We start from the raw sequence: 57,330 nt of genomic DNA, 5'->3' as shown, positions 1-57,330 counted from the left end.
TGTGCGGCCCGTATACCAACCCGTCGGGCGCTGGCCCGTCACCTCGTAATGCAGCTTGATTGCCGCTTCGAGGTCGCGGCGCTCGTCCTCGGCGCTATGATCGCGATAGTCGATCCACCGCAACCCGTGCGAGGCGATCTCCCACCCTGCGTCCTGCATTGCGGTGACCTGGTCGGGCGAGCGGGCAAGTGCCGAAGCGACACCGTAGCAGGTCACAGGGACTTGCGAATCGCTGAACAGGCGCAGCAGCCGCCAGAAGCCGGCCCGCGCACCATATTCGTAGATCGATTCCATGTTCCAATGGCGCTGTCCCACCCAGGGCGCGGCGCCGACGATTTCCGACAGGAAGGCTTCCGACGCCTTGTCGCCATGCAGCACGCAATTCTCGCCGCCCTCTTCGTAATTGACGACGAACTGTACCGCGACATGCGCCCCGCCGGGCCATTTCGGATCCGGTGGATTGGCTCCGTAGCCGCGCATGTCTCTTTCGTAACGCATTGCCCCTCCTGCCGGACACCGCCGGAAGTTGTGATCAGGATAGTCGAAAGGGTTGCCGCCGCATTCCCTTGAAATTTTTGAAAGTGTTTTTGTGCCGCTCCGCTCGACCGGGACTTATGCATCGCCTTTAATTGGCGCACAATTCATCGCTTTGTTCGACTGCAGGGAAATGGGAGGCGCCAGTGGCAGAAACGTCGAAAGCCGATGGCGGACGTCTGACGACGCATGTCCTCGACACCGCGACCGGCAAGCCGGCGGTTGGGTTGTCGATCGCGCTCTATCGTCACGACGGCTCGGCCAGGACGCATCTGAAGACGGTCGCGACCAATGCCGACGGCCGCTGCGACGCGCCGCTGCTGGCGGGGGCTGAATTCCGCACTGGCGAATACGAACTGGTGTTCGCGGCCGGCGATTATCTGCGCGGCCAGGGCACCAAATTGCCCGAGCCGGCGTTCCTTGACAGCGTGCCGATCCGTTTCGGCATGGCGGAGGCGGTGCATTATCACGTGCCATTGCTGATCTCGCCCTATGGCTATTCGACCTACAGGGGGAGCTGAGGCATGGCCAAGGTCAACATCCGCAACGAAATCCGGTTCATCCTCAACGGAGGGGATGTCGTGCTGTCCTCAGTGGCGCCGGACACGACCCTGCTCGACTGGCTGCGGCTCGACCGTTCGCTGCGCGGCACCAAGGAAGGCTGCGCCGAGGGCGATTGCGGTGCCTGCACCGTTCTGGTCGGCAGGCTGTCGACCGGGGGACTGGTCTATGAAAGCGTCAATGCCTGCATCCGCTTCCTTGGCTCGCTCGACGGCACGCATGTCGTGACGGTGGAACATTTGCGCGGCCAGCCCGGCCAGTTGCATCCGGTCCAGCAGGCGATGGTCGATTTCCATGGCTCGCAATGCGGCTTCTGCACGCCGGGCTTCGTCATGTCGCTCTATGGCCTGTGGATGAAGTCGCCGGATCCGTCGAACGCGGCGATTGAAAAGGCTTTGCAAGGCAATCTCTGCCGCTGCACCGGCTATGAGGCGATCATGCGCGCCGCGCACGCCATCTCCAGCTACGGCAAGGCGGGGAAAGATCCGCTGGCGACGGAGCGCAAGGCTGTCACGGCGAGGCTGGAGGCCTTGCGGGACGGCGCGCGGGTCGAGATCGGTTCGGGCAAGAGACGGGTCATCGTGCCGGCCAATGTCGACGATTTCGCCACTATCCTGGACAAGGAACCGGGCGCCACGATCGTCGCCGGCTCGACCGATGTCGGCCTGTGGGTGACCAAGCATATGCGCGACATCTCTCCGGCGGTCTTCATCGGCAATCTCGACGGGCTGTGCACCATCGCCGAAGACAAGGGCGTCATGTCGATCGGCGCCGGCGTCACCTACACCGAGGCTTTTTCGACACTATCGAAACGCATCCCGGCGCTGGGGCCGCTGTTCGACCGCATCGGCGGTGAACAGGTGCGCAACATGGGCACCATCGGCGGCAACATCGCCAACGGCTCGCCGATCGGCGACACGCCGCCGCCCTTGATCGCGCTCGGCGCGCGCCTGACGCTGCGCAAGGGCAAGAAGCGGCGCACGATCCCGCTGGAAACCTTCTTCATCGCCTATGGCAAGCAGGACCGGCAGCCGGGCGAATTCGTCGAGGCCGTGCACGTACCCGTGCCCGCCAAGGGAGAGAAATTTGCCGTCTACAAGATCACCAAGCGCCGCGACGAGGATATTACCGCTACCCTCGCCGCCTTCTTCCTGGCGCTGGCGAAGGACGGCACGGTCGCCGATGTGCGCATCGCCTATGGCGGCATGGCGGCGACGCCGAAGCGGGCGTCTTTCGTCGAAAAGGCGCTGCTCGGCAAGCCATGGACCGAAGAGACGGTCGAGACGGCGATGGCGCAATACGCCAGGGATTTCACCCCGCTCACCGACATGCGGGCGTCAGCCGAATACCGGGCTCTGGCGGCCAAGAACCTGTTGTTGCGCTTTTTCGTCGAAACTTCCGGCACCAGGGCGCCCTTCCAGGTTTCCCGCAACGAGGCGGCATGATGAACAAGCACGCCACATCAAATCTCAAGGCTGAGAAGATCGTCGGGGGCGTCGCCACCGATCAGCGGCATGATTCCGCCCACAAGCATGTCAGTGGCACAGCCGTCTACATCGACGACATGCCGGAACCGGCCGGCACGCTGCATGGCTGCCTCGGTCTGTCGGCCGCCGCGCATGCCACCATCACCCGCATGGATCTTTCGGCGGTGCGCGCTGCTTCCGGAGTCGTGGATGTGCTGACGGCAAAGGATGTTCCGGGCGAGAACGACATTTCGCCGACCGGCCGGCACGACGAGCCGGTGCTCGCCGACGGCAAGGTCGAGTTCTTCGGCCAGCCGATCTTCTGCGTCATCGCCCAAACCCGCGAGCAGGCACGCCGCGCCACCGGGCTGGCCAAGGTTGAATACAGTCAATTGCCCTTCGTCACCGACATTGGCGAACTCGATCCGAGGAAGGACAAGCTCGTCACGCCGCCGCTTACCTTGAAGCGCGGCGATGCGGCCGCTGCGATCAAGGCGGCGCCACGCCGGCTGAAGGGAAAGATGCGCGTCGGCGGCCAGGAACATTTCTATCTTGAAGGCCATATCGCCATGGCCGTTCCGGGCGAGGATCAGGACGTCACCATCTATTCCTCGACCCAGCATCCGAGCGAAGTCCAGCACATGGTGAGCCATGCGCTCGGCATACCCAGCAATGCCATCACGGTGGAGATCCGCCGCATGGGCGGCGGTTTCGGCGGCAAGGAAACGCAGGGCAACCAGTTTGCCGCGCTCGCGGCCATCGCCGCCAAGAAGCACCATCGCGCCGTCAAGATCCGGCCCGACCGCGACGACGACATGATCGCCACCGGCAAGCGTCATGACTTCCTCGTCGACTACGAAGTCGGCTTCGACGACGAGGGCAACATTCTCGGTGTCGATTTCATGTTCGCCGCACGTTGCGGCTTCTCGTCGGATCTGTCGGGCCCGGTGACCGATCGCGCGCTGTTCCATTGCGACAACACCTATTTCTGGCCGGCGGTGCACGCGCAATCGGCGCCGCTCTACACCAACACCGTGTCGAACACCGCCTTCCGGGGCTTTGGCGGTCCGCAAGGCATGGTCGGCGCCGAACGCGTCATCGACGAGGTTGCGTTCGCGGTTGGCAAGGATCCGCTCGAGATCCGCAAGAAGAATTTCTATGGCACCAGCGACCGCAACATCACGCCCTACCACCAGACGGTCGAGGACAACATCATCCAGCGCATCGTCGCCGAACTCGAGCAGAGCGCCAGCTATGCGCGGCGACGGCGCGAAATATCGGCCTTCAATGCCAACAGCCGTTTCATCAAGCGCGGCCTGGCGCTCACACCGGTCAAGTTCGGCATTTCCTTCACCGCCACGCACTACAACCAGGCCGGCGCGCTGGTGCATGTCTACACCGATGGTTCGGTGCATCTGAACCATGGCGGCACCGAGATGGGGCAGGGGCTGTACCTCAAGGTCGCGCAGGTGGTGGCGGAAGAATTCCAGATCGATCTCGACCAGGTGAAGATCACCGCGACCACCACCGGCAAGGTACCCAACACCTCGGCAACCGCGGCATCGTCCGGTTCGGACCTCAATGGCATGGCGGCACAGAATGGCGCTCGCCAGATCAAGGACCGTCTGACCGATTTCGCCGCCGAGAAATACCAGGTGCCGCGCGATCAGGTGCTGTTCTTGCCCAACCGGGTGCGTATCGGCAACCAGGAGATCGCCTTCGCCGATCTCGTCAAGCAGGCCTATATGGCGCGCATCCAGCTTTCAGCCGCGGGCTTCTACAAGACGCCGAAAATCCACTGGAATCGCGACAAGGGCGAGGGCCGCCCTTTCTACTATTTCGCCTATGGCGCCTCCTGCTCGGAAGTCTCGGTCGACACGCTGACCGGCGAGTATGTGGTCGAGCGCACCGACATCCTGCACGAGACCGGCCGTTCGCTGAACCGCGCCATCGACCTCGGCCAGATCGAGGGCGGCTTCATCCAGGGCATGGGCTGGCTGACGACCGAGGAATTGTGGTGGGACGAGAAGGGCCGCCTGCGCACCCACGCGCCTTCGACCTACAAGATCCCGCTCGCCTCCGACCGGCCGAAGATCTTCAATGTCACATTGGCCGACTGGCCGGAAGCGGGTGAGCCGACGATCCACCGCTCCAAGGCGGTCGGTGAGCCGCCCTTCCCGCTCGGCATGTCGGTGCTGCACGCGCTGTCGGATGCGGTGGCCAGCGTCGCCGATCACAGGATCTGTCCGCGCCTTGATGCTCCGGCGACGCCGGAGCGTGTGCTGATGACGATCGAGCGGCTGAAAGGCGAGGCGAAGGCCTGAATCCGGCAAAACGTGCAATTCAGACCGAAAAACCCTATGTTTCCCGCACGGGAATGTGGATGATGACTTCGAATGTGCAAAGCCTGAAAGACTTCCTGGCTGGCCCGGGTCGCATCGCTTTGGTCGAGGTGGCCGGCACCAAAGGCTCGACGCCGCGCGAGAAGGGCGCCTTCATGCTCGTCTCGCGGCAGGCGATTTTTGGCACGATCGGCGGTGGCCAGCTCGAATATATGGCGATCGACAAGGCGCGACAGATGGTGGCGTTTTCACCCGGCAAGCGGCAGCGCAAAGGGGGCCGCATCGAGGTCGATGAAGTCGGCGCCACGCTCGACGTGCCTCTCGGGCCGGAGATTGGCCAATGCTGTGGCGGGCGCGTCGAAGTCTTGATCCGGCTTGTCGACAGCGCGCTCGCTGCCGGGTTGGTTTCGGCTGCCGAAGTCGAAGAAGCCCACCTGCCGCACGTCTATATCTTCGGTGGCGGCCATGTCGGCCAGGCGCTGGCGTCGACGATCGCTCTCCTTCCCGTGCGCGGCGTCGTCATCGAGACCCGGGCCGAGGCGCTGGAAGGCATGCCGGAAACCGTCGAGACGCGGCTGACGCCGATGCCCGAGGCCGAGGTGCGCAACGCTCCCGCCGGCACTGTTTTCGCCATTCTCACCCACGACCATGCGCTGGATTTCCTGATCGTCGCCGAAGCCTTGAAACGCGACGACGCGGCCTATGTCGGCATGATCGGCTCTAAGACAAAGAAGGCGACTTTCAGGAACTGGTTCCTGAAATCGGCTGAAGGCACGGACGCGCAGTTTGCCCGCCTCGTTTCGCCGATCGGCGGCGATGCCGTCAAGGACAAACGCCCTCAGGTCATTGCCGCGCTTGCCGCCGCCGAGATCATGACGGCGCTGGTGCTTCGCAACGCCGCACCGAGTGCCGACCGGCCGCATGGCAGGGTGATGGCCGGCTAAGCTTGCGCTGCTGCTAAACCGGCCGTTTCAAGCCCAGATGGTCGCGCAAGGTGCGACCCTCATACTCCCGGCGGAACAGGCCGCGCCGCTGCAGTTCCGGCACCACCAGCGCGGTAAAGGCATTGAGTTCGCCAGGGAAATAGGACGGCATCACGTTGTAGCCGTCGGCCGCGCCGCCTTCAAAACGGGCCTGCAATTCGTCGGCGACCTGAGCCGCCGTGCCCACTATGCGCCAATGACCGCGCGCGCCGGCGAAATGGCGGGCCAGCTGGCGGATGGACAGGCCGTCGCGGCGCGATTGTTCGACGACCAGCGCCTGCCGGCTTTTCATCCCCTCGCTCTCGGGCAATTCGGGCAGCGGTCCGTCGATGGGATAGCGCCAGAGATCGGAGATGCTGAGATAGCTGGACAACAGCGCCACGCCGACATCGTCGGGTATCAACTCCTGCAATTCCTCATGCTTCTCCCGGGCCTCGGCCTCGGTTTCCGCCACCACGGGCGAGACGCCGGGCATGATCTTGATGTCGTCGGGCTCACGCCCATAGGCGGCCATGCGCCCTTTGAGATCATCGTAGAAGGCTTTGGCTTCCTCAAAAGTCTGCGCAGCCGTGAACACCACATCGGCGGTGCAGGCGGCAAGGTCGCGGCCGACATCCGAGGCGCCGGCCTGCACCATGACCGGTGCGCCTTGTGGCGAGCGTGGCAGATCGAGCGGATCGCGAACCGAAAAGCTCTGGCCGTCATGGCCGGGAGCCTTGCCGTGCCATAGCCCGCTGACCACCTCGGCGAATTCGCGCGCCCGCTCGTAGCGGTCGGCATGGGGCTTGAGGCCCGTCGAGCCGAAATTGGCTGCTTCGATCGGGCTGGCCGAGGTGACCAGGTTCCAGCCCGCCCGTCCGCCGCTGAGATGATCGAGCGACAGAAAGGTCCGCGCCAGCCCGTAAGGCTCGTTGTAGCTTGTCGACGCCGTCGACACGAGACCGATGCGGCTGGTCTGCACGGCCAACGCCGACAGCAGGCTGATCGGCTCGAAGCCGATCGAACGCGAGGTCTGGCTGGCGATCCCGACATTGGCTTCGCGCAGGCCTGCGGCGTCCTCGCAGAAGATCATGTCGAACTTCGCCCGCTCCGCCGTGCGCGCCAGCTGGACGTAATGGTCGATATCGATGCCGGCCGTCGCATGCGCCTTCGGGTGGCGCCAGGCGGCGATGTGGTGACCAGTCGCCCAGAGGAAGGCGCCGAGCTTCATCTGCGCGGTCATTGGCCACCTCCGCCGGCAAGTCCAAGATGCGAGCGCAACGTCGCCCCGCGATAGCCCTCTCGAACGAGGCCGCGTCGCCGCAACTCCGGCAGAACCCGATCGGCGAAATCGTCGAGCGCTGAGTGCGCGGTCAGCTGGATGTTGAAACCGTCGCAACTTTTCAGCCGCAATTCAGTTTCCAGCCTGTCCGCGGTCGCGGCTGGCCCATCATCCGGGGCGAACGAGATATTCGTCAGGATCTTCACAGCGTCCGGATCGCGCCCGGCGGCCGTTGCGCGACGCTTCAGATCATCGAAGCGTATTTTCGCGCTCTCGGTCGAGCCGTCCTCCAGCAAAATGACATCGGCGGTGCGGGTCGCAATATCCAGGTCGGGCCCGGACAGGCCGGACAGCACCAGCACCGGCGTATCCTGCGGCGAGCGTGCGACGTTCAGCGGCCCCCGCACGGAGAAGAACTCGCCCTTGTGGTCGAGCAGATGCATCTTTTCCGGGTCATGGAAGCGGCCACCTGTTTTGTCGAACAGCAGCGCATCCGCATCCCAGCCCCGACACAGGCCTTGAACGATGTCGATATATTCCGCGGTGCGGCGACGAAAGTCCGTGTCGGAAAATCCTTCCGGCCGGCTAAAATTGGCGGCTTCGCGGGAGCCTTGCGCCATCGTCGCATGCCAGCCGGCGCGGCCATGGCTGATGATGTCGAGCGAAGCGAAGCGGCGCGCCAGATTGTAGGGCTGGTGGGCAACGGTCGAGGCGGCGGCGACCAGCCCGATCTTGTCGGTGACGGTCGCCAGGGCGGCCAGCAGCGTCGTCGCTTCGAACGGGGCGCTTGATAAGCCCTCCGCGGAGTCGGAAATCACGACCATATCGATGCCGGCCGCCTCTGCCGCCCGCACGAAGGTCTTGATCTCTCCGAAATCCAGAACGGCCTGTTTGTCGGCGGCGGCGATGTTGAGCGAAATGGCGAGATGCATTGCGTCAACCTAGGTTCGCCGGTGCGCAAGGCAAGTCCGGCGGATAGACCAGTGGACCCTCACTTGTCGGCCAGTCGATCACCTGCCGGCCAGGATATCCTTGATCAGCCGCTGGCAGCGCTCCGCCATGAAGTCGAGCAAAAGCCGCACCTTGGGGTCCTGCAGCTTTTTGTGCGGATAGACGGCGGCGAATTGTACCGGTGTCGGCGGCGTGTTGGCCAGGATCACCTGCAGCCGCCGGTCGCGGATGAACGGCTCGACCTCGAAGCGCGGCTTGTTGATGATGCCGCGCCCCGACAGTGCCCAGCCGGTCAGCACGTCCCCGTCATCGGTGTCGTAAGGCCCGTGCACTTCGAATTTCTGCGGCCCGGTCGGGGTCTGCAAGGTCCAGACATATTCGCGCGCACCGGAATAGCGCAGCATCAGGCAGTCGTGTTTCTTGCCGATCAGCTCCTGCGGCTCGGCTGGCTCGCCGCGCGCCTCCAGATATTTCGGCGCCGCCACCAGCACGCGCTCGCACTCCATGATGCCGCGCATCCTGAGGCTGGAATCCTCGATAATGCCGAGCCGGAAGGCGACATCGATGCCTTCCTTCATGATGTCGACATTGTGGTCCGAGAGCCTGAGCCGCACCTCGATATCAGGATACTTGTCGTGGAAATCGGGAATACCCGAAGCCACCAGTCGCCGGCCAAGGCCCAAGGGTGCTGTCACGCGGATGGTGCCGCGCGGTTGGCCGGACAAAGCCGACACCGCGGCTTCCGCTTCGGTGATCGCCTCCAGCACCTGCTTGGCGCCCGAGTAGAAAACCGTGCCATGCTCGGTCGGCATCAATTGCCGTGTCGTGCGATTGAACAGCCGCACGCCCAGATGCTTCTCCAGTTCCTTGATGCGGTTGGAGGCGACCGCCGGCGAAATGCGCATGTCTCGGCCTGCCGCCGACAAATTGCCGAGTTCGACGACGCGGACGAAGACGGCGATGTTGTCGAGATAGGCCATGCGGAGCACCTTCGCCGGTTTGCAGCGATAAACCTAGTATTTTCCATTTTTTTTTGAAAGTCATCGTACACCTCGCCTCTTTCCGTTTGCGTGCGACACCGTAAAGTCGCGTCATCGGCAGGGACGACATCAATGATGGATTTCGCGATTTTCTGGGACTGGCTGAGCTTTGCCGTGCGATGGCTGCATGTCGTCACCGGCATAGCCTGGATCGGCTCGTCCTTCTATTTCGTCGCGCTCGATCTCGGCCTGCGCCAGCGGCCGGGCATGCCGGTCGGCGCCTTCGGCGAGGAATGGCAGGTGCATGGCGGCGGCTTCTACCACATCCAGAAATACCTGGTGGCGCCGGCCGAGATGCCGGAGCATCTGACCTGGTTCAAATGGGAATCCTATGCCACCTGGCTGTCCGGCTTTGCCATGCTGTGCGTGGTCTACTATGCCGGCGCCGACCTGTTCCTGATCGATCCCAATGTGCTGCCGATGTCGGTGCCGGTCGGCATCCTTTTGTCCATGGCGACGATCGGCGTCGGCTGGGTGGTCTACGATCTGCTCTGCCGCTCGCCTCTCGGCAAAAGCGACACCGGCCTGATGCTGGTGCTCTACTGCGTGCTGGTGTTCATCGCCTGGGGACTGACGCATCTGTTCACTGGCCGCGCCGCCTTCCTGCATCTGGGCGCCATCACCGCCACGATCATGTCAGCCAACGTCTTCATGGTCATCATCCCCAACCAGAAGATCGTCGTCGCCGACCTCATCGCCGGGCGCAAGCCCGACCCGAAATACGGCAAGATCGCCAAGCAGCGCTCGCTCCACAACAACTATCTGACGCTGCCCGTTCTGTTCCTGATGCTGTCGAACCACTATCCCCTGGCGTTCGGCACGCAGTTCAACTGGGTCATCGCCTCGCTGGTGTTCATCATCGGCGTGTTGATCCGGCACTATTTCAACACCGTGCACATGCGGGCCGGCAACCCGCACTGGACCTGGCTCGGCGCGCTCGTCCTGTTCATCATCATCATCTGGCTGTCGACCGTGCCGAAGGTGCTGACCGGTGAGCCAAAGGCATCCGCCTCGGCGGACATCTATATCGCTTCCGCCCATTTCCCGGCGGTGCGCGACACCGTGCTCGGCCGCTGCTCGATGTGCCATGCGGCCGAACCGGTCTATGAAGGCATCTACCACGCGCCCAAGGGGGTGATGCTCGACACCGACGCTGGTATCGCCAACCACGCCCGCGAGATCTATCTGCAGGCCGGCCGCAGCCATGCCATGCCGCCCGCCAATGTCAGCCAGATCACCGACAAGGAACGGGCGCTGCTGGTGGCCTGGTTCGAAGGCGCGGGGAAATAGCATGACCTCGACACTTCTGCGCGGCCGCACGCTGTCCTTCGTGCGCTGGCCTGAAACCATCGACGACCATGCGGCCTGGCTTTACGAGGAAGATGGCGGCGTGCTGATAAGCGACGGTCGGATCGTCGCCTCAGGCGCCTACCGCGATGTCGAGAGGCAGGCCGGTGAGGCGGCCAAGGAAATCGATCACCGGCCGCACCTCTTGCTGCCAGGCTTCATCGATACCCATGTGCATTTCCCGCAGATGCAGGTCATCGCGTCCTACGGCGCCGAACTGCTCGACTGGCTGAACACCTACACTTTTCCCGAAGAGACGAAATTCGCCAACGCCCAGCATGGCCGACGCATCGCGCGGCTCTTCCTCGACGAGATGGTGCGGCACGGCACCACGACGGTCACCGCCTACTGCTCGGTGCACAAGGCTTCGGCCGAAGCCTTTTTCGCCGAGTCGCACGACCGCAACATGCTCAACATCGCCGGCAAGGTGATGATGGACCGCAACGCGCCCGAAGGCGTGCTCGACACGCCGCAATCCGGCTATGACGACACCAAGGCGCTGATCAAGGAGTGGCACGGCAAGGGGCGCCAGCACTATGCCATCACCCCACGCTTCGCCATCACCTCCTCGCCGGAGCAGATGGAGATGGCCGGCGCTCTGTGCCGCGAGCATCCCGACCTGCACATGCAGACGCACCTGTCGGAAAACCACGCCGAGATCGCCTTCACGCAGCAGCTTTATCCCCGGTCGCGCGACTACACCGACGTCTACGAACATTACGGGTTGCTGGGCAAAAAGAGCCTGTTCGGCCACTGCATCCATCTGTCGGAACGTGAGGCGGATGCGCTTTCGCAGAGCGGCTCGGTGGCTGTGTTCTGCCCGACCTCGAACCTGTTCCTCGGCTCCGGTCTTTTCGACTACCAGCGCTTTCGCCGCCGTGACAAGCCGCTCAGGATCGCCGCTGCCACCGATGTCGGCGGCGGCACCAACTATTCCATGCTGCGCACCATGGACGAGGGATACAAGGTGATCGCGCTGAACGGCGAGAAACTGAACCCTTTCCAGTCCTTCTGGCAGATCACGCGCGGCAATGCCGAGGCGCTGTCCGTGGTCGGCAAGATCGGCACGCTGGATCAGGGCACCGACGCCGACATCGTCGTGCTCGACGCCCGGGCGACGCCGGCGATGCGGCTGAGGATGGAAACGGCGCAGACGCTGGCGCAGGAATTGTTTTTGCTGCAGACGCTGGGCGACGACCGCGCCGTGCGCGAGGTCTATGTCGCCGGGCGAGCCGCCAAGAGCGACATCGCGAATTAGGCACCTGATGCGTTCATTGCTTGACCCGGAGGCAGCCATCGGTCAAAGCGTGCGGCGAAGTTGACAGGGGAACGACATGGCCGTTGCTGACGACATCGCTCTGATCCGCAAACAGGAAGAAGTTCTTGTCTTCCCGGCCTTCGATGAGGCCGTCGCCTTCAAGATCGGCTCCGCCATCCGCCACCGCGCAATCACCGAAAACCTGCCCATCATCGTCGACATCAGGCTGTGGGACCGGCCGCTGTTCTATGCGGCCATGCCGGGATCGAACGCTTCCAATCCCGATTGGGCGCGCCGCAAGATCAATGTGGTGAAACGGTTCCTGAGAAGCACCTACCGCATGGTGCTGGAGCAGCAACGCCCCGACCGCGCCTTCAAGATTGGCGAAGGCCTCGACATCTCCGACTATGTGCTCGCCGGCGGCGGTTTTCCGGTGACGGTCAAGGGCGCCGGCGTCATCGGCGTGATCGCGGTCTCCGGGCTTCCGGAGCGTGAGGATCACGGCGTGGTCGTCGATGCGCTGTGCGATCATCTGGGTGTCGACAGGCGTGGGCTGGCACTGGCTTCGGAAGCTGAATGACCGTGCTCGACCCCAAGGCCTTCCTCACCTCCATCTTCGACGCCGCGGTTGCCGCCGCCGATCCGGAACGGACGATCAGGGACCATCTGCCTGCCAGGCCAAAGGGCCGCACCATCGTGATTGGTGCCGGCAAAGGTTCGGCGCAGATGGCGGCGGCGTTCGAGAAGGTCTGGGACGGGCCGATCGAGGGGCTGGTCGTCACCCGCTATGGTTATGGCGCGAAATGCCAACGCATCGAGATCATCGAGGCGGCACACCCTGTGCCGGACGCCGCTGGCCTCGAGGCCTCACGGCGACTGCTGGAAAAGGTCCAGGGACTGACCGCGGACGATCTGGTCGTGGCGCTGATTTCCGGCGGCGGTTCGGCGCTGCTCCCATCACCGGCCGCCGGCCTGACCCTGGCCGACGAGATCGCCGTCAACGAGGCATTGCTCGCCTCCGGCGCGCCGATCGCGGCGATGAACACCATCCGCAAGCATGTCTCGACCATCAAGGGCGGCCGGCTGGCCGCCGCTGCCTGGCCGGCCAAGGTGGTGTCGCTGGTGGTCTCCGACATTCCCGGCGACAATCCCGCCCTTGTCGCCTCCGGTCCGACGGTTCCCGATACCGGCAGCCGGGAAGACGCGCTGGCGTCGATATCGGCCTATGGCATGAAGCTGCCGGCCCCGGTGGTGGCGCATATCAATGCGCCGGCGGCCGACGCTCCATGTCCCGACGACCAGCGCTTTTCACGCAATGAAGTGCATCTGATCGCCTCGGCCGGCGTGTCTCTGGAAGCAGCAGCGGCGGAAGCCAGGCGGCAAGGCATAGAAGCCGTCATCCTCTCCGATGCCATCGAGGGCGAAGCGCGTGAGGTCGGCGGCGTCCACGCGGCCATCGCGCGCGAAGTGGCGACGCGCAACCGGCCATTTCCGAAGCCGGTCCTCATTCTCTCGGGCGGGGAGACAACCGTGACCTTGCGGGCAAAAGGCAAGGGCGGCCGCAATTCGGAATTCCTGCTTGCCTTCGCCATCGGCATCAGTGGCGTGCAAGGCATTCATGCGCTTGCGGCCGATACCGACGGCATCGACGGTTCGGAAAACAATGCCGGAGCCTTCGCCGACGGTTCGACCGTCTCGCGCATGCGCGCCGTCGGCGTCGATGCCAAGGCGATGCTGTCCGGCAACAACGCCTGGACGGCGTTCAATGCAATTGGCGATCTTTTCGTCCCCGGTCCGACCGGCACGAATGTCAATGATCTGAGGGCGCTCCTGATCCGATAGGCGACCGGTTCAGGCAGCCATCAGCCGCTTCACCTCTCTCATATCCCTCAGGAAGCGCTCGCGCTCGGCTTCCTTGTCCGCAGGCTCATGGATGCGCAGGATGAAGGAGGGATGGATGGTGATGAACACGCGCAAACCATCCTCGCGCTCGATTACCTGGCCGCGCATCTTCGTCACCGCTATGGCCTTGCCCAGCAAGGACAAGGCAGCCGTGGCGCCGAGAGCCACGGCGAGATCCGGCTTGATCAACGCGAATTCCCTGTCGATCCACCAGCGGCAGGCCTGAACTTCGCCGGCATTCGGCTTGGAATGGATGCGGCGCTTGCCGCGCGGCTCGAATTTGAAGTGCTTGACCGCGTTGGTGACGTAGACCTTCTGGCGGTCGACCCCCGCGTCGTCGAGGATCGCGTCGAACACCTTGCCGGCCGGACCGACAAAAGGTTTGCCGGCGAGGTCTTCCTGGTCGCCCGGCTGTTCGCCGACGAAGATGACCTTGGCATTATCAGGCCCTTCGCCGAACACGGTCTGCGTCGCATCGCGCCATAGCTGGCAACGGCGGCACCCTTTCGCGGCCTCGCGCAACTCCGAAATGCTGCTGGCGGCATCATCTTCCGGCATCTGCGTCGGCTCATGCTTCGGCCAATACTTCGCCTGCACCTTGGCGTGATGCGGTGCGGGCGTTGTCGGCATTCTTGCAATCATCTCCTTGGCGGCCTTGTCCGCTCCTGCGATCAGCTCTGGAATGAGCGAGGCCTCGGGAAGGTTCCGCCAATATTTCTTCGGCATCTCCTTTCGCATGGCCTTCACCTTCAGCCGTGCCGGATTGAAGATGTTCTCGAAATAGGTGCGCCATAGCGCCTCGATGTCATCCTCGGTCGGAGCATCGCCTTTGGCCGCACCCGGCCCGATCGCCAGTCTTTCACCGTTCCAGTCGGCGCAGGCGTAAGGCGTGAGGATCGTCCAGCGCATGCCGGTGAAACGCCTGACGAAGAAATCCGCATTGCGCTCGACGATGAAATGATCGGGTTCGAACCAGGCGACATAACGCTCCTCGGCGCCATCGCCAATCTTCCGGAAACGCACGAAGGCATGCATCTTGTGGCTGTCGCGCCGCACCGCTTTCTCCATGGCTTCGAGCCGCCTGGTGTCGGGATCCGAGGCGATCGACAGCAGCTTCGGCTCGGTGCGCAGCCGCCACAGCATCCGGTAGAGAAAGGCGAACCGGGTGGGGTCGGAATGGCAGAGGGCGGTTTCGGCGTGCCCGATGAAGTCGCGCGGCACCACAAGTTGTGCGTCGGCAGGCGGGGCCGGTAAATCCCGCTGCGTCCGGTCCGCGCCGGCCGCGACATGCCAGCTGACATCTTCGGGCCTGACCTCGTTCAGAGCCAGGCGCCGGGCCGCGTCGCGCCAACCGGCAAAATCGGTCTCGCTTTCGAGCAAGACCTTGTAGCGGACCAGGTTGAGCTCTGCCGGCTGCATGGTCAAAACAACGACAGCTGTTCGCAGGAACGCACGATGGTGTCGCGCAGGCCGGTTTTGTCGGTGGCCGCGCCTGGAGACCAGCCTTCGGCAATGATGAATGGCCGCAGCATGGCAATCGAATGGCAGATCCGGCCGACATCTTCGAGCCGCATTCGCCGGTGGCGGCGCGTCTCCAGGATTTTCGCCACCACCTTGGTGCCGAGGCCGGGTACGCGCAGCAGCGCCTCGCGATCCGCGCGGTTGATGTCGACTGGAAACTGGCCGCGATTGCGCAGCGCCCAGGCGAGCTTCGGGTCGATGGCGAGGTCAAGCATGCCGTCTTCGCTGCCCTCCAGGATCTCCGGCTGCGAGAACCCATAAAAACGCACCAGCCAGTCGGCCTGATAAAGCCGATGCTCGCGCATCAGCGGCGGCTTCTGCAGCGGCAGGGATGATGACGAGTCGGGGATCGGGCTGAAGGCGGAATAGTAGACCCGCCGCAGGTGATAGCTGCCGTAGAGCCGCGCGCTGGTGTGCAATATGCCGTCATCGGATGTCTCGTCGGCGCCGACGATCATCTGCGTCGCTTGCCCACCCGGTGCGAAGCGCTCGCGCTTCTTGGTCCTCAGCGTTGGTTCGGCCTTTTCCTCCATCTTCTGACGGAGCCTGGCCATGGAAAGACGGATCGTCTCCGGCTTCTTTTCCGGCGCCAGTTTCTTGACGCCCTCATCGGTGGGCAGCTCGACATTGATCGACAGCCGGTCCGCATACAGCCCCGCCTTCTCGACAAGTTCGGCAGAGCTTTCCGGAATGGTCTTGAGATGGATATAGCCGGAAAATTTCTCTTCCAGCCGCAGCCGTCGCGCCACCTCGACCATCTCGCCCATGGTTTCATCAGGCGAGCGGATGACGCCAGAGGACAGGAACAGGCCCTCGATATAGTTGCGCCGGTAAAAATCCATGGTCAGTTTCACCACCTCGTCGATGCTGAAGCGGGCGCGACGTACATTCGATGACGAGCGGTTGATGCAATAGCTGCAGTCGTAGATGCAGAAATTGGTGAGCAGGATCTTCAGGAGCGAAATGCAGCGGCCGTCCGGTGCATAGGAATGGCAGATGCCCATGCCTTCGGTGGAACCGATGCCGCCGGATTTCAGCGAATCCTTCTTCACCGAGCCGGATGAGGCGCAGGAAGCATCATATTTGGCGGCGTCGGACAGGATCGCCAGCTTTTCACGTACGGTGAGAACACTCATCCGTTCATGATATGTTCCCGATGACTGTCGCGCTACCTCATTTGACACAGGCGGCGAAAAAGTGATCGCCGCCCCTCACAGGCGCATCACACCTCGTGCAGATAGAGATGATAATCCAGTTCGCTGACCGTGCGTGCCACGCGCAGATATTCGGACTGTTTGATGGCCACGAAAGTGCGGTGCAGGTCCTCGCCGAGTGCGCCTTTCAGGAAGCTCGAAGCCCTGGCGGCTTCGATCGCGGCGCGCCAGTCCGCCGGCATCGTCGTGCGGGTAACGGCCGCTTCATAGCCATTTCCGGTCGTTTCAGGGCCGGGATCGAGCCCTTCGTCGAGGCCTTTGACAATGCCGGCCAGCACCGTCGCGGCGATCAGGTAGGGATTGGCGTCGACGCCGGACGGCCGGTGCTCGATGCGCCGGTTCTTGGCCTCGCCGGCCGGCACGCGCAGCGCCACCGAGCGGTTGTTGACGCCCCAGGTCGGCGCCACCGGCGCATAGGATTGCGAGACGAAGCGCCGCCAGGAATTGGCGTGCGGCGCAAACACCAGCATCGATTCCGCCATCGTCTGGATCAGCCCGCCCAGCCCTTGCAACAGGGGTAGCGACCAGCTCTCGCCGCCGGCCTCGGCAAATACGTTGCGGCCGGCTCTGTCCTGCAGCGAGACGTGAAAATGCATGCCCGAGCCGGCATATTTCTCGATCGGCTTGGCCATGAAACAGGCGGTGACGCCATGGCGGCGCGCCTGCGCCCGCACCAGCCGCTTCAGCATGACAAGGTCGTCCGCCGCCCGCATCACATCCTTGCGGTAGTTCAGCGTCAGCTCGTACTGGCCCGGCGCATATTCCGATATCACCGTCTCGGCCGGAATGCCTTGCGCCTTGGCGGCGGCGTAGATGTCGGAGAAAAGCGGCTCCATGCCGTGCAGATGGTCGACCGAATAGACCTCCGTCTTGCCCGAGACGCGACCATCAAGCACGGCGCGCGCCGGCTGCACCTTGCCGTCGGCGTCGCGCTCATTGGCCAGCAGGAAGAATTCCAGCTCGAACGCCCCCGCCGGGTAAAGGCCCCTGGCCGCGAGGATCTCGACCTGCCGGGCCAGCGCCAGCCGCGGATCCGACGACATGGGCTGGCCGTCGAGATGGTACATCGCCATCAGCACCTGGCCGCGCGGCGGACTGGTGCCGTAGAGCGGCACCAGCGTGCCGGGGATAGGCCAGGCCCGGAGGTCGCCGTCGCCTGTGGTCCAGATCAGTCCGGTCTCGTGCACGTCCTCGCCGGTGATGTCGAGGCCGAGGATCGAGATCGGCATATGCCGGCCGCCCTCGAAAATGCTTTTCAACTCATGCCGGCGCACGATCTTGCCGCGGCCGACGCCATTGGCGTCGGTCAGCACGATATCGAAGGCTTCGATCTCGGGATGGGCGTCGAGAAAGGCTTGCGCTTCGGTGGGCGAGGACCCCGAAGGGGAGGTCACGATGGCATTGTCCATGACCGCTTGTCTCATGCCGCAAGCTTTGCCGCAACCGCGCCGAAGGCGCTGATCAGCCGGTTGACCTGAGCGCCTGACGTCGCCGGCGAGATCAGCATCATGTTGTGGAAGGGCGCGATCAGCACGCCGCGATTGACCAGCGCGACATGGATGGCGGCCTCCAGTTCCGGCGCATGCGCGGTCTCGGCTTGCGCCCCGTTGCGCAACGGTCCGGGTGCACAGATGAACTCTACACGGGCACCGACTCGCGCGACATGCCAGGGCAGACGATAGCGGTCGATCACCCCGGTCAGTCCGGCATCGAGCCGCCGCGCCAGATGGTCCATGCGGTCATAGTTCTCCGCCGTCATCACTTCTTCTAGCGTGGCGCGAATGGTGGCGAACTGCAGCGGGTTGGCCGACAGCGTCGTGCCCATGCCGGAATAGCCGGGCTCCTTGGTCCTGTTGTAGTCCGCGTAGCGCGAGGCGACCTCGTCGCTCATGCCCCACACGCTTGCCGGCACGCCGCCGGCGATCGGCTTGCCCAGCACGAAGAAGTCGGGTTCCAACCCGTATTTCCTGGTGTAGCCGCCGGGGCCGGTCGAGATGGTGTGCGTCTCGTCGATCAGGAGCAGTGTGCCGGCTTCGCGCGTCAACTTTCGCAACGCGTCATGGAAACCAGGGTCGGCCAGAACCATGCAGGAATTGGTCAGCACCGGCTCGGCGATGACGCATGCCACGTCCTTGTCCTTCAATGCCGCTTCCAGTGCGGCGACGTCGTTGAACTCGATCACCTTGGCCGTGCGGGTCAGGTCGCGGAATTCACCCGCCAATCCGGGCCGGTTCACCGGCTTGCCGTCGATCAGCCGCACCATCGTCTCGTCGACCGAGCCGTGGTAGCAGCCGTTGAAGACCAGGATCTTTTCGCGCCCGGTGACGGCGCGGGCGACGCGCAGCGCGAAGCGGTTGGCATCGGTCGCCGTCGTCGCGATCTGCCAGAATGGAAGGCCGAAACGCTGCTGCAGCAGCGGCCCGATGGCAAGCGCGTCTTCCGAGGGCAGCATATAGGTCAGGCCGCGGCCGGCCTGGCGACGGATGGCGCGCGCTACCGGTGGCGGCGAATGGCCGAACATCGAGCCAGTGTCGCCAAGGCAGAAATCGTCGAGCCTGTTGCCGTCTATATCTGTAATCGCAGCGCCTTTGGCGTTGTCGACCAGGATCGGAAACGGTGTCGGCCAGTCGTTCATCCAGTGCATCGGCACGCCGCCAAAGAAGCCGGGCAGCCCGTTGCCGACCTTGGCTTGCGATTTCGGCCGCGCCTTGCGGAAGGCCGCGCCTTCGGTCTCGCGCAATTGCGCGATGCGATCGCGGCTTATGCCGCCAATGGCCTTCGAACTGTCGCTGCTGTGCATGAAAACCCCTCTCGTCCTCCCTCTTAGCCAATCCATATCAGCAACCGCAATTGGCCGCGCGCCTGCCCTGCATTGGCTCAGCCGCCTGCGGCGGCGCTTGACCGTGCTGGCGAAGTCAGTGCCAAATATGAAAGGGAATGAGGCGGGGGGAACAAGAATGCGGACGATCCTCTGTGTGGCAATGCTTTTGACGTCGGCCGGCACTGCCTTCGCCTCGGGCGGCATCTGGTGCAGCGTCGACGATAAGGTGGTGACATTGGACGTCGGCGCCGGCGTTACCCGAGGCATGGGCGGCCCGACCTTCAACTTCCGCGGCGATCTCGAAATCAAGGCGAGGCCGGCTGGCGATGGACTGCGCAAGACGGTGTTCGAGGATTCCAACCTGACCCAATACTGGCTGGACGACAAGGAACTGCGGCTGAACATCTACCACGAGCACGAGTCCGCGAACGCCTTCAGTTCTGTCGAGCTGACGATCCTGACCAATGCCAGCGACGAAGGCGTCTATGACGGGCAATACACGCTTGCCGTCCATGACAATGCCGCCGACACGGACAAGGATGGCAAACCGGCTGAATTGACAGGCAAGGTGTCGTGCGGGGCTGAGTGATCGCTGTTTTGAAACTAGGCCGTGATGTCGATGACGCCGCAATCGCCGGCCGCGCTGCCGAAGGCGATGCGGCGCTCTTCCCTGTCCCACATCATCGAGGTGATGGCGCCCTTGCCTTGCCGGCGCAGCAGCACTTCCTTGGCGTCGGCGAAGCGCGCGGCGATCACCATGCCGTCCTCGTAGCCGATCGCCACGACGTCCTGGCTTGGATGGCATGCCACGCAAGTCACCATCGTGTTGCCGCGCGTGCCGAGTTCCAGCGGCGCTTTGCCCATCGGTCCGTCCTTGCCCGAAAACGGCCAGACGATCGCCGCCGGCGCGCCGGAACTCGCCAGCCATTTGCCTTTGACGCTCCATGACAGGCTTTTGACCTTGCCGGGATAGCCGGTCATGCGCATGTGCTTGCCGTCGGCCAGTTTCCAGCCATGCAGGGCGTTTTCCTGCATGGTGGTGACGAGGAAAGCGCCGTCAGGCGAGAAGGTGATACCGGTATGGGCGCCTGCCCATTCCAGTTCCATCGGCTTGCCCTCGGCGGCCGGGAAATGCAGCGTCGCGCCATTGTAGCGGGCAACGCCGAAGCGCATGCCCTTGGGCGAAAACGCCAGCCCCTCGACCGAGCGCGGATGGGCAAATTCCCTTGTCTTGCCGTCGGCGAAGCGCACGAAGGCGGTCTTGCCCGTGGCATAGGCGATGGCGCCCTGCGGCCCGGCGGCAACGCTGGTGATCCACTTCTTGCCGGTGCTCGCCACGTCCTGGACATCGCCGCCCGCTTTCACGGCAAACACCTTGCCGTCCTCGCCGCCGGTGATCAGCCGGTCGTTGGCTGCATCGTGGAACGCGGCGAGCAGCCCGTCATTGGCCTGCATGGTCTTGTGGCCATTGTCGAGCCGATGGATGGCGCCATCGGCCAGCGCGAAATGCGGCACGTCGCCAAGGAAGACGGCGGCAACGCAATGGCCTTCGAGGTCGAGGGGGGCAACTGTCGGCATGGGTATCTTTATTCAGTTGAATTGCAGCGGTTGCAGGGGCTTACTCGACGTTTACGGTTCCGGCAACCTTGGAGGACCGGCGAGGCGGCAAGAGGCTGTAATCTAGTCAAAGCAGCCCCTTGGCTCGCGGTTCAGTTGCAAACGTCGCCAGACCCGGTCGCCAGGCGGGAACGGAACTTTCGCACCCTGCGATCGTATGATGACCCGAACCATGTTCTTGGCGATGCTCGCGCCGCTCGCTCCGGTCGTTTGAGAAAGGAACAATGTGCTGGGCTTGTTGGAGCGCAGGGGCCTTCGGCTGTCCGTGACATTGTTGGTCGCCTTGTCAGCCGCTGCCGGCTACGCATTCCTCAAACGCAAAATATTGTGGGAGATGGTGCAGACCTGCGCACTTGCAAGTGCGCGGTTTGGCGTCGCCTTTCCCTGCGACGAGGTGATACTGACCGAGCAGGGGGATTCTGGCTCAGTCCTCATCAAATCACCCCTGCACCGGACGGAATTCCTGGTGGCCCCAATCACGGCAGTTGCGGGCGTGGAGAGCCCATCCGCCCGTTCCACCGACAGCGCCCAACTATGGAACCGGGCATGGGAAGCCCGACAGAAAGTTGAAGCAAGACTCGGACACGGCCTGCCACGATCAGCCGTCGGTCTGGCGGTGAATTCCCGGACTGAGCGGTCCCAGGATCAGCTGCACATCCACGTCGATTGCTTGCTAAAGTCGGTTGAAAGGACGCTTGCCTCGGATGGGCCGAAGCAAGACGCGCCTTGGCAACCGTTTCCATTGATATTGAAGGGGCGACCCTATTGGATAATGGCAGTGGGTGAGCCGGATCTGCGAACCACCAACGTGGTCGGCCTGGTTGTTGCCGGTTTGCCTCAGGCACGACACACTATGGATGATCTAAATGTGCTCGTCGCCGGTGCAACGCTGGCTGACGCGAGGCCGGGGTTCTATATTCTGGCAAACTGGGGAAGGGCAGCTGAGCACCTCCTCGATCACAGATGTACTTCGCGCTAGGGCCGCCGACCTAGCGTCGCCGTGGTGGTGTCCGTGGAGACGGCAAGATCGTCAACGGCGGGTGAAATTCGACGGCGGTAATTCTTCGACCGATACATCCAGCCTGGAATCGCACGGCAAAGCTGACTAGGCCTGGCAGGCGTCAAAACTCTTCTTCAGCCGTTCGGCGTCCAGTTCGCGGCCGATGAACACCAGCCGGCTCTCATGTTTCTCGCCGTCCTTCCAGGCGCGCTGATGGTCACCCTCGATGATCATGTGCACGCCCTGGATGACGTAGCGTTCGTCATCGCCCTTGAGCGCGATGATGCCTTTCAGCCGCAAGATGTTGGGGCCTTCCATCTGGGTGATCTTCTCGATCCATGGGAAGAATTTCTTCGGGTCCATCTCGCCGCCGCGCAGCGACACCGACTGCACCGTCACATCATGGATGTCGGAGGGATGCGCGTGGTCGTGGTGATGATGGTCATGCCCGTCATGATCATGGTGGTGGTGATCGTGGCCATCATGGTCGTGATGATCGTGGTCATGATGGTGTTCATCATGCGCCTCGAGGAAATGCGGATCGTTCTCCAGCGCCCGGGAGAGGTCGAATGCGCCGCGGTCGAGCACTTCCGAAAGGGCGACGCCGGCGCGCGTCGTGCGATGGATCCTGGCCGCCGGATTGATGGCGCGGATGGTCGCCTCGACCTTGGCGAGCTCCTCTGGGGTGACGAGATCGGTCTTGTTGAGCACGACCACGTCGGCGAAGGCAATCTGGTCCTCGGCTTCCTTGGAATCCTTGAGCCTGAGCGGCAGGTGCTTGGCATCGACCAGCGCCACCACCGCATCGAGCTTGGTCTTGGAGCGCACGTCGTCGTCCATGAAGAAGGTCTGCGCCACCGGCACCGGATCGGCGAGACCGGTGGTCTCGACCACGATGGCGTCGAAGCGGCCGGGCCGGCGCATCAGGCCCTCGACGACGCGGATCAGGTCGCCGCGCACCGTGCAGCACACGCAGCCATTGTTCATCTCGTAGATTTCCTCGTCGGATTCCACGATCAGGTCGTTGTCGATGCCGATTTCGCCGAATTCGTTGACGATGACCGCGTAGCGCCTGCCGTGGTTCTCCGACAGGATGCGGTTGAGCAGCGTCGTCTTGCCGGCGCCGAGATAGCCGGTGAGAACGGTTACGGGGATCTGCGTCTGTGCGTCGCTCATGGCTTGCCTCGAGATGACTGGGCCCTGAAATCCAGGCCGCGATAAAGGGATTGTCGGTTCCATATAGGATGTGTGCGGGGCTTTTGCACGGGGCAAACCGATGGGCCAAAGCTCTTGGCCCGGCCAGTGTGATATCGGCGTGCTGGATGACTGCGAAAGTGCGCCCTTGTCGCGGACAAGGCGCGTCTCAAGCCATGCGCGCCTCACCCTTGCGGCGATTCCCGCGCGGCGAAAAGTCGTTTGTCATCTAACTGAAATAAACATCTGGCATTAGCCACGGCGGGCACCGCAATGCTTGCCGGCAAAGCTGTTTCACGCGCCGGATTCTTTTGATCGCCGATTGCCAACCGGCCGGCTGCGTCTATGCTGTCGCTACCGGTATGGCCGAAGAGGGAATGACCATGGCCAAGGCGGACAAGACTGCAACAATGAGCCGGCTGCATTCGGCGGCCAGGCTGGCAAGAACCGCGCTGGCGGCGCGGCTTCTGTCGCATGGCTTCTATGCCGGCCAGGACCAGATCATGCTGGCGCTCGACCGTGAGGACGGCCAGACGCCGGGCAATCTCGCCGGTCGCCTCGGCGTGCGCCCGCCCACCATCACCAAGACCATCAACCGCCTGCAGGCGCAGGGCTTTCTGGAAAAGCGCGCCTCGTCGGCCGACGCCCGTCAGGCTCACATTTTCCTCACCGACACAGGCCGCGATATCATCCACGCCATCGAGAAATCGGTGAAGAAGACCGAAAAACAGGCGCTGAAGGGTCTCGACAAGAAAGACCAGAAGGCGCTGTTCAAGCTGCTGGCCCGCATCGAGGCCAATCTCTCCAACGAGGAGCTTGTGCTGATCGACGACGACGCCGAGTCGGACGACTGATCAGGCCGCTGCCGGAACCGCGTCCCGGATCAATGAGGACCAACGCCCCGGCGTCATGCCGAATGCCTTCTTGAACTGCCTGTTGAAATGGCTCTGGTCGGTGAAGCCGGCCTCGACAGCGATCTGCGCCAGGGGCTCGCCGGTGGTGATCATCCGCCGCGCGCGTTGAAGCCGGCGCATCACCAGGAAACGATGCGGACTGGTCGAGAAGGCGGCGCGGAAATGCCTCGATAGGGCGTAGCGGTCCAGTCCGGTGACGGCTTCCAATTCGCCGGAACGCACCGGGCGCATTGCATTCTCCGTAAGATAGTCCCGCGCCAGCGTGGCCGCCCGCCATGCCGTCCGGGCCATCGGCTTTGCCGGCTCGCGGGCATGGCGGGCCAGGCCTTGCATCAGTTGCGTGAGAAAATCGTCGACGAACAGCTCGTCGAGTTCCTGTTGCAGCGGCCCCAGCGCTGAAAGCAGCGTCGCGCAGAAGGCTTCATCCCGCACCACGGCATCCCTGACGAAGGGCAACGACGCGCCGCCAACGCAGTCCAGCATCAGCGACGGTTCGAGATAAAGCATCCTGTAGCGCAACCCGTCCTCGGTGCCGGCGCCGCCATCGTGCAGTTCGTCGGGATGCAGCACGATGATCTGGCCGGGCAGGCTCAGCCGCGTCGCGCCCCGATAGCGGAAGGTCTGCACGCCATGTAGCGTCACCCCGATCGCGTAGGTGTCATGACGATGCAGGTCGAAGGCGCTGCCATGAAAGCGCGCCTCGATCCGCTCCATGCCGGCGGGGTCGGGTGCGGAGATGATGCAGTTCTCCGCCGCATCCGCGCACAAACGTCCAAGACCCTCGAAGGCCTGCCGGTCTAGTTCGATGACATCGTCTCCTTCAGCCTCGCAGTCGCGGCCTAACCTCGAATGGTCCTTTTCTCATGTTCGACACGAAATTTGCAATCGTCCTGCGGGAAGACTTGCCCGTCTGGCAGAAACTCAACGTCACCGCCTTCCTGACCAGCGGCATCGTCGCGCAGTTTCCCGACATCATCGGCGAGCCCTATCGCGACCGCTCAGGCAATCTCTACAATCCGCTGTCGATCCAGCCGGTCATCGTGCTGTCGGCAGACCAGGCGACATTGGCCGCGATCCACCGGCGCGCGCTGGAGCGCGACGTGACGACTTCGCTCTATGTCGAGGAGATGTTTTCCACCGGCTTCGATGCCGCCAACCGTGCCGTCTTCGCGCAATTCGGGCCCGAAGACGCCAAGGTGGTCGGCATCGCGCTGCGCGCCGACAAGAAGGTGGTCGACAAGATCACCAAGGGTGCCCGCATGCAGGCATAGCGTCGGAGGCCTGGACCAAGCCTGGCGGCGTCTATTGTTGTGCCAGCGAGCTCAGCTGCGCGGCAGCGGGTGACAATTGGCTTGCCGGCAAGCGACAATTCCCGCAAAGGTGCACTCCAGCCCAGCTTTCCCCCGGCCTGCAAGTGAATGCTTCCAAAAGATATGTCGAAAGCGCGACGCCGCCGGTGGCGATCCTGTGCATGCTTACGACCTATGTCTTCTTCACCTTCCTCGACACATCGAGCAAATATCTCGTCCTGGCCGGCGTTTCGGCGCTGATCGTCGCCTGGGTGCGCTTTGCCGTGCACGTCGTGCTGGTGGGCACGCTCCTGCGCGGCTGGCGCGAACCGCTGCGGTTTCGCCCGGTCAACCTGCCGGCGCACGTGCTGCGCGGTGTGTTCCTGTTCGGCTCGACCATGTGCAACATCCTGGCCCTGCGCTCCCTGCAACTGGCCGAGACGACGTCGATCTACTTCTTCGGGCCGATGGTGATCACCGCGCTTGCCGGCCCGCTGCTCGGCGAATGGGCAGGCTGGCGGCGCTGGCTGGCCATTCTGGCCGCCTTCGCCGGGGTCCTCATCATCACAAGGCCCGGTGTCGGCGTCTTCGGCATCGGCCATCTCTTCGCACTCGGCTCGATGCTGTCGAACTGCTTCTATGTCATCATGACGCGCCGCATGTCGTCGACGGAGACGTCGGAAAGCCTGATCCTGTTTTCGGCGCTGGCGCCGACGGTGCTGCTTTTGCCGATGCTGCCATTTTCCTTCTCGCTGCCGCATGATGGCTGGCACTGGTTCATCCTGCTCATGCTCGGCGTGTTCGGCGGTGTCGGGCACTGGCTGCTTGTCCAGGCCTATCGGCTGGCGACGACCACGGCACTGGCGCCCTATCCCTATTCGCAGATGGTCTGGATGATCATTTCGGGCTGGATCGTCTTCAGGCAGTTCCCGGATCGCTGGACGCTGGTCGGCGCCGCCATCATTGTCGCCAGCGGCCTCTACATCGTCCACCGCGAGCACCGGCTTCGGCTGCAGAGCCGCGCTGCCTCCGATGTCGAGGCCGAGGCGCTGGCAAAAAAACTTTGATTTGCCCCCGATCGGTGGCATAACGCCGCCTTTAAACTGTTTAGGTCGCAATTCAGCTCGTTCGGGGAGCGCAAGGCGCTGGCACAAAAAATCAAGCTTTCGACGATCGCCGATGCACTCGGCGTGTCCACGGCCACCGTGTCGCTGGCGTTGCGCGACAGCCCGCTGGTTGCCGGCGCGACGCGCGACCGTATCAAGGAACATGCGCGCGCCATCGGCTATATCTACAACCGCCGCGCCGCCAGCCTGCGCACCTCGCGCTCGGGCATTGTCGGCGTCGTCGTGCACGACATCATGAACCCGTTCTTCGCCGAGATCCTGCGCTCGATCGAGAGCGAGCTCGACCGCAGCCGGCAGACCTTCATCCTGTCCAACCACTACGACCAGCTCGAAAAGCAGCGCACCTTCATCGACACGCTGCTGCAGCTCGGCGCCGACGGCGTCATCATGTCGCCGGCCATCGGCACGCCAGCCGCCGACATACTGATGGCCGAGGAAAACGGCCTGCCGGCGGTGCTGATCGCCCGCACGGTCGAGGGCGCCGACGTGCCGGTGTTTCGCGGCGACGATTCCTATGGAACCGGGCTTGCCACCAACCATCTGATCTCGCTCGGCCACAAGCGCATCGCCATGATCGGCGGCACCGACCAGACCTCGACCGGCCGCGACCGCTACCAGGGCTATGTCAACGCCATGGAGGCGGCAGGTCTCGAAGTCAGGCCGTCCTGGCGCATCGCCGGTCCGCGCACCAAGCAGGCCGGCTTCGAGGCCGCCGGGCAGTTCCTGGCGCTGAAGGACAGACCGACCGCCGCCTGCTGCTGGAACGACCTCGTCGCCATCGGCCTGATGAACGGCATTGCGCGCGCCGGCCTGGTGCCGGGCATCGACATCTCCGTCACCGGCTATGACGATCTCGAGGAGGCAGCGATCGCCACGCCGGCGCTGACCACCGTCTGGAACGGCCAGCGCGAGGTCGGCCGCCGCGCCGCCAGCGCGCTGCTCGACAAGCTCAATGGGCAGACGGTGCGGCCCTCGCAGGAATTGATCAAGCCGGAACTGCATGTGCGCCAGTCGACCGGCAAGCCGGTGGAGCGGGCATGACCAAGGCCGAACAACTGCAAGCCGTCGCCATTCTGGTGCCGGCTGACTTCAGCGACCATGCCGTCGGGCGCATCGACCGTACCTTCAGACAGATCAGGATCGAGCGCGCCGAACCGGCGCTGGTCACCGACGAGATGCGCCGCATGGTGCGTGGCATCGCCTCCTTTGCCGGCATCGGCGCGGCCATGATGGATGCGCTGCCCAATCTCGAACTCATCGCCTCCTTCGGCGTCGGCTATGATTCGGTCGATGTCGGCCATGCGGCGGCGAAGAACATCATGGTCACCAACACACCCGACGTGCTGACCGAGGAGGTCGCCGACACAGCGGTGGGGCTGTTGATCAACACCATTCGCGACCTGCCGCGCGCGGAAAACTGGCTGCGCGACGGCAGCTGGGTACGCAAGGGCAACTATCCGCTGAGCCGGCTGACCTTGCGCGCCCGGCGCGTCGGAATTTTCGGCATGGGCCGCATCGGACAGGCCATTGCCCGGCGGCTCGATGCGTTCGGCCTGCCGGTCGCCTATCACAATCGGCGTCGCGTCGAAGGTCTTGCGTATCAATATCACCCGACGCTGAAAGGTCTTGCGGAAGCGGTCGATACGCTGATTTCGGTGGCGCCTGGCGGCGCTTCTACGCACAAGGCGGTCAATGCCGAGATCCTGTCGGCGCTTGGCGCTGACGGCGTCTTCGTCAATATCGGCCGCGGCAGCACCGTCGACGAGGCGGCACTGGCGGCGGCGCTTGCCGACGGCACCATCGCCGCCGCCGGGCTCGACGTCTTCGCCGACGAGCCGAATGTGACCAAGGCGTTGCTCGACGCCCCCAACGCCTCCCTGTTGCCGCATGTCGGCTCGGCCTCGGAGCACACACGCCGCGCCATGGCCGATCTGTGCGTCGACAATCTGGTGTCCTGGTTCACCGAGCGCCGGCCGCTGACGCCGGTGCCGGAGACGGCGCATGTGAAGGCTCGCGGCTAGCGAAGGCGAACCGATGACGGTGAAGCCGCCTGACAATTCCACGATTTTGGTCGCCACCAATGGCCGGGACCAGATCATTTCGATTCCGTATCCGAGGCGGTCCGTCGCCAACTACCTGATAGGCATATTCGTTCTTTGCTGGCTAGGTGGTTGGGCCTTCGGTGAGATAACAGCCGCGTATCAGCTCGTGACCAGGCCGATCGGCGGGCCTACGGCGTTTGTTGCCTTCTGGCTCTGCGCTTGGACCGTCGGCGGCATCTTCGCAATGCTCGTGGTTCGCCGCATTTTCCGGCGCTCCGTGCCCGAAGTGATAAGGCTCGATGCGGCCGGGGTCAGCCATGATCCTGGGTTGCCGCCGTTCAAGATGCCATCCTACGGCACTTCCGCCTGGGCACAGCTGTTTTCGAAGCGGACCGAGCTCAGGTTCGACCGGATGCAGCTCAAATCGCTGAGGCTTCGCGACGGCGATACTCGCAATCGCCTGACAGTCGACGCTGGTGCCCAGAGGGTCGAGATCGGTTCGGCAGCCACCGATGTCGAGCGCGAGTGGCTCTTCAAGCTCCTTTCAGATCGCTATCCGCCGACCGTCCCGCAATAGTTGGACGGTTTCGTCCCCGGCATTCATTGACGCCGGCAGTGGCACCGCCACATTTATCAACGCCAGCTTAACCCTGTGAAATCATTCCGCATCCTGCCCGTGTGCGTGGATGAGGCAGAACGCTTTTCGCATTGATCGCCGCCGCCTTCCGGCGCGAGCAGAATGACGGCATGGTCGCCTTCAGCGCCAACGGCGTCGATCCGGGCGACCGCAAGACCGGCGACTGATTACTCCGCCGCGGCCCGCGCACCGGCCTTCGCGGCGGCGTGCAGGCGCACCGCATCGCCGAAGGCGCGGAAGATCTTGGCCGAGTTGCTGTCCGAGTTGACCCAGTACTCCGGATGCCACTGGACACCGACGGCGAAGGCGCGGGCTCCCTTGACCGACACCGCTTCGACCGTGCCGTCAGTGGCGACAGCCTCGATCTCGAGCTTCGACCCGAGCCGGTCGATCGCCTGGCGGTGCAGTGAATTGACCTTGATCTCACCGGCACCGAACACACCGGCCAGGCAACTGCCCGGTTTGATCGAAACGGTCTGGTGCATGGCGAAGCGCTCGTCCTGTTGGTCGCTCACCGGCGCGCGGTGGTCGAGGGTACCCTCGCGCTCCTGGATCTCGGTGCCCAGCGTGCCGCCCAGCGCCACGTTCAACTCCTGGATACCACGGCAGATGGCGAGCAGCGGCACGCCGCGCTCGATCGCCCGGCGGATCAGCGGCAGCGCCGTGGCGTCACGTGCCGGATCGTAGGGACCGTTGGCCTCGCTGGCATCGCCACCATAAAGCGAGGGGTGTACGTTCGACTTCGAACCGGTGACCATGACGCCGTCGACAGAGGACAGCAGTTCATCGAAGTCGAGCCTGTCGCCGAACGACGGCACCAGCAGCGGGAACACGCCGGCTCCGGCAACGGCCGCTTCCAGATATTGCTGCGGAGCGGCATGCCAGGTGTAGTTGTCGAACTGACGGACGTCGGTCGATATGGCGACGAGCGGCTGGTGCATTTTGGGTCTGTTTTCCATTTTGCAAGGGATATCCTGCCAGCAAAATAGGCGATCCCCGGCCATTTTTCCATGCCAAGTTTCGGTGTGTCGGATGGGCCACGAAACCGCCTGTTAGACTATAGTTGCAGGGTCGCATGGCTTGGGCACCAAAACCGGTCGCTGTGCTGGACTAGACCTCTCGCCTGTGTATTGTTTCGGCCAACCGATGCGGGAGCCCGAGAATTTCCCGGATGTCGGTCTGTTGATCCAAAAGGGAGGAACTGCATGGATCGTCGTTCATTCATTCGCAAGGCCGGCGTGACCGGCGTCGGCGCCGCGGCGGCGGCCGCAACGCTTGCCGCCCCGGCAATCGCCCAGTCCAATCCCAAGGTGACATGGCGGCTTGCGTCGTCCTTCCCGAAGTCGCTCGACACCATCTATGGCGGCGCCGAGGTGTTCTCCAAGATGCTGTCGGAAGCCACCGACGGCAATTTCCAGATCCAGGTCTTTGCCGCTGGAGAACTCGTGCCCGGGCTGCAGGCCGCCGACGCCACCACGGCAGGCACGGTCGAAGCCTGCCACACGGTGGCATATTATTACTGGGGCAAGGACCCGACATGGGCGCTCGGCGCGGCGGTTCCCTTTTCGCTCAACGCGCGCGGCATGAATGCCTGGCACTACCATGGCGGCGGCATCGACCTGTTCAATGAGTTCCTCGCCACGCAAGGCCTCTTCGGCTTGCCGGGCGGCAACACAGGCGTGCAGATGGGTGGCTGGTTCCGCAAGGAAATCAACACGGTCGCCGACCTCTCGGGCCTCAAGATGCGCATCGGCGGCTTCGCCGGCAAGGTCGTGCAGAAGCTTGGCGTCGTGCCGCAGCAGATCGCCGGCGGCGACATCTATCCGGCGCTGGAAAAAGGCACGATCGACGCCGCCGAATGGGTCGGCCCCTATGACGACGAGAAGCTCGGCTTCTACAAGGTCGCGCCCTATTACTACTATCCCGGCTGGTGGGAAGGCGGCCCGACCGTGCATTTGATGTTCAACAAGGCGAAATACGAAGAGCTTTCGCCGACCTACAAATCGCTGCTGCGCACCGCCGCGCAGGCCGCCGACGCCGACATGCTGCAGAAATACGATTACGTGAACCCGGCGGCGGTGAAGCGGCTGGTCGCCGGTGGTGCCAAACTGCGTCCGTTCAGCCAGGAAATCATGGCCGCCTGCTTCGAAAAGGCCAACGAGGTCTATGCCGAGATGGAGGCCTCGAACGCGCCGTTCAAGAAGATCTGGGAATCGATCAAGGGCTTCCGCAAGGAGCACTATCTCTGGGCACAGGTGGCCGAATACAATTACGACACCTTCATGATGGTCCAGCAGCGCAACGGCAAGCTGTAAACTGTCCCTTCGCGTTCGTTTGAGAGACCCCGGGCAACTCGTCCGGGGTTCTCTTTTCAGGCCGGCGCGGAACGGATCTCGACCGGCGCGGCTCGCTCCTGGCTCAATCCGGTCGCGGCACCACCAGCACCTTGACCTCGCCGGGCGCCGGCGGGTTGGCGATCACGTCAGCCGCCTCTTCGAGCGGCACCTGCCTGGAGATCAGGCGGTCGATCTCGATCGCGCCGGAAGCGATCAGTTCGGCCGCGCGGCGATGCGTGTGGGGATTGAGGAAGGAGCCGACGACCTTCAACTCCCGAAACAGCAGGTCGAAGGGCTCGAATTCCGCCTTCATGCCTTGCGGCGTCACGCCGACGATGACGACAGTGCCGCCGGCCCTTGCCAGCCGCATCGACTGCTCGACGGTGTCGCGCACACCAGCGCATTCGAACACCACGTCGGCGCCGCCGGGCATCAGGCCCGCTGGTCCACCGATGGCATCGATGACGTCGGCGGCGGCCGGATCGACCGTCGCCGTCGCGCCGAGCGCCTCGGCAAGCGCGCGCCGCGAAGCCTGCCTGGTCGACAGGATGATGGTCGTGGCGCCGGCCAGTTTTGCCAATTGCACGGTCAGCAGGCCGATCACGCCGCCGCCCAGCACAATCACCGAACTGCCCGGCTTGATCGCTGCAAGGTCGACGCCATGCAGGCAGCAGCCGAGCGGCTCGCAGAAGGCGCCATGCGTCGGCGGCAGATCGGCGGGCAGGATGAAAGCCTGTTTCTGCGGCAGCACGACATACTCGGCAAAGCCGCCGTCGCGATGGATGCCGATGGCGTTGAGATTGCGGCAGAGATTGACCCGGCCGGCGTGGCAATGCGGGCACCGTCCGCAGGCGATGTTGGGATCGCCGGTGACACGATCGCCGACGGCAAAGCCGGAGACGGCGTTGCCGATCGCCTCGATGATGCCCGAAAATTCATGTCCGGGCGTCACCGGCGGCCGGCAGGGGAATTCGCCATGGAAAAGATGCCGGTCGGTGCCGCAGACACCGCAGGCCTCGATCCGCACCAGAAGCTCGTCCGGGCCGGCGACAGGTTTGCCGACTTCGCGCAGCGCAATGCTGCCCACCGCTTCCAGCCGCACCGCTTTCATGGCGCCGTCCTCGTTCAATTGAAACTCGGCGGCTGCGAAAGGTCCGGCGCCGGTGCCGTCGGCTTGGCCGGCGGCGCATCGCCGAAACTCGGCGGTTGCGACAGGTCAGGCGTGCCGGGCGCGGCCGGTGCGCTGCCGCCATTGGCCGGGGCCATGCCACCAGCCGGCGGTGTGCCGAGCGGCGCCAGGCCGGGCACCTCCGGCACCTGGTAGTCGATCGTGCCCGGATTGGTCACCGTGCCCTTGTAGCGCATCACCATTTGCGGGAAGGCGATCGTCAGCCCGATCATCACCACCTGGATCAGAACGAAGGGCACCGCGCCCCAATAGATCTGGCCGGTCGTCACGGGCGCGATCTGCTTGCCGGTAAGGCGGTCTAGATAGGGCACGCGCGCGGCGACCGAGCGCAGGTAGAACAGCGCGAAGCCGAAGGGCGGATGCATGAAACTGGTCTGCATGTTGACGCCGAGCAGCACGCCGAACCAGATCAGGTCGATGCCGAGCTTGTCGGCCGCCGGCGCCAGCAGTGGCACGATGATGAAGGCCAGTTCGAAGAAATCCAGGAAGAAGGCCAGGAAGAAGACGAGGATGTTGACCCCGATCAGGAAGCCGACTTCGCCGCCCGGCAGCGAGATCAAAAGGTGTTCGACCCAGATGTGGCCGTTGACGCCGTAGAAGGTGAGCGAGAACACGCGCGCGCCGATCAGGATGAACAGCACGAAAGACGACAGCCGCGTCGTCGAGGTCAGTGCCTGCTTGATCACGTCCAGCGACAGCCGGCCCTTTGCCGCCGCCATGATCAACGCGCCGACGGAGCCCATGGCGCCGCCCTCGGTTGGGGTGGCGATGCCGAGAAAGATGGTGCCAAGCACCAGGAAGATCAGTGCCAGTGGCGGGATCAGCACGATGACCACTTGCTGCGCCAGCCTGGACATCATGTTGAAGTTCACGCGTTTGTCGGCAATCGCCACGATGTAGATGAAGAGCACCCCCACGGTGGCGCCGAGAATGTCGGCATTGTCGCCATGGGTTGGCGCGAGATAGCGATACGCGGCATAGGAGATGGCCACCGCTACCACCAGCGCCACCAGCAGCGACATCACGCCATGGCCAAGCGTGCGTGCTTCGAGCGGCAGCGCCGGCACCATTTTCGGCCGGAAGATCGATACGATGAGGATATAGAGCGCGTAGAGGCCGGTGAGCACGACGCCTGGGATCAGCGCGCCGGCATACATGTCGCCGACGGAGCGGCCAAGTTGGTCGGCCAGCACGATCAGCACCAGCGAGGGCGGGATGATCTGGGCGAGCGTACCGGAGGCGGCAATGACGCCGGACGCCAGCCGGCGGTCATAGCCGTAGCGCAGCATGATCGGCAGCGAGATCAGCCCCATGGCGATGACGGACGCCGCCACGACGCCGGTGGTCGCGGCCAGCAATGCGCCGACGAAGATCACCGCGTAGGCGAGGCCACCGCGGATCGGCCCGAACAGCTGGCCGATCGTGTCGAGCAGATCCTCGGCCATGCCCGATCGTTCGAGCACGATGCCCATGAAGGTGAAGAACGGAATGGCCAGCAGCGTATCGTTCGACATCACCCGGCTGCCGTAGAAATTGTCCGGCAGTGCGTGCAGAAGCGGCCAGGCGAGATTGATCGATCCACCGGAATAGGGCGAGAGGAGCACGCCGATGAAGAAGAACATCAAGCCGTTGGCGGCCAGCGAGAACGCCACGGGGTAGCCGATCAGCAGGAAGATGATCAGCGAGGCGAACATGATCGGCGCCATGTTCAGGGCGATGAATTCCATCATGAGCGGACCTCGTCGGCCAGAGCCTTGGCTTCGAGTTCGGCTTGCTCATGTGCCGATATGAACGGATTGGGGTCGTCCATGTCGCCTCGCATTATGGCGATCTTCTTGATGATTTCGGAGATACCCTGCAGGGCCAGCAGAAAAAAGCCGACCAGCAGGATGGCCTTGGCCGGCCAGATGATAAGACCGCCGGAATTGTTGGACATCTCGCCGCTGCGAAACGACAGCGAGACGTAGGGAACGAAATAGATGACCATCAGCGTCACGAACGGCATCAGGAACAGGAGATGGCCGAAAAGGTCGATCCAGTGCTGTACGCGGCGTGAAAACAGGCCGTAGACGACATCGATGCGGATATGCTCGTTCTGCTTCAGCGTATAGGCGGCCGCCAGCATGAAGGCGGCGCCGAACAGATACCATTGCAACTCCAGCCAGGCATTCGACGAAACGTCGAAGATCTTGCGGATGACGGCGTTGGCCGCACTCACCAGGATCGCCAGCAGAATCAGCCACGATACCGATTTGCCGATGAATTCGTTGGCGCGATCGATCGCTCTGGATAGAGCGAGAAGCCCTGCCATGCATTCCTCCCTTGTCGGAGGCGTGTCGGCTCCCCCTTATGCCGTCACGCCGCTTGGTCCAACCGTATGCCGCGCGTGGACTGACGGGTCAACAAGGATGGGAGCAACAAAACAGCATCAACTGAAAGCGAGGGGCGGAGACCGGCGGTCTGCCCTGGCGTCATGCAACCAAAGTCTGATGGTTCAGACGACCTTGCCGGTGTCGCGGCCGGCGCCGATCAGGATCAGCATGGCCACCAGGAACAGATACATCCACGCATCGCGCCATTCGATCGGGAAATAACCGGCCCACAGTGATTCGGCCATGCCGAAGGCGGCGGCACCGAGCGCTGCCCGTGGCGGCGAGAGATAGCCGCCGACCGCCGTCACGAACAGGATCTTCAGGCCATAGACGAGGCCGGAACCGAAGCTGACATTGCCGTAGTAGAGGCTGGCCATGACGCCGGCCAGCGCGGCGCAGAAGCCGCCGAGCAGCACGGCATGGCGGAACACGCCGCGCACGTCGACGCCGCACAAGGCGGCCGCGCGCGGGTCGTCGGAGACGGCGCGCCAGCGCCGGCCGAAGCCGGAATGGGCAAACGCTGATGTGGCGAGCGCGACCGCCGCCAGCACCACCGCGCAGTCGAGCACCTGGATCAGCGTCAGCGTCGCCTTGAAGCCGGCGCCTTCGGCGAAGACGATGGGGTGCGCCAGCATTGGCGGCAGCCACAGATCATGCGTATCGGCGGCGATGCGGCTTGCTTCCGACAGGACGATCAGGATGCCGAGCGTCGTCACCACGATGGCGTTGGGCGAGCGGTCGGCCAACGGTTCGAAGACGCTGCGCGACAGGACATGGCTGATCAGCGCGGCATAGAGGAATGCCGCGACGACGCCGAGCAGCACCGACGCCAACAGCGTCAGCCACAGCACCTGGTAGCCGAAGGCGACGCTCAGGATCATTGCCTGGCCGCTGAAGGCGAACAGCGCGCCATAGGCGAGGTTGGTGCGGTGCAGGATGCCGTTGATCAGCACGTAGCCGAAGGCGAGCAGCGCGTACAGCGCGCCGGAGTGCAGCCCGTTCAGCACCTGCTGGAAGAAATAGAGCATGTTCAACAACACCTGAAGCGTCTCGCCCACAGCGGTTGGACGACGGGAAATGCTCGAGACAAAGGCGACGATACCGTGCGCAGCGGAGGTTTGCATCGCGGAATCTAACTTGTCAAATTCGATTTATCGGTTAGATTTCCAGCATGACAGTTGCCTGGACCCCGCACCGCTTCACCGGCGGCCTGCTTGCGCTCGACACGGCGAACACCGTCGTGCTGCGCGGCGATCCGCAGCGCACGTTCGACCGTTTCGACGATCCGGCCGAAATTGCCCGCTTCGCCGACGCGGCAAGCGGTTTTCGCGCCGCCGAACTTGGCGACCGGCGGCTTACCGTGTCTTCGCCGGCGGCAATCGCACCTGTCGTGCTGTTGATCCGCGAGACGACCGACCGGCTGTTTCGCGACGCCGTGTCGAAGGGCGCGGTCGCCACCGCCGGCCTGCCCGATTTCCTGCGCGCCTGTGCCGACGGCCTGGCCGGCAGCCGCACCGAGATCGGCGCGCCGGGAAGGCCGTTCGGCGATCCCCTGGTGCCGATCCCCTTTGAGGCGGCGCTGGCGGTCTCTGCCCTTTCGCTGCTGCGCGACGACACGGTCGCAAGGCTCAGGATCTGCCCCAACTGCACCTGGCTGTTCGTCGACAGAAGCCGCAATTCCAGCCGCCGTTGGTGCGACATGGCGGTGTGCGGCAACCGGCAGAAGGCAAGTCGTCACTATCGCCGCCGCCGCATGGCGGCCCATGAGGTCAAGGATGCCTAGAGGATTGTCACGCGCGCTCGTTGCCGGCGTCATGTTGATCGCCGCCTCGGCGCTCGGCGCCTGCCGCGACACCGGCGGCGAGGGCAAGCTGTTCGAGGTGTCCGGCAAGATATTCGTCTTCAATTACCGTCTCGCAAGGGCGACCTATGTCGTGACGCTGCGGCCCTTGCAGCCGATGGGCGAGGGCCAGGTGGCGGTTGCCAGCTTCCAGAATCCCGCCGGCGGTGCGCCATTGGTGGTCGAGCAGAAGGTCTGGCCGAAGCTCGACAAGGTCAGCCTGGAGAGCCCGGCGCTGACCTGCATCGTCAAGAACAAGCCCTATGCCATCGCCATCAGCATCAAGGCCGCCGACGGCAAGGTCCTGCAGAAGATCGACACCACGCTGATGTCGACGGAAGACCAGTCGATCCTGCCCGACAGGCCGCTGGTCATCGACCAGCTCTATACGGCCAACCCCGACCTTGCCGGCCATCCCGACGGCAAGCTGCCGGGCGAGCCGAAGCCGGACTGCTCGAAAGCCGGCTGACACCTTCGGAAGGTATCGATTTCGGCTGGAGTTTTCGTGCGCCTGGGCACTCTCGGCGTGCGGTTTGATGCGCGCTTCCGCGCTCGCAGGACTGTTTGTTGCGCGTTGTCTGGCCCCTGCGATTTTGTTTGACCTCACTTGCAAGGGGAGAAAGGATGCGTCATCCGATCCCGACGTCGGCCGCCTGCCCCCGCGCGGCCTTCGCAGAGGAAATGCCTGATGACGCTGCATGATGTCGCGCTCGACGACAAGTTCGACCTCGGGAAGGAGCGCATCTTCCTGTCTGGCGCGCAGGCGGTCATCCGCATGCTCCTGATGCAGCGCGAGCGCGACCGCCGCGCTGGCCTGAACACGGCCGGCTTCGTCTCCGGCTATCGCGGTTCGCCGCTCGGTGGCCTCGACATGCAGCTGTGGAAGGCGAAGAAGCAGCTCGCCGGGGCCGATATCGTCTTCCAACCCGGCCTCAACGAGGAGCTTGCCGCCACCGCCTGCTGGGGATCGCAGCAGACGGAACTGCTGGGCGAGGGCACCCATGATGGTGTCTTTTCCGTCTGGTACGGCAAGGGCCCGGGCGTCGATCGTTCCGGCGACGTGTTCCGCCACGCCAATCTCGCCGGCTCGTCCAGGCATGGTGGCGTGCTTGCGCTCATGGGCGACGACCATATGGCCGAATCCTCGACCAATGCGCACGCCACCGAATTCCTCTTCGTCGACACCATGGTGCCGATCCTCAACCCGGCCGGTGTCCAGGAGATCATCGATTACGGGCTGTACGGCTTTGCCATGTCGCGTTTCGCCGGCACCTGGGCGGCGATCAAATGCGTCAAGGACAACATCGAATCGACGGCCTCGGTCGATGCCTCGCTCCAGCGATTGAACATCGTGGTGCCGGAGTTCGACATGCCGCCGGGCGGCCTCAACATCCGCCACGAGATCGACATGCTGGGCCAGGAGGAGCGGCTGCACGAATACAAGCGTGCCGCGGCCTCCGCCTTCATCCATGCCAACGGGCTGAACCGCATCGTCTATTCGGGCGGCCGCAGTCCCAAGCTCGGCATCATCACGCTGGGCAAGAGCTATCTCGATGTCCGCCAGGCGCTGGAGGATATCGGCGTCGACGAGGCGGCCGCCAACCGCATCGGCGTGCGGCTGTTCAAGGTCGGCTGCCCCTGGCCGCTCGACCTGCATCACATCGCCGACTTTGCCCGCGGCCTCGACACCATCGTCGTCGTCGAGGAGAAGCGTTCGCTGATCGAGGTGCAACTGCGCGAAAGCCTTTACGGCACCGCCTCGCAGCCGGTCATCGTTGGCAAGAAGGACGAGCGCGGCGACTGGCTGTTTCCGGCCAAGGGCGCGCTTGATCCCAATGAGATCGCCATTGCCCTTGGTGAGAGGATCGTCAAGACCATCGGCCCCTCGGAGGAGATCTCGGCGCGGGTGGGCAAGCTGCGCCAGTTCCAGGCGATGCTGGCTGACGCCACCGACATCGGTTCGCGCACGCCCTTCTTCTGTTCCGGCTGCCCGCACAATTCCTCGACCAAGGTGCCTGACGGTTCGATCGCCGCCGCCGGCATCGGCTGCCATTTCATGGCGCTGTGGATGGACCGCAACACGCTGGGCTTCACCGCGATGGGCGGCGAGGGCGCGCAATGGGTCGGCCAGGCGTCGTTCTCGAAGCGGGGCCACATCTTCCAGAATCTCGGCGACGGCACCTACAATCATTCCGGCACGCTGGCGATCCGCTTCGCTTTGTCGAGCGAAGCCAACATCACCTACAAGATCCTCTACAACGATGCCGTGGCCATGACCGGCGGCCAGCCGCACGAGGGCGGCCTGACGGTCGACATGATCGCCAGACAGGTGCGGGCCGAAGGCGTTGACCGCATCGCCATCGTCACCGACGAGCCGGACAAATACGCCGGCAAGGCCGAATTCCCGGCCGGCGCCACCATCCATCACCGCGACGACCTCGATCTCGTCCAGCGCGAGCTGCGCGACGTCAAGGGCGTGTCGATCCTGCTCTACGACCAGACCTGTGCCGCCGAAAAACGCCGGCGGCGCAAGCGTGGCACCTTTCCCGATCCCGACAAGCGCGTCTTCATCAATGAGCTGGTCTGCGAAGGCTGCGGCGACTGCGGCGTGCAGTCGAACTGCGTCTCGATCCAGCCGGTCGAGACCGAGTTCGGCCGCAAGCGCAAGATCGACCAGTCGAGCTGCAACAAGGACTTCTCCTGCGTCAACGGCTTCTGCCCGTCCTTCGTCACCGTCCACGGCGCCAAGATCCGCAAGGCCGAGGGCCTTGCCGGCAAGACCGATCCGCTTGACGGCGTGCCGACACCGGCCGAGTTCCCGCTTGGCGAGCAGGGCTGGGCGGCGATCATCGACGGCGTCGGCGGCACCGGCGTCGTCACCGTCGGCGCCGTGCTCGGCATGGCGGCCCATCTCGAGGACAAGGGCTGCGGCATGATCGACATGGCCGGTCTCGCCCAGAAGGGCGGCTCGGTGTTCACCCATGTCCGCATCGCCCGCACGCCGGACGACATCCATGCCATCCGCGTCTCGGCGGGCAAGGCCGACCTCGTGCTTGGCTGCGACCTCGTCGTGTCGGGCGCCAAGAAGGTGCTGACCGCGGTGCGCGAGGGCCATACGATCTTCCTCGCCAATACCGCCGAGATCATGCCCGGCGAGTTTGCCCGCTCGGCGGATTTCTCCTTGCCGATCGAGCGCCTGAAGAAGGCGATCCGCACCGCCGCCGGCGACGACAAGGCGCATTTCTTCGACGCCACCCGCACCGCCACGGCGCTGTTCGGCAATTCGCTCGGCGCCAACATGTTCATGCTCGGCTTCGCCTTCCAGCATGGCGGCCTGCCGCTGTCGGCCGAGGCTGTCGAGAGGGCGATCGAGCTCAACGGCGAAGCGGTGGCGATGAACATCGCAGCCTTCCGGTGGGGCCGCCGCGCCGCGCACCAGCCCGATTTCGTGCGTGGTCTCGTCGCTCAGCCGGGCAAGGCGGGACAAACAGCCGCGATCGCACAGACGCTGGACGAGATCATTGCCCGGCGTGTCGCCTTCCTGAGCGCCTATCAGAACGGCGCCTATGGCAAGCGCTATGCCGACAGGCTGGCGCTGCTGCGCGCCGCCGAGGCCCGGGCCGTGCCCGGTTCGACCGCCGTGACCGAGGCGGCGGCCAGGAACCTGTTCAAACTGATGGCGATCAAGGACGAGTACGAGGTGGCGCGGCTCTACACCGATGGTTCCTTTGCCGCCGAGCTCGGCAAGCAATTCCAGAGCTATGAAAAACTCGAATTCCATCTCGCGCCGCCGATCATGGGCCGTCGCGGCAATGACGGCAAACCGAGGAAGTCGAGCTTCGGCCCCTGGATGATGAAGGGTTTCCGCCTGCTGGCGGCGCTCAAGGGGCTGCGCGGCACCGCTTTCGACCTGTTCGGCTATACCGCCGAAAGGCGCATGGAACGGCAGCTATTGGCGCAGTATGAAGGCGATCTTGAACTCGTCGCCAGGTCGCTGGCGCCCGGCAAGGCCGAGGCGGCGGTTGCTCTGGTTTCGGTTCCCGCGCTCATCCGCGGTTATGGCCACGTCCGGCAGGCCAGCGCGGAAAAGGCCGCGGGCGAGCGTCGAAGACTGGTCGAGCGCCTGTCGAGCCCGCCGACGCGGGCAGAACTCCAGGCCGCCGAGTGATCCAAAAAGCCTCTGAAATCAGGCATTTCAAGCCAAGCTAAAGGTTTTTTAATGGGACTATGCCAAGGCTGGGGCTCATTGGGCGCCAGTAATGGGCAAAACAAAAGCCGATAACATCCCCGTGGATGTTTATATCCAGTTTGTGCGCTCGTTGTTCGACAACGCGCACATGCTGATCATCGGCGCGCTTTGCCACGCTGTCATCAGCCTCATGGTTTACTGGCGCAATGGCCAGCCGGTTTTTCTGGCTCTGGCGGGCGCGCTGCTTGGCATCGGCGTCTGGCGCTACTTCAGCCTGCGGCGCTTCCACCGCTCGGGCGGCGAAATTCACGACGTCGCCGATGCAAAGAAGTGGGAGCGGGAATACATCCTGAAGGGCAGCCTTCAAGGGCTGTTGCTGGGATTCTTTTGCTTCATTTCCATCTATGTCTACTCCGATTCCTACGCCGAGATCGGAGCGCTGTCGGTAACGATGGCTTCCTTGGTGACCGTCGTCGGCCGAAATTACGGGTCGCCGCGCATGGTGATGATCTTCGCGGTTACCTTTGTCGGGCCGATCGCAGCGGCGCTTATCCTCAGGTTCGACATCCCCTATGTCGTGCTGGGCCTGCTGATCATTCCCTTCATGTTTATCATCAAGGGCAGTGCCGACCATGTCCGCAATGTGCTGTTTTCGGCAGTGGTTGGACACAAGCAGGCGCGACAGATCGCGCAGCGGTTCAACCGCGCCCTGAACACCATGTCGCATGGCCTGGTGATGCTCGGCCCCGACGGCAAGGTGGTCGTCGGCAACGCTGAAGCCGCCCGACTGATGTCACTCAGATCGCCGGACCAACTGCTCGGACGGTCGATCCATTCACTGTTGCTGCGCGGCGTCGCCGGCGGCATGCTGGCACCGAAGGATTGCCGCTACGTCGAGGCGCAACTGACGCGCGCGCTGCGCGAAGGACGCGACCGCAAGGTGCTTGTCTCCTTCTCCAACGGCCAGCACTACGAATTCTCCGCTCGCGAAGGCAACCAGGAATTGGGTGTCATCACCTTTGAAGACGTCACGGCTCGGGTCGAGGCGGAGGACAAGATCCGTTTCATGGCGCGCTACGACAACCTCACCGGTCTGCCGAACCGCGCTTATTTCCATGAACTGGTCGGCGAGCTGATGGCCTCTGGAGAGCGCGACCGCCTGTGCGGCCTTGCCGTGCTCGACCTCGACGATTTCAAGAGCGTCAATGACACGCTCGGCCATCCGATCGGCGACGGTTTGATCTACGCCGTCGCCGAGCGCCTCGCCGCCGTTGCCGGGCAAGGCATCACTGTCAGCCGTTTCGGCGGCGACGAGTTCATGGTCTTCTTCGACCGCATCGAGGATGAGAGCCATCTGACCGTGCAGATCGACGAGATCTTCGCGGCATTGCAGGGCGAGGTGGACGTCGCCGGACATGGATTGCGGATCCAGGCCAGCGCCGGCGCGGTTCTGTCCAAGGTCGCGGAAACCGATGTCGATGCCATGATCGTCAAGGCAGACCTCGCGCTCTACAAGGCCAAGGAGCTCGGCAAGAACGGCTGGCGGCTGTTCGAGGCGGCAATGGACGCCGCGTTCCGCAGCCGGCAGCTGATGAAGGCGGATCTGCGCAGCGCGGTGGAAAGCAAGAGTCTGCGCGTCGTCTACCAGCCGATCGTGGCGATGGACACCATGCGCATCGCCAGCTGCGAGGCGCTGTGCCGCTGGGACCATCCCGATCTCGGACCGATCTCACCCGGCGTCTTCATCCCGCTGGCCGAGGAGATGGGCATCATTTCCGAGATCAGCGCCTTTGTGCTTCAGGCCTCCTGCCTCGAATGCGCCAAATGGCCCGACCAGACCAGCGTCTCGGTCAATCTGTCCGCCAGGGACTTTCGCAATGGCGACGTCATCCGGAAGGTTCGCGAAGCGCTGGACGTTTCCGGGCTCGCGGCCAACCGCCTTGAGATCGAAGTCACCGAAACCGCACTGCTGGATGACAAGTCGCAGACCCGCCAATACATCGAGGAACTGAAGCAGCTTGGCGTGCGTATTGCCCTTGATGATTTCGGCACCGGCTATTCGAGCCTGAGCTATCTCCACAAGCTGCCTCTCGACAAGATCAAGATCGACCGCTCCTTCGTGATGGACGTCACCCAGAATCCGCGCTCGCTGGAGCTCCTCAAAGGCGTCGTCGACCTGGCCCGTATCCTGGGATTGGTAGTCACTATCGAAGGCGTCGAAACATTCGAGCAGCTCAAGGTTCTTCTGCATTCGGTGAAGCCGGATCTTGTCCAGGGCTTCCTGTTCGGCGCAGCGCTCAGCGCGTCCGGCATCGAAACCATGTCCAACGTGACCTGGCCTTTCGCGGCGGAATTGCAGCCGGTTGCAAGGCGCGTCGCCACCTGAAATCAGCCATCGATTGCCCAAAGCGCCGCCGCGCCTGTAATTTACCATTTGTTAAGGTTAATTTAGGGTAAACGCAAAAGCTGGCAATTTTGCTTCTTGTTCCTCCAGCGCTTCGCTATTGTCGTTGTGTGGCGGTGCGAGGACAAAATGGAAAACAAGGTATTCGGTGCGCCGTTGGCGGCTGCGAGCAGCGATAAGCATCGCCCGTCAGTGTTCTCAAATCACGTCATGGATGTTCTGGAGCACGTGGAATATCGGCTGTGCGATGGCGCCGAGGACCTCGAGGCGATCTACAGGCTCCGCTACAATTCCTACCTTCACGCCGGCATGGTGAAGCCGATGGCTTCCCGCATGGTCAAGGACAGTTTCGACGATCTGCCCAATTCCTATCGCTTTGGCGTGTTCTTCGACGGTGTGCTCGTCAGCACCATCAGGCTCCACTATGCCAGCGCGCGATACCCTGTTTCACCCAGCACCGATGTTTTCGGCGACGTGCTGGCGCGGCGTCTGGCGGCCGGTGAGACGTTCGTCGATCCAAGCCGGTTCGCGGCCGATCTCGAATGGTCGAGCAGCCTGCGGGTGCTGCCATACATTACGCTCAGGCTGGCGGTGGTCGCCTGCAGTCACTTCAAACCGACCTATTGCCTGACGGCGATCAAGGAAGAACATTCCGCCTTCTACCACCGCATCTTCAGGTCGGAGCAGGCGGTGCCCCCGCGAAACTATCCCGGGCTTACCGTTCCCGTGCATCTATACCAGTCTAAATGTTCCGAAAACATGCAGACGACGCTGGATCGCTTCCCGTTCTTCAACTCGACGACGTTCGAGCAACGCATGCTTTTCCAACGCCCCAAGAGGGGCGAACTGGCGCCGTTGACCATCCTGCCCACCGCCAAATATTTCGAAGCGGCCTGAGCGTACGCGGCTTGGGCCTGATGTCTCGTCATCGGGTCGCGACGCATCCCGATGGAGCTTTCCGGGCCCGAAGGCGTTATCAGTGGCCGCATCAGCCGGAGTTGATGCCATCGCCTCTGGAAAGGACCCCACATGCATATTTCCCAGCTTGCGCTCACGCCGCTTATCTCGCTGATCGCCGGCGTGCTGATCCTGATCATGCCACGGCTGCTGAACTACATCGTCGCGCTCTATCTGATCGTCGTTGGCCTGCTCGGGCTTTTCCCGCACCTCGCCGGCTGAGGGCTATCGAGCGGGCCCGCCGCAAAAGCCGCCCTTTCGCCGAACCGGCCGGCGGTTTCAATTTTCCCTTGAGGCAGTTGTCGGCTCCAATGCGGCAATAGCGCCATTGCCCTCGGGCCGGCTTTTCGCTATGTGCCTCAAAGATGTCTTCGAAGGGGTATTCCTATGGCTGATCACTCGCCGACCGGTCCTGTCGAACTGGGCGCGAAGATGGACTATGCCGAGCACGACCGCACCTATGCGGGCTTTCTCGCTCTGGCCAAATACGGATCGCTGTTCTGCGGCGCGCTGCTCATCGCGATGGCCTTCGGCTTCTTCGTGGGCGGCTTCTTCTCGGCGACTATCCTCTTCATCCTGATCATGGCCGTCGGCGCCTTCATTCTGCGATAGACCTTCCAAAACCCAGTTGCCATTGACGTCGCCGGATGTTCCGGCCGACACTTTGCGCAAACAGGTTCCAGCCGAAAGGATCATGCGGTGGGACAGACGGTTTTCATCCCTCGTGAGCTTGATGCGAACGAGCCTCGGGTCGCGGCCTCGCCCGATACGGTCAAGCGGCTGGCGGGGCTGGGCTTCGACGTGATTGTCGAATCCGGCGCCGGCACAAGGTCGCGCATATCAGACGAAGAGTTTGCCAAGGCAGGGGCCGTTATCGGCAAGGCTGGGGACGTTGGCAAGGCCGATGTCGTGCTGAAGGTCCGCCGGCCTGGTGAACCCGAGCTGAAGAACTACAAGTCCGGTGCCGCTGTGATCGCCATCATGGATCCCTACGGCAACGATGCGGCGGTCGCGGCGCTCGCAAAGGCTGGTGTCACCGCCTTCTCGATGGAATTCATGCCGCGCATCACCCGCGCGCAATCGATGGACGTGCTGTCCAGCCAGGCCAATCTTGCCGGCTATCAGGCGGTCATCGACGGTGCCTCGGAATATGATCGTGCCTTGCCGATGATGATGACCGCGGCCGGCACGGTTCCGGCGGCTAAAATCTTCATCATGGGCGTCGGCGTCGCCGGCCTGCAGGCGATCGCCACGGCGCGTCGCCTTGGTGCCGTTGTCACCGCCACCGACGTGCGCCCGGCCGCCAAGGAACAGGTCGCCTCGCTCGGCGCGAAGTTCCTGGCCGTCGAGGACGAAGAGTTCAAGGCCGCCGAAACAGCCGGCGGCTACGCCAAGGAGATGTCGAAGGAATACCAGGCCAAGCAGGCCGCACTCACCGCCGAGCACATCGCCAAGCAGGACATCGTCATCACCACGGCGCTGATCCCTGGACGTCCGGCGCCGAAGCTGGTCTCTGCCGCCATGGTCGCCTCGATGAAGCCCGGCTCGGTGATCGTCGATCTCGCCGTCGAGCGCGGCGGCAATGTCGAGGGCGCGGTTCCCGGCAAGGTCGTGACGACCGAGAACGGCGTCAAGATCGTCGGCCACCTCAACGTGCCGGGCCGCGTCGCGGCGTCCGCGTCGCTGCTCTATGCGAAGAACCTGTTGGCCTTCCTCGAGACGCTGGTCGAAAAGACCACCAAGACCCTCGCCATCAAGCGCGATGACGAACTGGTCAAGGCGACGATGCTGACCGATGGCGGCAAGGTGGTTCATCCCGCCTTCGCCAAGGCCGACCAGCAGCCGCATGTCGAACCCGCGGCGATCCCGGCCACGACCATGGTCGCCGATGCCTCGGCAGCGCCGCAGAAGCCCGCGCCCAGGAAGCCGGCCGCAGCCAAATCGTCCTCGCCCAAATCGTCCTCGCCCAAATCGTCCTCGCTCAAGTCGTCCTCGCCCAAGTCGAAAGGCACCGCGTGATGGATCAGACCCTGCAGAAAGCCCTCGACCAGCTCGACCAGGCAAGTGCGGCCGTCCGGCTGGCGGTGCAGAACCTGGCCAATGCTCCAGGCGGCGCCGAGGCGGCGGGTGATGCCGCGCATGCCCTGTCCGGCGGCGTCATCGATCCCTTCGTCTTCCGCTTCGCCATCTTCGTGCTGGCGATCTTCGTCGGCTACTATGTCGTCTGGTCGGTGACCCCGGCGCTGCACACGCCGCTGATGGCGGTCACCAACGCCATCTCCTCGGTCATCGTCGTCGGTGCGCTGCTGGCTGTCGGCATCGCCGCTTCCGGTGTCGCCGCCGGCTTCGGCTTCGTCGCGCTGATGCTGGTCTCGGTCAACATCTTCGGCGGCTTCCTGGTCACCCAGCGCATGCTGGCCATGTACAAGAAGAAGGACAAGTAGAGCGCCATGAACGCCAACTTCGCGTCCTTCCTCTATCTCGTCTCCGGCGTCCTGTTCATCATGGCGCTGCGCGGCCTGTCGCATCCAACCACCAGCCGCCAGGGCAATCTCTACGGCATGGTCGGCATGGGCATCGCCATTGCGACCACGCTGGCGCTGGCAACCCCGTCCGCGGGCCGCTTTGGCCTCATCGTGCTCGGCCTTGCCATCGGTGGCGGCGTCGGCGCCGTCACCGCGCGCCGCATCGCCATGACCTCGATGCCGCAGCTGGTTGCCGCCTTCCACTCGCTGGTCGGCCTCGCCGCGGTCATGGTCGCGGCGGCGGCCATCTATGCGCCGGAGAGTTTTGGCATCGGCACGGCGGGCGACATCCACGCCCAGGCGCTGGTCGAGATGAGCCTCGGCGTTGCCATCGGCGCCATCACCTTCACCGGTTCGGTCATCGCCTTCCTGAAGCTCGATGGCCGCATGTCGGGCAAGCCGATCATGATCGGCGGCCGCCACTTCATCAACGCTGCCCTCGGCGTCGCGCTCATCGTGCTGATCGTGCTTTTGGTCACCACGGAATCGAAGCTGGTGTTCTGGCTGATCGTCGCCGCCTCGCTGGTGCTCGGCATCCTGCTCATCATCCCGATCGGCGGCGCCGACATGCCGGTCGTCGTCTCGATGCTGAATTCCTATTCCGGATGGGCGGCGGCGGCGCTTGGCTTCACGCTCGGCAACCTGGCGCTGATCATCACCGGCGCGCTGGTCGGCTCGTCCGGCGCCATCCTGTCCTACATCATGTGCAAGGGCATGAACCGCTCCTTCATCTCGGTCATCCTTGGTGGCTTCGGCGGCGAGACTGCCGCTGCCGCTGATGACGGCATCGAACGCACGGTCAAGCAGGGCTCGGCCGACGACGCCGCCTACCTGATGATGAACGCGCAGAAGGTCATCATCGTGCCCGGCTACGGCATGGCGGTCGCACAGGCGCAGCATGCGCTGCGTGAAATGGCCGATAAGCTCAAGGCCAACGGCGTCGACGTGAAATACGCCATCCACCCGGTCGCCGGCCGCATGCCCGGCCATATGAACGTGCTCTTGGCCGAGGCCAACGTGCCCTATGACGAGGTGTTCGAGCTGGAGGACATCAACTCCGAATTCGCGCAGGCCGACGTCGCCTATGTCATCGGCGCCAACGACGTCACCAACCCGTCCGCGCGCGACGACAAGTCCTCGCCGATCTACGGCATGCCGATCCTCGACGTCGACAAGGCCCGCACCTGCCTCTTCGTCAAGCGCTCGCTCGGCTCAGGCTATGCCGGTATCGACAACACGCTGTTCTACAAGGATGGCACCATGATGCTGTTGGGCGACGCGAAGAAGATGACCGAGGAAATCGTCAAGGCGATGGATCACTGACCGGCGTCCCTGTACCTCCGAATGTGCCGGCGGAATGCCGGCATGCGATCATTGCAGCCTATCCGCACCTTGCCGGCGCAACATTCGCGGTCGCCGGCCGCGGGTGGCACAGCCTCGCCGTTGAGGTCGACGGCCGCCATATCTTCAAGTTCCCGCAAGGGGAGGAGGCCGAGACCGCGCTGCTGCGGGAAGCACGGCTGCTCGGAGCCGTACGGCCGTTGGTGATGACGCCCGTGCCGGATATGAGGATTCATTCCGGCCCGCCGCTGTTTTCGATGCATGGCAAACTGCCCGGCCGGACGCTGGAGCCAGCTGACTACGCGAAGCTGGACGATACGGCGCGGGCGCGCCTTGCGGACGATCTCGCCCTGTTCTTCGCCGATCTTCATGCCATCGATCCTTGCGTCATGCGGGCGGCAGGCGCAGAGCAGGTCGGCTGGTGGGACACGCAGCAGGACACGCTCGCAACAGTCTGGCCGCTTTTGCCGCCAGAGCTGCGCCGGGAGGCCGAAGCGGCAATAAAGGCGTATCATGAGGTTGGCCCCGACCCGCTCGGCGAGGTCTACGGCTTCTTCGACGCGCATGGCTGGAACATGGCCTTCGACCATGACCGGTTGCACCTCAACGGAATTTTCGACTTCGCCGATTCCGGCTTCGGCCCGCCGCATCGCGAATTCGTGCAGGTCTCGCTCATCGATCCCGATCTCGCGCTGCGCAGCATGCGCGCCTACGAGGCGCGCAGCGGCAACGCGCTCGATCCGCGACGGGTCTTCCTCCTCGCCGCCGCCATGCGGCTCTCGGAACTCGCGGGCGCTGTCGAAACGGGCGAAGACGTGCCGATGATCTTGGATCTCGCGGTCGGCTGGCTGCGGCAGCACGCGATCCGGTAATTCTGCTGCTCGCCCAGGACGGCACATTGATGCTGCTAGGCGACGCGACGGAAGATGACCGAGGAAATCGTCAAGGCGATGGATCACTGACCAGGCCTATAGGGCAATTCCAGGAAAAGTGCGTAGTGGTTTTCGGGGGACAAGCGCGCAGCGCTTGCCCTTGGGAATTGCGTAAAAACAAAGCTCTAGGCTTGAATAGCAAAGAGCCCGGCGTCGAAACCGGGCTCTTTCATTTCGGGAGCGGGCCGGGTTCAGCGGGTGGTCAGGAAAACCGCTTCCTCGTCATCGCGCTGCCTGCCGCCGAGCGCTGCTGCGGCACTGGCGATGAAGGCGCCGATGACCAGCGACAGGGCTCCGAGCAATGCGAAGGTGGCGCTGCCTTTGCGGGCGGCATCGGCAGCCTGCTTGGCCTTGACCTTGGCGTCGTCAACCTTGGCGACAATGGCGTCGACACGCGTCTTGGCGTCGGCCTCGGAAAGACCGGTGCGGGCGGCGACCAGCTGCGACAGATAAGTTTTGTCTTCGGCCGATATTTCACCTGCCGCAGCGCCGGCAATGAGAATGCGCGAGGCCTGCGCGGTCGCGGCTGCCTCTCCGTCCGGAGTGGCGGCGGCAAGCTTGGTCGGGTCGGCTGGTCGGAACAGCGAATCCACCAGATAGGACGTCGCATTGTCTGCCGTTGCCGTCCCGGCATTGGCCGACGCGCCGGCCGATGCGCCCATGGCCGCGTCGGAGGCTACCGTCGACACAGCCTGAACGCCGGAGCCGATCGCCGCCGATAGCGCCGATCCAAGCACGCCGACCACCAGCAATGTCGCCAGTGCCCAAGCCAGAAAGCCGTGCGCTGTGTCACGGAAATAGACTTCGTCGGTGTGGATGCCGACCCATTTGGTCCGCAACCGCCCCGCCAGATAGCCGCCGACCCCCGAGGACAGCCACTGCACGATGACCAGCCAGATCGCGCCGGACACCGCGAAGGTCGTCAGCGAGGCTCCTGAACCCGACCAGGGCGAAACCATGGTCAGCCCCAGTCCGGAGCCGAGCAGCATGAGGATAAACGTCAGCGTCGAGGCCGCAAAGGCGCCGGCGATGATAGGCCCCCAGCTGACGGCGGGAGCGGAGGATTCGGTCGAAGCCGATACGTCGACGGCTGACAGGGTGGACTGCATGACGGCCCCCTATCGTACGAACAACATGATCAGGATGATGATCGGAATCGGAATGCCGAGCAGCCAAAGCAAAATGCCGCGTCCCATGGGGTCCTCCTTGCAAGAAAATGTGATCGATGATGTCACAATGTCCTGCGGAGACTTCCGTTCCGGCGCGCGGTGAAATGATTTTGTCTGCTGGCTGGGGAACAAACTGGCGCGCGATCTGCGCGCCAGTTCAAGCGATATTAAATATCGAGATTTGCCACCGACAGCGCGTTGTCCTGGATGAATTCGCGCCTCGGCTCCACCTCGTCTCCCATCAGCCTCGAGAACAGGCTGTCGGCGTCGGTCGCGTCGCTGACCTTGACCTGCAGCAGCGATCGCACATTCGGGTCGAGCGTGGTTTCCCACAATTGCTCGGCATTCATCTCGCCGAGGCCCTTGTAGCGCTGCATGGTTAGCCCCTTGCGGCCTGTCGCAAAGACGGCGTTGAGCAGCGCCAGCGGTCCCGACACGGTTTCGGACACATCCTTGCGGCGCAGCACCGGCGGCGTCCCGTAGACCTCGCTGAGACGCTGTGCGTAGCGGTCGAGCTGGCGGGCGTCCGCCGAATTGATCAGCCCCATGTCGAGATGGGCGTACTCCTTGACGCTGCGCACGGTGCGCTCGAAGACATAGCCGCCGCTGCCGTCATTCGAGGTCGACATGCGGCCGGTCCAGCCGCGCTCGGTGTCCTCGGCGATGATGTCGAGACGCTGTGCGATCCGCTCTGCCATGGCGTTGGCGCGGCCAAGATCGCTGACGACGTCGGGGTTGAGCCCGCCGGCAATCGACGCCTGTTCGACCACGCCTCTGTTGTAGCGCGTGTGCAGGCCGTTGATGAGCTGGCGCACGGCCAGCGCATCGTCGACCGCTCCGCGCAGATCCTGCCCGGTCCGCACTTCGCCCGAGCCCAGCGTGAGCGAAGCTTCCTCCAGCCCGGACTCGATCAGGAACTCCTCGAAGGCGCTTTCATTCTTGATGTATTGCGAGCTCTTGCCGCGCGTCACCTTATACAGCGGCGGCTGGGCGATATAGAGATGGCCGCGCTCGATCAGCTCCGGCATCTGCCGGAAGAAGAAGGTGAGCAGCAAGGTTCTGATATGGGCGCCGTCGACGTCGGCGTCGGTCATCAGGATGATCTTGTGGTAGCGCAGCTTGTCGGCGTTGAACTCGTCCTTGCCGATAGAGGTGCCGAGCGCCGTGATCAGCGTGCCGATCATGTCGGAGCCGAGCATGCGGTCGAAACGCGCCCGCTCGACATTGAGGATCTTGCCGCGCAGGGGAAGGATGGCCTGGTTCTGGCGCGAACGGCCGCCCTTGGCCGAGCCGCCGGCCGAGTCACCCTCGACGATGAAGATTTCGGATTTCGCCGGGTCGCGCTCCTGGCAGTCGGCCAGTTTGCCGGGCAAGGACGTGACGCCGAGCGAGCTCTTGCGTGTGATGTCGCGCGCCTTGCGCGCGGCTTCGCGCGCCGCCGCGGCCTGGATCACCTTGTCGATGACCACCTTGCCTTCGGTCGGGTGCTCTTCCAGCCAGGTGCCGAGCGCCTCGTTGACCAGCCCCTCGACCACCGGGCGGACCTCGGAGGAAACCAGCTTGTCCTTGGTCTGCGAGGAGAATTTCGGATCGGGAACCTTGACCGACAGCACCGCCGTCAGCCCTTCGCGGCAATCGTCGCCGATCAGCGAGACCTTTTCCTTCTTGGTCAGGCCCGAGGACTCGCCATAGCCGGTGATCTGGCGCGTGAGCGCGCCACGGAAACCGGCCAGATGGGTGCCGCCATCGCGCTGCGGGATGTTGTTGGTGAAGGCCAGCACGTTCTCGTGGTAGCTGTCGTTCCACCACATCGCGACTTCCACGGTAATGCCGTCGCGCTCGGCCCTGATGGCGATCGGCTTCTCGATCAGCGGCTTCTTGACCCGGTCGAGATATTTGACGAACTCCTCCAGACCGCCATCATAGTGCAGTTCATGCCGCACGATGTCGGCGTGGCGGGCGTCGGTCAGAATGATGCGCACGCCGGAATTGAGGAAGGCGAGCTCGCGCAGGCGGTGCTCCAGCGTGCCGAAGTCGAACTCGACCATGGTGAAGGTTTCGGCCGACGGGAAGAAGGTGATCGAGCTGCCGCTGCGGCCCTCATAGGTGCCGGGCTGCTTGTCCTGTTCGTAGGTACCGGTGGCCTTCAACGGCGCATCGGCATTGCCGTGCGTGAAGCTCATTTCGAAGATCTGGCCGTTGCGGCGGATCTTGAGCTTCAGCCATGCCGAAAGGGCGTTGACCACCGAGACGCCGACGCCATGCAGGCCGCCCGAAACCTTGTAGGAATTCTGGTCGAACTTGCCGCCGGCATGCAGCTGCGTCATGATCACTTCGGCCGCGGAAATGCCTTCGCCGGTGTGGATATCGGTCGGAATGCCACGGCCGTTGTCGATCACCGTCACCGAACCATCGGGGTTGAGCGTCACCGTGACGAGGTCGGCGTGCCCTGCCAGGGCCTCGTCGATGGCGTTGTCGACCACCTCGTAGACCATGTGATGCAGGCCCGAACCGTCGTCGGTGTCGCCGATATACATGCCGGGGCGTTTGCGGACTGCGTCCAACCCCTTCAAAACCTTGATGGAATCGGCGCCGTATTCGGCTTCGGCGCCGTTGGTGTTCTCGGTCTGGTCGCTCATGAAAACCTATTGTCTAGATGCCGCTTGCATAGCGCGAAAAATCGGCCCCGAATCGCGCTTCTGATATAGCGTAGATATAGGCGCTAAAGGCGGTTTTTCCAAGATTTGCGGGCATTTCCGGGCCGAATCCCAGGCTGGCAGCCGGCTATTTTTTCCGAACGTCCAATTTGGCGAGAAGGCCGCGCAAATATTTGATCATGGGTTTGTCTCTTGGCGCCAGCCGGCCCGTGCGGTCGAGCTCCAGCGTCAGGTTCAGCGCCTTGGTCAGGACAGCCTTCGGATCCTTCGCCACATACGCATAGTTGATGTAGGCCTGGACCAGATCGAATTGCCAGATTGCATTGTTCGGATCGGACTGGGCCAGTCTCTGGCGGATGCCGAGGCTGGCCTCGAAGGCCTTCTTGGAGCCCTCGAAGTGGCGCTGCTTGGTCTCTAGCATGCCGATTTCCGACAAGGTGATCGACAGGTCGCGTTGCCAGTCGGAATTGCCTGGATCGAGCTTGGTCAGCCGGTCGACAATGGCAAGACTGTCCTGGTAGTTTTGCAATGCGCCGGCGACATTGCCCTGGGCATCAAGCACACCGGCAACTTTTTCCAGGCAGACCGAGAGGTCGCGCTGCCAGTCGGTGTTGCCGGGGTCATCAGCGGCAAGTTCGCGCGCCACGGCCAGCGCTTGCTGATAGGAAGCCAGCGCGGCCGGCCAGTTCTCCTGGTCGTTGAGCGCGTTGCCGATCTTGGCGTAACTGATCGACAGGTCGCGCTTCAAGCCGGTGTCGTTAGGGTCACGGCGTACCAGTTCCTCGGCGATCGCCTGGCTCTTGCTGTAGGCCACGCGCGCACCGGCGGCGTCGCCGCGCTCGCGCAGCACATCCCCGATCCTCTCATGGCTGACGGAAACCGCGCGCTGGCGCTCAGGGTCATCGGGTTTGTTCTCGGCCAGCACAAGCCGAATCCTCAGGCTCTCTTCAAAGGCCGTCTGGGCGCCGTCCAGCTGCCCGGCGGTCCGGGCAAGGTCGCCGATTTCATCATAGCTTATGGTCAGGTCGCGCAGCAGGTAGGCGCTGTTCGGCTCGGCATCGGCCAATTGCTGCTTGATCGAAAGGCTTTTCTGGTAGGCTTTCGCCGCTGCATCCACATCACCCTGCGTTGCCAGCACGTTGCCGATCTTGTCATTGGCCATGGCAAGATCCCCGAGCCAGCCTTTCTTCTCCGGCACGCTTGCGGTCAGGTCCCGCAGCATGTCCCGGGCCGCCTCATAGTGCTCAAGGGAAGTTGCCAGGTCGCCTTGCACCATCTTTATGTTGGCGAGCTTGATGTGGCTGATCGCGACATCGCGCCTGACGCTGGGGTCGGTTTCCTGACGTGACCGATGTTCGAGGTTGGCCAACAGCGCGGCAAAGGCGCGGCCGGCCGCCTCGACATTGCCCACCGTCGTATAGAGGATACCGAGTTCCTCCAGCGCGCGGCTCTGGCGATCGGCCTGTTCCAGGTTGAGCGAGGTCTGCCCGGCCTCGCCATAGAGCGCCAGCACCGATTCATAATCGCTGATGGCCGTGGCGTAGTCGAGGTCGGCGCGCGCCGCACCAGCGGATAGGAAACGCGTCGCGGCCTCGGACAGGGTGCGGCTGACGAAATTGCCCTTCAGCGCCTTGCGCGAAACATTGTCGATGTCGGCGGCCTTGGCCAGAAGAGCGCGGACGCCATCGAAGGCGCCCAGCGAAAGCTGTTCCTCGGCCTGCCGGCGCAATTCCGCCACCTGCGGATCGTCGGAGGCGAGCGTCTTCATTTCGCTGCGCACCTTGACGAAGGCGTCGGCGGCCTCGCGCAGCCGGGCGTTCAGGCTGTCGGCGGAGAGATGGCCGGCGTCGGAACTGATCAGCGCGCCATAAAGCGGCGCCAGCGGCATGTCGGCGTCGCTGGCGATCTGTTCGACCTCGCCGCGCATTTCCGGGGTCACGTCGGCCATCGCGAGCAGCAGCCGTTCGCGCTCCGGCAGCTGTTCCTTGGTCGCAGCGGCAAAGAACAGTTTCGGCAGGCCGCTTTCGACATAGGGCAACTGCTTGCCGCGCGACAGGTCATAGACCTCCTGCTGCACCAGCGTCAGCACCGAGCGGATCTCCAATCCATCCGTGCCGAGATATTTGGTCAGCGCGGTCGTGAAGGGCGAGTTCTGGCCGGTGCCGTCGGCGGCCGTCTCGCCAGGCGCGGCCGAGAAGGCGAAAAGGATGTTTTCCGCACGCCCGACGCGACCGAGGCCCGGCTTGACCTTGTCGGCGACGTCCTTCGCCAGCGAAGTCGCGCCACGCCCTTCGCCGCTGCTTGCCGAGAACGGGTCGCTGCGGCACGCATCGAGCACGATCAGCCCGACCTTGGCGGTCGCGGCGACGGCATCGCGCACCTCCTCCAGCGGCAGGCTGGTCTTGTTCAGTTGATCGAGCGAAGACGCGTCGGCATCGACCGGCAGCAGGCGGTTGTCGCCAGAGATCTCGACACCGTGGCCGGAGAAATAGACCAGCGCGACATCGGCGCCCTCGGCATCCTCGCGAAAGTCGTCGAGCGCGCGCCGCATGCGCCGCAGATCCCGGTTGGTTTCCAGGGTGACCTGGAAGCCGAGCTTCTTAAGCGCGGCTTCCATCGCCTCGCCGTCATGGATGGGATTGGCCAAAGGGCGGACCAGCCGGTAGTCGTCCTCTGCCATGACCAGCGCCACCCGCCGTTCAGCCACCGCGGTGGCGGTGGTCGCAATCGTCAGCAGCAAGGCAAACAGCAAGCGCAAGTCGAACCGCCCCCGGCTCAGTCACCTGTCGACCATTCCACCTCTTTACGGCGCGGGCAAGCCGGCGCGTTTGGCCAAGCACGCCCTTTCAGGCAGCGCGCAGCGGCTTCAGCGCATCGCTCCAGCGCAACAGCTCGTCCAGCATGGTCCTGGCGCCGCCAGTCACCTGTTCGCTGGCGCTGAAGGCGCCGTTCTCGTCGAGCAGCTTCTGATACATCGGCAGCGCGACGCCTTCCGGGATCGGCATGATCCCCACCGAAGTCAAAAGCGGCTTCAGCGCCTGCGCCGCGCGCAAGCCGCCGGACACGCCGCCATAGCTGAAAATGGCGGCCGGCTTGTACTTCCATTCGCGCAGCAGGTAGTCGACCGCGTTGACGATCGCAGGCGCTGCGAAATAATTATACTCCGGCGCCACGAACACGAAGGCGTCCGCGGCGTCGATCGCCTTCGACCAGGCCTTGGTGTGGTCGTTCTGATAATTGCCAAGCCTTGGGTGGTGGGGCTCGTCCAGCACCGGCAGGTGGAACGCGGCGATGTCGGTCAGCACCGGCTCGAATTTCCCGTGCTGGCGCGCGAATGTCTCCAGCCACTCGGCAAGAACCGGGCCGGCGCGGCCGGGCCTCGTGCTGCCGATGATGATGCTCAACTGGTGCTTCAAGACGGGCTCCTTTCTCAGTCGGTATCTTTTGGTGACTGTCAGTACGGCAGAGCGTGCCGGCCGACAAGGCGGGATGCCGGAGCGGGCGGTCACGATCCGATGAACGGAGCGTCTGCTGGGCGACGCGAATTGCCTGCCGTGCGGTCACATGGACGCCGGGATCGCCAGCCACTACATTGATGCGAGCAGCGGAGCACTTCATGGACATTCAGCCCGCCCCCTTCGTTCCTCCCGCGCCGAAGCCGCGCACCTCGCCGCCGTCGACGCTGGAGATGATCCGCATCGTCTATCGCAATCCTCTCGAACTCTGGGGCGAGCCGACCTACAACGAGCCGTGGATTTCCGCGAATGGCGTTGGTGGCCATCTGATCATCGCCAACGACCCCGGCCTCATCCGCCACGTGCTGGTCGACAACGCCAAGAACTACAAGATGGCGACGGTGCGCCAGAAGATCCTGCGGCCAATCCTGCGCGATGGCCTGCTGACCGCCGAGGGCGAAGTCTGGAAGCGCTCGCGCAAGGCGATGGCACCGGTGTTTACCCCGCGCCATATCTTCGGCTTTGCCCAGCCGATGCTGAAACGAACCAGGGAGTTTGTCACTCGCTACGAAGCGGGCGGCACGTCCGACATCGCCCATGACATGACGTTGCTCACCTATGATATCTTGGCCGAGACGCTGTTCTCAGGCGAGATAGCGGGCGAACCGGGCAGTTTCGCCAACGAGATCGACCGGCTGTTCGAGACCATGGGCCGCGTCGATCCGCTTGATCTCTTGCGCGCGCCCGACTGGCTGCCGCGGCTGACCCGCATCCGCGGCCGCAAGACCATGGCCTATTTCCGCAAGATCGTGACCGATACCGTCAAGATGCGCGAGGAGAAATTCAGGCGCGATCCCGATGCGGTGCCCCAGGATTTCCTGACGCTGCTGCTCAAGGCCGAAGGTCCCGACGGGCTGACGCGCTCCGAGGTCGAGGACAACAT

49 protein-coding genes (1 of these 49 only partly in view) are annotated in these 57,330 nt (G+C 63.8%); 29 read left to right on the top strand and 20 right to left on the bottom strand.

Features of this window, described 5'->3' with window-relative positions; translation table 11 throughout:
* On the bottom strand, positions 1-498 hold the 5' portion of the coding sequence (gene puuE / locus C1D09_RS21080) for an allantoinase PuuE (protein WP_143976126.1). 921 nt of this gene lie to the left of the window's left edge; only the first 498 of its 1,419 coding nucleotides appear in the window; its start codon is at positions 496-498; the stop codon falls past the left edge of the window.
* 182 nt (positions 499-680) lie between these two features.
* Between puuE and uraH the strand changes: the two genes are divergently transcribed.
* The 4 genes from uraH (at position 681) to xdhC (ending at position 5,847) form a co-directional block, all read left to right on the top strand.
* Positions 681-1,055: a hydroxyisourate hydrolase gene (gene uraH / locus C1D09_RS21075; protein ID WP_143976125.1), complete on the top strand. Its 375-nt coding sequence runs from the start codon at positions 681-683 to the stop codon at positions 1,053-1,055.
* Positions 1,056-1,058: 3 nt separating this feature from the next.
* A complete protein-coding gene (gene xdhA, locus C1D09_RS21070) occupies positions 1,059-2,540 on the top strand; it encodes a xanthine dehydrogenase small subunit (protein WP_143976124.1) in 1,482 nt (493 codons plus the stop codon).
* Entirely contained in the window at positions 2,540-4,885 is a 2,346-nt protein-coding gene (xdhB, locus tag C1D09_RS21065; RefSeq protein ID WP_143976123.1) for a xanthine dehydrogenase molybdopterin binding subunit, read from the top strand. The genes xdhA and xdhB overlap by 1 nt, the downstream gene beginning before the upstream one ends.
* 62 nt (positions 4,886-4,947) lie before the next feature.
* Positions 4,948-5,847 carry a xanthine dehydrogenase accessory protein XdhC gene (gene xdhC / locus C1D09_RS21060; protein ID WP_143976149.1) on the top strand — a complete coding sequence of 300 codons (900 nt, stop codon included), beginning with the start codon at positions 4,948-4,950 and terminating at the stop codon, positions 5,845-5,847.
* A gap of 13 nt (positions 5,848-5,860) precedes the next feature.
* Here the strand turns inward: xdhC and C1D09_RS21055 are convergent, their stop codons facing one another.
* The 3 genes from C1D09_RS21055 to C1D09_RS21045 all read right to left on the bottom strand — a co-directional run bounded on the left by C1D09_RS21055 (position 5,861) and on the right by C1D09_RS21045 (position 9,078).
* Positions 5,861-7,108 carry an LLM class flavin-dependent oxidoreductase gene (locus C1D09_RS21055; RefSeq protein ID WP_143976122.1) on the bottom strand — a complete coding sequence of 416 codons (1,248 nt, stop codon included), beginning with the start codon at positions 7,106-7,108 and terminating at the stop codon, positions 5,861-5,863.
* On the bottom strand, positions 7,105-8,079 hold the full coding sequence (locus tag C1D09_RS21050) for an LLM class flavin-dependent oxidoreductase (RefSeq protein ID WP_143976121.1): 975 nt from the start codon (positions 8,077-8,079) through the stop codon (positions 7,105-7,107). The genes C1D09_RS21055 and C1D09_RS21050 overlap by 4 nt, the downstream gene beginning before the upstream one ends.
* A gap of 78 nt (positions 8,080-8,157) precedes the next feature.
* Complete coding sequence (locus C1D09_RS21045) at positions 8,158-9,078, bottom strand: LysR family transcriptional regulator (RefSeq protein WP_143976120.1); 921 nt, start codon at positions 9,076-9,078, stop codon at positions 8,158-8,160.
* 132 nt (positions 9,079-9,210) lie between these two features.
* On the opposite strand from C1D09_RS21045, the gene C1D09_RS21040 reads away from it, so the two are divergent.
* From C1D09_RS21040 to C1D09_RS21025, 4 genes are all read left to right on the top strand, one after another.
* The gene (locus tag C1D09_RS21040) at positions 9,211-10,428 is read left to right on the top strand and encodes a urate hydroxylase PuuD (protein ID WP_143976119.1); all 1,218 of its coding nucleotides are present in this window, start codon (positions 9,211-9,213) and stop codon (positions 10,426-10,428) included.
* A 1-nt stretch (position 10,429) separates the two neighbouring features.
* Positions 10,430-11,743, top strand: coding sequence for a guanine deaminase (gene guaD / locus C1D09_RS21035; protein WP_143976118.1), 1,314 nt, complete (start codon positions 10,430-10,432; stop codon positions 11,741-11,743).
* 76 nt (positions 11,744-11,819) lie between these two features.
* Positions 11,820-12,323 carry a heme-degrading domain-containing protein gene (locus tag C1D09_RS21030; protein ID WP_143976117.1) on the top strand — a complete coding sequence of 168 codons (504 nt, stop codon included), beginning with the start codon at positions 11,820-11,822 and terminating at the stop codon, positions 12,321-12,323.
* Positions 12,320-13,585: a glycerate kinase type-2 family protein gene (locus C1D09_RS21025; RefSeq protein ID WP_143976116.1), complete on the top strand. Its 1,266-nt coding sequence runs from the start codon at positions 12,320-12,322 to the stop codon at positions 13,583-13,585. Before C1D09_RS21030 ends, C1D09_RS21025 begins: the two co-directional genes overlap by 4 nt.
* Positions 13,586-13,594: 9 nt before the next feature.
* Here the strand turns inward: C1D09_RS21025 and C1D09_RS21020 are convergent, their stop codons facing one another.
* The 4 genes from C1D09_RS21020 to C1D09_RS21005 all read right to left on the bottom strand — a co-directional run bounded on the left by C1D09_RS21020 (position 13,595) and on the right by C1D09_RS21005 (position 19,180).
* Complete coding sequence (locus tag C1D09_RS21020; RefSeq protein WP_143976115.1) at positions 13,595-15,064, bottom strand: UdgX family uracil-DNA binding protein; 1,470 nt, start codon at positions 15,062-15,064, stop codon at positions 13,595-13,597.
* 2 nt (positions 15,065-15,066) lie between these two features.
* Positions 15,067-16,302 carry a putative DNA modification/repair radical SAM protein gene (locus tag C1D09_RS21015; RefSeq protein WP_143976114.1) on the bottom strand — a complete coding sequence of 412 codons (1,236 nt, stop codon included), beginning with the start codon at positions 16,300-16,302 and terminating at the stop codon, positions 15,067-15,069.
* 86 nt (positions 16,303-16,388) lie between these two features.
* Positions 16,389-17,789, bottom strand: coding sequence for a glutamine synthetase family protein (locus C1D09_RS21010; RefSeq protein ID WP_143976113.1), 1,401 nt, complete (start codon positions 17,787-17,789; stop codon positions 16,389-16,391).
* 11 nt (positions 17,790-17,800) lie between these two features.
* Complete coding sequence (locus tag C1D09_RS21005) at positions 17,801-19,180, bottom strand: aspartate aminotransferase family protein (protein WP_143976112.1); 1,380 nt, start codon at positions 19,178-19,180, stop codon at positions 17,801-17,803.
* Between the two features lie 157 nt (positions 19,181-19,337).
* On the opposite strand from C1D09_RS21005, the gene C1D09_RS21000 reads away from it, so the two are divergent.
* On the top strand, positions 19,338-19,790 hold the full coding sequence (locus C1D09_RS21000; protein WP_143976111.1) for a hypothetical protein: 453 nt from the start codon (positions 19,338-19,340) through the stop codon (positions 19,788-19,790).
* A 14-nt stretch (positions 19,791-19,804) separates the two neighbouring features.
* Here the strand turns inward: C1D09_RS21000 and C1D09_RS20995 are convergent, their stop codons facing one another.
* Positions 19,805-20,779, bottom strand: coding sequence for a WD40 repeat domain-containing protein (locus tag C1D09_RS20995; RefSeq protein WP_143976110.1), 975 nt, complete (start codon positions 20,777-20,779; stop codon positions 19,805-19,807).
* 304 nt (positions 20,780-21,083) lie between these two features.
* Between C1D09_RS20995 and C1D09_RS20990 the strand changes: the two genes are divergently transcribed.
* Positions 21,084-21,797 carry a CDP-diacylglycerol diphosphatase gene (locus tag C1D09_RS20990; protein ID WP_143976109.1) on the top strand — a complete coding sequence of 238 codons (714 nt, stop codon included), beginning with the start codon at positions 21,084-21,086 and terminating at the stop codon, positions 21,795-21,797.
* A 126-nt stretch (positions 21,798-21,923) separates the two neighbouring features.
* Here C1D09_RS20990 and C1D09_RS20985 read toward each other — a convergent pair whose 3' ends face one another.
* Positions 21,924-22,994 (bottom strand): CobW family GTP-binding protein, encoded by a 1,071-nt coding sequence (locus C1D09_RS20985; RefSeq protein ID WP_143976108.1) that lies wholly within the window; start codon positions 22,992-22,994, stop codon positions 21,924-21,926.
* Positions 22,995-23,395: 401 nt separating this feature from the next.
* On the opposite strand from C1D09_RS20985, the gene C1D09_RS20980 reads away from it, so the two are divergent.
* Positions 23,396-23,866: a MarR family winged helix-turn-helix transcriptional regulator gene (locus C1D09_RS20980; protein ID WP_143976107.1), complete on the top strand. Its 471-nt coding sequence runs from the start codon at positions 23,396-23,398 to the stop codon at positions 23,864-23,866.
* On the opposite strand, the gene C1D09_RS20975 is transcribed toward C1D09_RS20980, so the two are convergent.
* Positions 23,867-24,694, bottom strand: a complete 828-nt coding sequence (locus C1D09_RS20975; protein ID WP_246135822.1) for an AraC family transcriptional regulator — start codon at positions 24,692-24,694, stop codon at positions 23,867-23,869. It lies immediately after the preceding gene.
* Positions 24,695-24,789: 95 nt separating this feature from the next.
* Between C1D09_RS20975 and C1D09_RS20970 the strand changes: the two genes are divergently transcribed.
* The 5 genes from C1D09_RS20970 to C1D09_RS20950 all read left to right on the top strand — a co-directional run bounded on the left by C1D09_RS20970 (position 24,790) and on the right by C1D09_RS20950 (position 28,961).
* On the top strand, positions 24,790-25,197 hold the full coding sequence (locus C1D09_RS20970; RefSeq protein WP_143976105.1) for a DUF2000 family protein: 408 nt from the start codon (positions 24,790-24,792) through the stop codon (positions 25,195-25,197).
* A 200-nt stretch (positions 25,198-25,397) separates the two neighbouring features.
* Positions 25,398-26,282, top strand: coding sequence for a DMT family transporter (locus tag C1D09_RS20965; RefSeq protein ID WP_167514699.1), 885 nt, complete (start codon positions 25,398-25,400; stop codon positions 26,280-26,282).
* Between the two features lie 78 nt (positions 26,283-26,360).
* Positions 26,361-27,383, top strand: coding sequence for a LacI family DNA-binding transcriptional regulator (locus tag C1D09_RS20960; protein ID WP_095771585.1), 1,023 nt, complete (start codon positions 26,361-26,363; stop codon positions 27,381-27,383).
* Positions 27,380-28,363, top strand: a complete 984-nt coding sequence (locus C1D09_RS20955) for a 2-hydroxyacid dehydrogenase (protein ID WP_143976103.1) — start codon at positions 27,380-27,382, stop codon at positions 28,361-28,363. The genes C1D09_RS20960 and C1D09_RS20955 overlap by 4 nt, the downstream gene beginning before the upstream one ends.
* A 13-nt stretch (positions 28,364-28,376) precedes the next feature.
* On the top strand, positions 28,377-28,961 hold the full coding sequence (locus C1D09_RS20950) for a hypothetical protein (RefSeq protein ID WP_143976102.1): 585 nt from the start codon (positions 28,377-28,379) through the stop codon (positions 28,959-28,961).
* Between the two features lie 227 nt (positions 28,962-29,188).
* Here C1D09_RS20950 and C1D09_RS20945 read toward each other — a convergent pair whose 3' ends face one another.
* Positions 29,189-29,962, bottom strand: a complete 774-nt coding sequence (locus C1D09_RS20945; protein ID WP_143976101.1) for a gamma-glutamyl-gamma-aminobutyrate hydrolase family protein — start codon at positions 29,960-29,962, stop codon at positions 29,189-29,191.
* Positions 29,963-30,226: 264 nt separating this feature from the next.
* Here C1D09_RS20945 and C1D09_RS20940 point away from each other — a divergent pair, with 264 nt between their 5' ends.
* Positions 30,227-31,336: a TRAP transporter substrate-binding protein gene (locus C1D09_RS20940; protein ID WP_143976100.1), complete on the top strand. Its 1,110-nt coding sequence runs from the start codon at positions 30,227-30,229 to the stop codon at positions 31,334-31,336.
* A gap of 103 nt (positions 31,337-31,439) precedes the next feature.
* Here C1D09_RS20940 and C1D09_RS20935 read toward each other — a convergent pair whose 3' ends face one another.
* The 4 genes from C1D09_RS20935 to C1D09_RS20920 form a co-directional block, all read right to left on the bottom strand.
* A complete protein-coding gene (locus C1D09_RS20935; protein WP_143976148.1) occupies positions 31,440-32,468 on the bottom strand; it encodes a zinc-dependent alcohol dehydrogenase family protein in 1,029 nt (342 codons plus the stop codon).
* 14 nt (positions 32,469-32,482) lie between these two features.
* A complete protein-coding gene (locus tag C1D09_RS20930; RefSeq protein ID WP_143976147.1) occupies positions 32,483-34,273 on the bottom strand; it encodes a TRAP transporter large permease in 1,791 nt (596 codons plus the stop codon).
* A complete protein-coding gene (locus C1D09_RS20925; RefSeq protein ID WP_143976099.1) occupies positions 34,273-34,857 on the bottom strand; it encodes a TRAP transporter small permease subunit in 585 nt (194 codons plus the stop codon). The genes C1D09_RS20930 and C1D09_RS20925 overlap by 1 nt, the downstream gene beginning before the upstream one ends.
* A 183-nt stretch (positions 34,858-35,040) precedes the next feature.
* Positions 35,041-35,946 (bottom strand): branched-chain amino acid ABC transporter permease, encoded by a 906-nt coding sequence (locus tag C1D09_RS20920; protein WP_143976146.1) that lies wholly within the window; start codon positions 35,944-35,946, stop codon positions 35,041-35,043.
* Positions 35,947-36,089: 143 nt separating this feature from the next.
* Here C1D09_RS20920 and C1D09_RS20915 point away from each other — a divergent pair, with 143 nt between their 5' ends.
* The 11 genes from C1D09_RS20915 to C1D09_RS20865 all read left to right on the top strand — a co-directional run bounded on the left by C1D09_RS20915 (position 36,090) and on the right by C1D09_RS20865 (position 49,046).
* Positions 36,090-36,701 carry a CGNR zinc finger domain-containing protein gene (locus tag C1D09_RS20915; protein ID WP_143976098.1) on the top strand — a complete coding sequence of 204 codons (612 nt, stop codon included), beginning with the start codon at positions 36,090-36,092 and terminating at the stop codon, positions 36,699-36,701.
* A complete protein-coding gene (locus tag C1D09_RS20910; RefSeq protein WP_143976097.1) occupies positions 36,694-37,227 on the top strand; it encodes a hypothetical protein in 534 nt (177 codons plus the stop codon). The genes C1D09_RS20915 and C1D09_RS20910 overlap by 8 nt, the downstream gene beginning before the upstream one ends.
* A 219-nt stretch (positions 37,228-37,446) precedes the next feature.
* Entirely contained in the window at positions 37,447-40,926 is a 3,480-nt protein-coding gene (locus tag C1D09_RS20905) for an indolepyruvate ferredoxin oxidoreductase family protein (protein ID WP_143976096.1), read from the top strand.
* Between the two features lie 91 nt (positions 40,927-41,017).
* Positions 41,018-43,333: a putative bifunctional diguanylate cyclase/phosphodiesterase gene (locus tag C1D09_RS20900; protein ID WP_143976095.1), complete on the top strand. Its 2,316-nt coding sequence runs from the start codon at positions 41,018-41,020 to the stop codon at positions 43,331-43,333.
* 147 nt (positions 43,334-43,480) lie between these two features.
* Positions 43,481-44,248, top strand: coding sequence for an N-acyl amino acid synthase FeeM domain-containing protein (locus C1D09_RS20895; RefSeq protein WP_143976094.1), 768 nt, complete (start codon positions 43,481-43,483; stop codon positions 44,246-44,248).
* A 132-nt stretch (positions 44,249-44,380) separates the two neighbouring features.
* Positions 44,381-44,530: a DUF3096 domain-containing protein gene (locus C1D09_RS20890; protein ID WP_019862764.1), complete on the top strand. Its 150-nt coding sequence runs from the start codon at positions 44,381-44,383 to the stop codon at positions 44,528-44,530.
* Positions 44,531-44,695: 165 nt separating this feature from the next.
* A complete protein-coding gene (locus C1D09_RS20885; protein ID WP_143976093.1) occupies positions 44,696-44,920 on the top strand; it encodes an aa3-type cytochrome c oxidase subunit IV in 225 nt (74 codons plus the stop codon).
* A gap of 87 nt (positions 44,921-45,007) precedes the next feature.
* Positions 45,008-46,327, top strand: a complete 1,320-nt coding sequence (locus C1D09_RS20880) for a Re/Si-specific NAD(P)(+) transhydrogenase subunit alpha (protein WP_143976092.1) — start codon at positions 45,008-45,010, stop codon at positions 46,325-46,327.
* Positions 46,327-46,752, top strand: coding sequence for a proton-translocating transhydrogenase family protein (locus tag C1D09_RS20875; protein ID WP_143976091.1), 426 nt, complete (start codon positions 46,327-46,329; stop codon positions 46,750-46,752). Before C1D09_RS20880 ends, C1D09_RS20875 begins: the two co-directional genes overlap by 1 nt.
* Positions 46,753-46,758: 6 nt before the next feature.
* Complete coding sequence (locus C1D09_RS20870) at positions 46,759-48,156, top strand: NAD(P)(+) transhydrogenase (Re/Si-specific) subunit beta (protein WP_143976090.1); 1,398 nt, start codon at positions 46,759-46,761, stop codon at positions 48,154-48,156.
* Between the two features lie 23 nt (positions 48,157-48,179).
* On the top strand, positions 48,180-49,046 hold the full coding sequence (locus C1D09_RS20865) for a phosphotransferase family protein (protein WP_167514696.1): 867 nt from the start codon (positions 48,180-48,182) through the stop codon (positions 49,044-49,046).
* 251 nt (positions 49,047-49,297) lie between these two features.
* On the opposite strand, the gene C1D09_RS20860 is transcribed toward C1D09_RS20865, so the two are convergent.
* From C1D09_RS20860 to C1D09_RS20840, 4 genes are all read right to left on the bottom strand, one after another.
* Positions 49,298-50,215, bottom strand: coding sequence for a hypothetical protein (locus tag C1D09_RS20860; protein WP_143976088.1), 918 nt, complete (start codon positions 50,213-50,215; stop codon positions 49,298-49,300).
* A 227-nt stretch (positions 50,216-50,442) separates the two neighbouring features.
* Positions 50,443-52,914 (bottom strand): DNA topoisomerase (ATP-hydrolyzing) subunit B, encoded by a 2,472-nt coding sequence (gyrB, locus tag C1D09_RS20850; protein ID WP_143976086.1) that lies wholly within the window; start codon positions 52,912-52,914, stop codon positions 50,443-50,445.
* A 145-nt stretch (positions 52,915-53,059) separates the two neighbouring features.
* On the bottom strand, positions 53,060-55,690 hold the full coding sequence (locus C1D09_RS20845; RefSeq protein ID WP_246135821.1) for a caspase family protein: 2,631 nt from the start codon (positions 55,688-55,690) through the stop codon (positions 53,060-53,062).
* Between the two features lie 88 nt (positions 55,691-55,778).
* Positions 55,779-56,348: an NADPH-dependent FMN reductase gene (locus C1D09_RS20840; protein WP_143976085.1), complete on the bottom strand. Its 570-nt coding sequence runs from the start codon at positions 56,346-56,348 to the stop codon at positions 55,779-55,781.
* Between the two features lie 200 nt (positions 56,349-56,548).
* Here C1D09_RS20840 and C1D09_RS20835 point away from each other — a divergent pair.
* A partial coding sequence (locus C1D09_RS20835) for a cytochrome P450 (RefSeq protein ID WP_143976084.1) occupies positions 56,549-57,330 on the top strand: 782 nt, incomplete at its 3' end.

It is taken from the genome of Mesorhizobium intechi, assembly GCF_002879535.1.
Classification (GTDB): domain Bacteria; phylum Pseudomonadota; class Alphaproteobacteria; order Rhizobiales; family Rhizobiaceae; genus Mesorhizobium; species Mesorhizobium intechi.
The sequence above is the reverse complement of the archived record's forward strand: the minus strand, read 5'-3'. Positions and strand labels throughout refer to the sequence as shown.

What these genes read in the sequence shown, in the direction of transcription:
- xdhA (WP_143976124.1), top strand. Translation starts at nt 1,059, where the DNA reads ATGGCCAAGGTCAACATCCGCAACGAAATCCGGTTCATCCTCAACGGA.
- xdhB (WP_143976123.1), top strand. Translation starts at nt 2,540, where the DNA reads ATGAACAAGCACGCCACATCAAATCTCAAGGCTGAGAAGATCGTCGGG.
- xdhC (WP_143976149.1), top strand. Translation starts at nt 4,948, where the DNA reads ATGACTTCGAATGTGCAAAGCCTGAAAGACTTCCTGGCTGGCCCGGGT.
- C1D09_RS21055 (WP_143976122.1), bottom strand. Translation starts at nt 7,108, where the DNA reads ATGACCGCGCAGATGAAGCTCGGCGCCTTCCTCTGGGCGACTGGTCAC.
- C1D09_RS21050 (WP_143976121.1), bottom strand. Translation starts at nt 8,079, where the DNA reads ATGCATCTCGCCATTTCGCTCAACATCGCCGCCGCCGACAAACAGGCC.
- C1D09_RS21045 (WP_143976120.1), bottom strand. Translation starts at nt 9,078, where the DNA reads ATGGCCTATCTCGACAACATCGCCGTCTTCGTCCGCGTCGTCGAACTC.
- C1D09_RS21040 (WP_143976119.1), top strand. Translation starts at nt 9,211, where the DNA reads ATGATGGATTTCGCGATTTTCTGGGACTGGCTGAGCTTTGCCGTGCGA.
- guaD (WP_143976118.1), top strand. Translation starts at nt 10,430, where the DNA reads ATGACCTCGACACTTCTGCGCGGCCGCACGCTGTCCTTCGTGCGCTGG.
- C1D09_RS21030 (WP_143976117.1), top strand. Translation starts at nt 11,820, where the DNA reads ATGGCCGTTGCTGACGACATCGCTCTGATCCGCAAACAGGAAGAAGTT.
- C1D09_RS21025 (WP_143976116.1), top strand. Translation starts at nt 12,320, where the DNA reads ATGACCGTGCTCGACCCCAAGGCCTTCCTCACCTCCATCTTCGACGCC.
- C1D09_RS21020 (WP_143976115.1), bottom strand. Translation starts at nt 15,064, where the DNA reads ATGCAGCCGGCAGAGCTCAACCTGGTCCGCTACAAGGTCTTGCTCGAA.
- C1D09_RS21015 (WP_143976114.1), bottom strand. Translation starts at nt 16,302, where the DNA reads ATGAGTGTTCTCACCGTACGTGAAAAGCTGGCGATCCTGTCCGACGCC.
- C1D09_RS21010 (WP_143976113.1), bottom strand. Translation starts at nt 17,789, where the DNA reads ATGGACAATGCCATCGTGACCTCCCCTTCGGGGTCCTCGCCCACCGAA.
- C1D09_RS21005 (WP_143976112.1), bottom strand. Translation starts at nt 19,180, where the DNA reads ATGCACAGCAGCGACAGTTCGAAGGCCATTGGCGGCATAAGCCGCGAT.
- C1D09_RS21000 (WP_143976111.1), top strand. Translation starts at nt 19,338, where the DNA reads ATGCGGACGATCCTCTGTGTGGCAATGCTTTTGACGTCGGCCGGCACT.
- C1D09_RS20995 (WP_143976110.1), bottom strand. Translation starts at nt 20,779, where the DNA reads ATGCCGACAGTTGCCCCCCTCGACCTCGAAGGCCATTGCGTTGCCGCC.
- C1D09_RS20985 (WP_143976108.1), bottom strand. Translation starts at nt 22,994, where the DNA reads ATGAGCGACGCACAGACGCAGATCCCCGTAACCGTTCTCACCGGCTAT.
- C1D09_RS20980 (WP_143976107.1), top strand. Translation starts at nt 23,396, where the DNA reads ATGGCCAAGGCGGACAAGACTGCAACAATGAGCCGGCTGCATTCGGCG.
- C1D09_RS20970 (WP_143976105.1), top strand. Translation starts at nt 24,790, where the DNA reads ATGTTCGACACGAAATTTGCAATCGTCCTGCGGGAAGACTTGCCCGTC.
- C1D09_RS20965 (WP_167514699.1), top strand. Translation starts at nt 25,398, where the DNA reads ATGCTTACGACCTATGTCTTCTTCACCTTCCTCGACACATCGAGCAAA.
- C1D09_RS20955 (WP_143976103.1), top strand. Translation starts at nt 27,380, where the DNA reads ATGACCAAGGCCGAACAACTGCAAGCCGTCGCCATTCTGGTGCCGGCT.
- C1D09_RS20950 (WP_143976102.1), top strand. Translation starts at nt 28,377, where the DNA reads ATGACGGTGAAGCCGCCTGACAATTCCACGATTTTGGTCGCCACCAAT.
- C1D09_RS20945 (WP_143976101.1), bottom strand. Translation starts at nt 29,962, where the DNA reads ATGCACCAGCCGCTCGTCGCCATATCGACCGACGTCCGTCAGTTCGAC.
- C1D09_RS20940 (WP_143976100.1), top strand. Translation starts at nt 30,227, where the DNA reads ATGGATCGTCGTTCATTCATTCGCAAGGCCGGCGTGACCGGCGTCGGC.
- C1D09_RS20935 (WP_143976148.1), bottom strand. Translation starts at nt 32,468, where the DNA reads ATGAAAGCGGTGCGGCTGGAAGCGGTGGGCAGCATTGCGCTGCGCGAA.
- C1D09_RS20930 (WP_143976147.1), bottom strand. Translation starts at nt 34,273, where the DNA reads ATGGAATTCATCGCCCTGAACATGGCGCCGATCATGTTCGCCTCGCTG.
- C1D09_RS20925 (WP_143976099.1), bottom strand. Translation starts at nt 34,857, where the DNA reads ATGGCAGGGCTTCTCGCTCTATCCAGAGCGATCGATCGCGCCAACGAA.
- C1D09_RS20920 (WP_143976146.1), bottom strand. Translation starts at nt 35,946, where the DNA reads ATGCTCTATTTCTTCCAGCAGGTGCTGAACGGGCTGCACTCCGGCGCG.
- C1D09_RS20915 (WP_143976098.1), top strand. Translation starts at nt 36,090, where the DNA reads ATGACAGTTGCCTGGACCCCGCACCGCTTCACCGGCGGCCTGCTTGCG.
- C1D09_RS20910 (WP_143976097.1), top strand. Translation starts at nt 36,694, where the DNA reads ATGCCTAGAGGATTGTCACGCGCGCTCGTTGCCGGCGTCATGTTGATC.
- C1D09_RS20905 (WP_143976096.1), top strand. Translation starts at nt 37,447, where the DNA reads ATGACGCTGCATGATGTCGCGCTCGACGACAAGTTCGACCTCGGGAAG.
- C1D09_RS20900 (WP_143976095.1), top strand. Translation starts at nt 41,018, where the DNA reads ATGGGCAAAACAAAAGCCGATAACATCCCCGTGGATGTTTATATCCAG.
- C1D09_RS20895 (WP_143976094.1), top strand. Translation starts at nt 43,481, where the DNA reads ATGGAAAACAAGGTATTCGGTGCGCCGTTGGCGGCTGCGAGCAGCGAT.
- C1D09_RS20890 (WP_019862764.1), top strand. Translation starts at nt 44,381, where the DNA reads ATGCATATTTCCCAGCTTGCGCTCACGCCGCTTATCTCGCTGATCGCC.
- C1D09_RS20885 (WP_143976093.1), top strand. Translation starts at nt 44,696, where the DNA reads ATGGCTGATCACTCGCCGACCGGTCCTGTCGAACTGGGCGCGAAGATG.
- C1D09_RS20875 (WP_143976091.1), top strand. Translation starts at nt 46,327, where the DNA reads ATGGATCAGACCCTGCAGAAAGCCCTCGACCAGCTCGACCAGGCAAGT.
- C1D09_RS20870 (WP_143976090.1), top strand. Translation starts at nt 46,759, where the DNA reads ATGAACGCCAACTTCGCGTCCTTCCTCTATCTCGTCTCCGGCGTCCTG.
- C1D09_RS20860 (WP_143976088.1), bottom strand. Translation starts at nt 50,215, where the DNA reads ATGCAGTCCACCCTGTCAGCCGTCGACGTATCGGCTTCGACCGAATCC.
- gyrB (WP_143976086.1), bottom strand. Translation starts at nt 52,914, where the DNA reads ATGAGCGACCAGACCGAGAACACCAACGGCGCCGAAGCCGAATACGGC.